Annotated in this window: 49 protein-coding genes (2 of these 49 only partly in view); 30 read left to right on the forward strand and 19 right to left on the reverse strand. The window is 74.1% G+C overall.

Features of this window, described 5'->3' with window-relative positions; translation table 11 throughout:
- Positions 1-424: the 5' portion of a PadR family transcriptional regulator gene (locus Cch01nite_RS12935; protein WP_203755019.1), read on the reverse strand. The gene continues 275 nt to the left of window position 1, outside the view; the window shows 424 of its 699 coding nt (coding positions 1-424); its start codon is at positions 422-424; the stop codon falls past the left edge of the window.
- Between the two features lie 35 nt (positions 425-459).
- Here Cch01nite_RS12935 and dxr point away from each other — a divergent pair, with 35 nt between their 5' ends.
- Positions 460-1,623, forward strand: coding sequence for a 1-deoxy-D-xylulose-5-phosphate reductoisomerase (gene dxr, locus Cch01nite_RS12940; protein ID WP_203755022.1), 1,164 nt, complete (start codon positions 460-462; stop codon positions 1,621-1,623).
- A 15-nt stretch (positions 1,624-1,638) separates the two neighbouring features.
- On the opposite strand, the gene Cch01nite_RS12945 is transcribed toward dxr, so the two are convergent.
- Genes Cch01nite_RS12945 through Cch01nite_RS12955 form a run of 3 tightly spaced genes read right to left on the reverse strand, consistent with a single transcriptional unit; the run spans position 1,639 to position 4,867 of the window.
- On the reverse strand, positions 1,639-3,018 hold the full coding sequence (locus tag Cch01nite_RS12945; RefSeq protein ID WP_239070451.1) for an NAD(P)/FAD-dependent oxidoreductase: 1,380 nt from the start codon (positions 3,016-3,018) through the stop codon (positions 1,639-1,641).
- Entirely contained in the window at positions 3,015-4,394 is a 1,380-nt protein-coding gene (locus Cch01nite_RS12950; RefSeq protein WP_203755025.1) for an aspartate aminotransferase family protein, read from the reverse strand. The genes Cch01nite_RS12945 and Cch01nite_RS12950 overlap by 4 nt, the downstream gene beginning before the upstream one ends.
- Complete coding sequence (locus Cch01nite_RS12955; RefSeq protein WP_203755028.1) at positions 4,391-4,867, reverse strand: Lrp/AsnC family transcriptional regulator; 477 nt, start codon at positions 4,865-4,867, stop codon at positions 4,391-4,393. Before Cch01nite_RS12955 ends, Cch01nite_RS12950 begins: the two co-directional genes overlap by 4 nt.
- A gap of 255 nt (positions 4,868-5,122) precedes the next feature.
- Between Cch01nite_RS12955 and Cch01nite_RS12960 the strand changes: the two genes are divergently transcribed.
- Both Cch01nite_RS12960 and Cch01nite_RS12965 read left to right on the forward strand, forming a co-directional pair.
- On the forward strand, positions 5,123-6,541 hold the full coding sequence (locus Cch01nite_RS12960) for a gamma-aminobutyraldehyde dehydrogenase (protein ID WP_203755347.1): 1,419 nt from the start codon (positions 5,123-5,125) through the stop codon (positions 6,539-6,541).
- Positions 6,541-7,812 (forward strand): saccharopine dehydrogenase family protein, encoded by a 1,272-nt coding sequence (locus Cch01nite_RS12965; protein WP_203755031.1) that lies wholly within the window; start codon positions 6,541-6,543, stop codon positions 7,810-7,812. Before Cch01nite_RS12960 ends, Cch01nite_RS12965 begins: the two co-directional genes overlap by 1 nt.
- Positions 7,813-7,816: 4 nt before the next feature.
- On the opposite strand, the gene gabT is transcribed toward Cch01nite_RS12965, so the two are convergent.
- On the reverse strand, positions 7,817-9,151 hold the full coding sequence (gabT, locus tag Cch01nite_RS12970) for a 4-aminobutyrate--2-oxoglutarate transaminase (protein WP_203755034.1): 1,335 nt from the start codon (positions 9,149-9,151) through the stop codon (positions 7,817-7,819).
- Positions 9,148-10,902 (reverse strand): APC family permease, encoded by a 1,755-nt coding sequence (locus Cch01nite_RS12975; RefSeq protein WP_203755037.1) that lies wholly within the window; start codon positions 10,900-10,902, stop codon positions 9,148-9,150. Before Cch01nite_RS12975 ends, gabT begins: the two co-directional genes overlap by 4 nt.
- Positions 10,903-11,161: 259 nt before the next feature.
- On the opposite strand from Cch01nite_RS12975, the gene Cch01nite_RS12980 reads away from it, so the two are divergent.
- The 3 genes from Cch01nite_RS12980 (at position 11,162) to Cch01nite_RS12990 (ending at position 14,698) form a co-directional block, all read left to right on the forward strand.
- A complete protein-coding gene (locus tag Cch01nite_RS12980) occupies positions 11,162-12,472 on the forward strand; it encodes a M50 family metallopeptidase (RefSeq protein ID WP_203755072.1) in 1,311 nt (436 codons plus the stop codon).
- Between the two features lie 121 nt (positions 12,473-12,593).
- On the forward strand, positions 12,594-13,730 hold the full coding sequence (ispG, locus tag Cch01nite_RS12985) for a flavodoxin-dependent (E)-4-hydroxy-3-methylbut-2-enyl-diphosphate synthase (protein WP_203755350.1): 1,137 nt from the start codon (positions 12,594-12,596) through the stop codon (positions 13,728-13,730).
- A 68-nt stretch (positions 13,731-13,798) separates the two neighbouring features.
- Positions 13,799-14,698 carry a GNAT family N-acetyltransferase gene (locus Cch01nite_RS12990; RefSeq protein WP_203755075.1) on the forward strand — a complete coding sequence of 300 codons (900 nt, stop codon included), beginning with the start codon at positions 13,799-13,801 and terminating at the stop codon, positions 14,696-14,698.
- A gap of 9 nt (positions 14,699-14,707) precedes the next feature.
- Here Cch01nite_RS12990 and Cch01nite_RS12995 read toward each other — a convergent pair whose 3' ends face one another.
- Positions 14,708-15,598 (reverse strand): Fpg/Nei family DNA glycosylase, encoded by an 891-nt coding sequence (locus tag Cch01nite_RS12995; protein WP_203755077.1) that lies wholly within the window; start codon positions 15,596-15,598, stop codon positions 14,708-14,710.
- 90 nt (positions 15,599-15,688) lie between these two features.
- Between Cch01nite_RS12995 and Cch01nite_RS13000 the strand changes: the two genes are divergently transcribed.
- The gene (locus tag Cch01nite_RS13000; protein ID WP_203755080.1) at positions 15,689-17,482 is read left to right on the forward strand and encodes a proline--tRNA ligase; all 1,794 of its coding nucleotides are present in this window, start codon (positions 15,689-15,691) and stop codon (positions 17,480-17,482) included.
- A gap of 46 nt (positions 17,483-17,528) precedes the next feature.
- Here Cch01nite_RS13000 and Cch01nite_RS13005 read toward each other — a convergent pair whose 3' ends face one another.
- Entirely contained in the window at positions 17,529-18,548 is a 1,020-nt protein-coding gene (locus Cch01nite_RS13005; RefSeq protein WP_203755083.1) for a DUF4439 domain-containing protein, read from the reverse strand.
- Between the two features lie 132 nt (positions 18,549-18,680).
- Between Cch01nite_RS13005 and rimP the strand changes: the two genes are divergently transcribed.
- From rimP to rbfA, 5 genes are all read left to right on the forward strand, one after another.
- Positions 18,681-19,292 carry a ribosome maturation factor RimP gene (gene rimP, locus Cch01nite_RS13010; RefSeq protein ID WP_203755086.1) on the forward strand — a complete coding sequence of 204 codons (612 nt, stop codon included), beginning with the start codon at positions 18,681-18,683 and terminating at the stop codon, positions 19,290-19,292.
- Position 19,293: 1 nt separating this feature from the next.
- On the forward strand, positions 19,294-20,361 hold the full coding sequence (gene nusA / locus Cch01nite_RS13015) for a transcription termination factor NusA (RefSeq protein ID WP_203755089.1): 1,068 nt from the start codon (positions 19,294-19,296) through the stop codon (positions 20,359-20,361).
- Positions 20,247-20,777 carry a YlxR family protein gene (locus tag Cch01nite_RS23050; RefSeq protein ID WP_203755092.1) on the forward strand — a complete coding sequence of 177 codons (531 nt, stop codon included), beginning with the start codon at positions 20,247-20,249 and terminating at the stop codon, positions 20,775-20,777. The genes nusA and Cch01nite_RS23050 overlap by 115 nt, the downstream gene beginning before the upstream one ends.
- Positions 20,778-20,916: 139 nt before the next feature.
- Positions 20,917-23,787, forward strand: coding sequence for a translation initiation factor IF-2 (infB, locus tag Cch01nite_RS13025; protein WP_203755094.1), 2,871 nt, complete (start codon positions 20,917-20,919; stop codon positions 23,785-23,787).
- Positions 23,788-23,871: 84 nt separating this feature from the next.
- A complete protein-coding gene (rbfA, locus tag Cch01nite_RS13030) occupies positions 23,872-24,312 on the forward strand; it encodes a 30S ribosome-binding factor RbfA (protein WP_203755096.1) in 441 nt (146 codons plus the stop codon).
- A 79-nt stretch (positions 24,313-24,391) separates the two neighbouring features.
- Here the strand turns inward: rbfA and Cch01nite_RS13035 are convergent, their stop codons facing one another.
- On the reverse strand, positions 24,392-25,849 hold the full coding sequence (locus Cch01nite_RS13035) for an MFS transporter (RefSeq protein WP_239070455.1): 1,458 nt from the start codon (positions 25,847-25,849) through the stop codon (positions 24,392-24,394).
- Positions 25,850-25,920: 71 nt separating this feature from the next.
- Between Cch01nite_RS13035 and Cch01nite_RS13040 the strand changes: the two genes are divergently transcribed.
- The 3 genes from Cch01nite_RS13040 to Cch01nite_RS13050 all read left to right on the forward strand — a co-directional run bounded on the left by Cch01nite_RS13040 (position 25,921) and on the right by Cch01nite_RS13050 (position 30,708).
- Positions 25,921-26,505, forward strand: a complete 585-nt coding sequence (locus tag Cch01nite_RS13040; RefSeq protein ID WP_239070459.1) for a TetR/AcrR family transcriptional regulator — start codon at positions 25,921-25,923, stop codon at positions 26,503-26,505.
- Complete coding sequence (gene truB, locus Cch01nite_RS13045; protein WP_203755098.1) at positions 26,502-27,470, forward strand: tRNA pseudouridine(55) synthase TruB; 969 nt, start codon at positions 26,502-26,504, stop codon at positions 27,468-27,470. Before Cch01nite_RS13040 ends, truB begins: the two co-directional genes overlap by 4 nt.
- A gap of 166 nt (positions 27,471-27,636) precedes the next feature.
- Positions 27,637-30,708: a glycoside hydrolase family 9 protein gene (locus tag Cch01nite_RS13050; protein ID WP_203755106.1), complete on the forward strand. Its 3,072-nt coding sequence runs from the start codon at positions 27,637-27,639 to the stop codon at positions 30,706-30,708.
- A gap of 65 nt (positions 30,709-30,773) precedes the next feature.
- On the opposite strand, the gene Cch01nite_RS13055 is transcribed toward Cch01nite_RS13050, so the two are convergent.
- A complete protein-coding gene (locus Cch01nite_RS13055) occupies positions 30,774-30,995 on the reverse strand; it encodes a hypothetical protein (RefSeq protein WP_203755108.1) in 222 nt (73 codons plus the stop codon).
- Positions 30,996-31,051: 56 nt separating this feature from the next.
- Between Cch01nite_RS13055 and Cch01nite_RS13060 the strand changes: the two genes are divergently transcribed.
- The 7 genes from Cch01nite_RS13060 (at position 31,052) to Cch01nite_RS13090 (ending at position 38,528) form a co-directional block, all read left to right on the forward strand.
- Positions 31,052-32,143, forward strand: coding sequence for a bifunctional riboflavin kinase/FAD synthetase (locus tag Cch01nite_RS13060; RefSeq protein WP_203755110.1), 1,092 nt, complete (start codon positions 31,052-31,054; stop codon positions 32,141-32,143).
- A 92-nt stretch (positions 32,144-32,235) separates the two neighbouring features.
- Positions 32,236-32,505, forward strand: coding sequence for a 30S ribosomal protein S15 (gene rpsO / locus Cch01nite_RS13065; RefSeq protein ID WP_203755123.1), 270 nt, complete (start codon positions 32,236-32,238; stop codon positions 32,503-32,505).
- Positions 32,506-32,729: 224 nt separating this feature from the next.
- Positions 32,730-34,961, forward strand: a complete 2,232-nt coding sequence (locus Cch01nite_RS13070) for a polyribonucleotide nucleotidyltransferase (RefSeq protein ID WP_203755127.1) — start codon at positions 32,730-32,732, stop codon at positions 34,959-34,961.
- Position 34,962: 1 nt separating this feature from the next.
- Positions 34,963-36,309 carry a M16 family metallopeptidase gene (locus Cch01nite_RS13075; RefSeq protein ID WP_203755130.1) on the forward strand — a complete coding sequence of 449 codons (1,347 nt, stop codon included), beginning with the start codon at positions 34,963-34,965 and terminating at the stop codon, positions 36,307-36,309.
- 140 nt (positions 36,310-36,449) lie between these two features.
- The gene (locus Cch01nite_RS13080; RefSeq protein WP_203755133.1) at positions 36,450-37,286 is read left to right on the forward strand and encodes a hypothetical protein; all 837 of its coding nucleotides are present in this window, start codon (positions 36,450-36,452) and stop codon (positions 37,284-37,286) included.
- Positions 37,287-37,297: 11 nt separating this feature from the next.
- Positions 37,298-38,053: a 4-hydroxy-tetrahydrodipicolinate reductase gene (dapB, locus tag Cch01nite_RS13085; protein WP_203755136.1), complete on the forward strand. Its 756-nt coding sequence runs from the start codon at positions 37,298-37,300 to the stop codon at positions 38,051-38,053.
- A 1-nt stretch (position 38,054) separates the two neighbouring features.
- Positions 38,055-38,528, forward strand: a complete 474-nt coding sequence (locus Cch01nite_RS13090; RefSeq protein WP_239070465.1) for a tetratricopeptide repeat protein — start codon at positions 38,055-38,057, stop codon at positions 38,526-38,528.
- Between the two features lie 28 nt (positions 38,529-38,556).
- Here Cch01nite_RS13090 and Cch01nite_RS13095 read toward each other — a convergent pair whose 3' ends face one another.
- The 4 genes from Cch01nite_RS13095 to Cch01nite_RS13110 all read right to left on the reverse strand — a co-directional run bounded on the left by Cch01nite_RS13095 (position 38,557) and on the right by Cch01nite_RS13110 (position 41,886).
- On the reverse strand, positions 38,557-39,117 hold the full coding sequence (locus tag Cch01nite_RS13095; protein ID WP_203755139.1) for a GNAT family N-acetyltransferase: 561 nt from the start codon (positions 39,115-39,117) through the stop codon (positions 38,557-38,559).
- Positions 39,118-39,156: 39 nt separating this feature from the next.
- Positions 39,157-39,477, reverse strand: a complete 321-nt coding sequence (locus Cch01nite_RS13100) for an AzlD domain-containing protein (protein ID WP_203755142.1) — start codon at positions 39,475-39,477, stop codon at positions 39,157-39,159.
- On the reverse strand, positions 39,474-40,277 hold the full coding sequence (locus Cch01nite_RS13105) for an AzlC family ABC transporter permease (RefSeq protein ID WP_203755145.1): 804 nt from the start codon (positions 40,275-40,277) through the stop codon (positions 39,474-39,476). The genes Cch01nite_RS13100 and Cch01nite_RS13105 overlap by 4 nt, the downstream gene beginning before the upstream one ends.
- Before the next feature lie 139 nt (positions 40,278-40,416).
- Positions 40,417-41,886 carry an NAD-dependent succinate-semialdehyde dehydrogenase gene (locus Cch01nite_RS13110; RefSeq protein ID WP_203755152.1) on the reverse strand — a complete coding sequence of 490 codons (1,470 nt, stop codon included), beginning with the start codon at positions 41,884-41,886 and terminating at the stop codon, positions 40,417-40,419.
- Between the two features lie 102 nt (positions 41,887-41,988).
- On the opposite strand from Cch01nite_RS13110, the gene Cch01nite_RS13115 reads away from it, so the two are divergent.
- The 4 genes from Cch01nite_RS13115 to Cch01nite_RS13130 all read left to right on the forward strand — a co-directional run bounded on the left by Cch01nite_RS13115 (position 41,989) and on the right by Cch01nite_RS13130 (position 45,989).
- Entirely contained in the window at positions 41,989-42,804 is an 816-nt protein-coding gene (locus Cch01nite_RS13115) for a thymidylate synthase (protein ID WP_203755155.1), read from the forward strand.
- Entirely contained in the window at positions 42,801-43,307 is a 507-nt protein-coding gene (locus Cch01nite_RS13120; protein ID WP_203755158.1) for a dihydrofolate reductase, read from the forward strand. The genes Cch01nite_RS13115 and Cch01nite_RS13120 overlap by 4 nt, the downstream gene beginning before the upstream one ends.
- A 64-nt stretch (positions 43,308-43,371) precedes the next feature.
- Positions 43,372-44,289, forward strand: coding sequence for a 4-hydroxy-tetrahydrodipicolinate synthase (dapA, locus tag Cch01nite_RS13125; RefSeq protein ID WP_203755161.1), 918 nt, complete (start codon positions 43,372-43,374; stop codon positions 44,287-44,289).
- 14 nt (positions 44,290-44,303) lie between these two features.
- On the forward strand, positions 44,304-45,989 hold the full coding sequence (locus tag Cch01nite_RS13130) for a ribonuclease J (RefSeq protein WP_203755163.1): 1,686 nt from the start codon (positions 44,304-44,306) through the stop codon (positions 45,987-45,989).
- A gap of 63 nt (positions 45,990-46,052) precedes the next feature.
- On the opposite strand, the gene Cch01nite_RS13135 is transcribed toward Cch01nite_RS13130, so the two are convergent.
- Positions 46,053-47,039, reverse strand: coding sequence for a DMT family transporter (locus Cch01nite_RS13135; RefSeq protein ID WP_203755166.1), 987 nt, complete (start codon positions 47,037-47,039; stop codon positions 46,053-46,055).
- A 131-nt stretch (positions 47,040-47,170) separates the two neighbouring features.
- Positions 47,171-48,136, reverse strand: a complete 966-nt coding sequence (locus Cch01nite_RS13140; protein WP_203755169.1) for a GlxA family transcriptional regulator — start codon at positions 48,134-48,136, stop codon at positions 47,171-47,173.
- 70 nt (positions 48,137-48,206) lie between these two features.
- Here Cch01nite_RS13140 and Cch01nite_RS13145 point away from each other — a divergent pair, with 70 nt between their 5' ends.
- The gene (locus tag Cch01nite_RS13145; RefSeq protein ID WP_203755172.1) at positions 48,207-48,989 is read left to right on the forward strand and encodes an MBL fold metallo-hydrolase; all 783 of its coding nucleotides are present in this window, start codon (positions 48,207-48,209) and stop codon (positions 48,987-48,989) included.
- 61 nt (positions 48,990-49,050) lie between these two features.
- Here Cch01nite_RS13145 and Cch01nite_RS13150 read toward each other — a convergent pair whose 3' ends face one another.
- Together Cch01nite_RS13150 and Cch01nite_RS13155 are read right to left on the reverse strand one after the other, a co-directional pair.
- Entirely contained in the window at positions 49,051-50,220 is a 1,170-nt protein-coding gene (locus Cch01nite_RS13150) for a DNA glycosylase AlkZ-like family protein (protein ID WP_203755175.1), read from the reverse strand.
- A gap of 70 nt (positions 50,221-50,290) precedes the next feature.
- Positions 50,291-50,890, reverse strand: a complete 600-nt coding sequence (locus Cch01nite_RS13155) for a TetR/AcrR family transcriptional regulator (protein ID WP_203755178.1) — start codon at positions 50,888-50,890, stop codon at positions 50,291-50,293.
- Between the two features lie 75 nt (positions 50,891-50,965).
- On the opposite strand from Cch01nite_RS13155, the gene Cch01nite_RS13160 reads away from it, so the two are divergent.
- From Cch01nite_RS13160 to Cch01nite_RS13170, 3 genes are all read left to right on the forward strand, one after another.
- Positions 50,966-51,376 (forward strand): hypothetical protein, encoded by a 411-nt coding sequence (locus Cch01nite_RS13160; RefSeq protein ID WP_203755181.1) that lies wholly within the window; start codon positions 50,966-50,968, stop codon positions 51,374-51,376.
- A gap of 225 nt (positions 51,377-51,601) precedes the next feature.
- Entirely contained in the window at positions 51,602-54,142 is a 2,541-nt protein-coding gene (locus Cch01nite_RS13165) for an FtsK/SpoIIIE family DNA translocase (protein WP_203755208.1), read from the forward strand.
- Positions 54,139-56,331 (forward strand): putative bifunctional diguanylate cyclase/phosphodiesterase, encoded by a 2,193-nt coding sequence (locus Cch01nite_RS13170; protein WP_203755211.1) that lies wholly within the window; start codon positions 54,139-54,141, stop codon positions 56,329-56,331. The genes Cch01nite_RS13165 and Cch01nite_RS13170 overlap by 4 nt, the downstream gene beginning before the upstream one ends.
- Positions 56,332-56,379: 48 nt before the next feature.
- On the opposite strand, the gene Cch01nite_RS13175 is transcribed toward Cch01nite_RS13170, so the two are convergent.
- On the reverse strand, positions 56,380-57,671 hold the 3' portion of the coding sequence (locus Cch01nite_RS13175; protein WP_203755214.1) for a CapA family protein. 88 nt of this gene lie beyond the right edge of the window; 1,292 of the gene's 1,380 nt are visible here — the last part of the coding sequence; its start codon lies off the right edge, out of view; the stop codon is at positions 56,380-56,382.

Genomic DNA, 57,671 nt, shown 5'->3' on the forward strand with positions numbered 1-57,671 from the left:
TGGCCGCCTCCAGCAGCCCGACGCGCGTCGTCAGCGTCCCGAGGACCTCGTCGCGGGCCAGCGCGGGGGCCATGTTGATCGCGGTCATGAACAGCGTCGGGTCGTCGACCGAGAGCAGGCCGACGCGCAGGAGCGTGAGGAACTCCCGCTCGCCGTCGGGCGTCAGCCGGTACGCGGTCCGGGCCGGTCGCGTGTCCGACGCCGGCGTCGGGACCTCGTCGAGCAGCCCCGCCTTCGTGAGCGACTTCAACGCGTGGTAGATCGACCCGGGGTGCACGTGCGCCCACTGGTCGACCTCCCAGCTCAGCAGCTCACGCCGCAGGAAGTAGCCGTGCACCGGCTGGAAGATGCGCACGCAGCCCAGCACCAGCAGGCGGGTCGACGACCCCTGCGACGAGCCGGCGGCGGGGACAGGAGCGGGCATGCGGCGATCCTGCCACGGTCCGCGATGATGGGCCGGTGAGCCAGCGCAGCGTCCTCCTCCTCGGGTCCACGGGATCCATCGGCACCCAGGCCATCGACGTCGTCACCCGCAACCCGGACCGCTTCCGGGTGACCGGGCTCAGCGCGGGCGGTCGCGACGCCGCGCTGGTCGCACGCCAGGCGGCCGCCCTGGGTGTCGAGGCCGTCGCGCTCGCGGACCCCGCCGCCGAAGGTGCCTTCCGGGACGCCTGGACGGGCGGGCCCGTCGAGGTGCTCACCGGCCCGGACGCCTCCACCGAGCTCGCGGGCCGGCGCGCCGACGTGGTGCTCAACGGCATCACCGGGTCCGTCGGGCTCGGCCCGACGCTCGCGGCGCTGCGCGCGGGCAGCACGCTCGCGCTCGCCAACAAGGAGTCGCTCGTCGTCGGCGGGGCGCTCGTGCAGGCCGCCCGCACCCGGCCGGACCAGATCGTGCCCGTGGACTCCGAGCACTCCGCGATCGCGCAGAGCCTGCGCGGCGGCGCGCGCGGGGAGGTCCGGCGCCTGGTCCTCACCGCGTCCGGCGGCCCGTTCCGCGGCTGGTCGCTCGACGCCGTCAAGACCGTCGGCCCCGAGCAGGCGCTCGCGCACCCGACCTGGTCGATGGGTCCGGTGGTCACGGTGAACTCGTCCACGCTGATGAACAAGGGGCTCGAGCTCATCGAGGCGCACCTGCTGTTCGACGTGCCCGTGCAGGACATCACTGTCGTCGTGCACCCGCAGTCCGTCGTGCACTCGATGGTCGAGTTCGTCGACGGCTCGACGATCGCGCAGGCGTCGCCGCCCGACATGCGGCTGCCGATCGCGCTCGGCCTGTCGTGGCCGGACCGGGTCGCCGACGTCGCGCCACCGTGCGACTGGACCCGTGCGACGTCCTGGACGTTCGAGCCGCTCGACGAGGAGGTGTTCGGGGCCGTCCGGCTCGCCCGTGAGGCCGTCGCGGCGTCCGCGACGCACCCGGCGGTCTACAACGCGGCGAACGAGGAGTGCGTGGCGGCGTTCCTGGCGGGGCGGATCGGCTTCCTCGACATCGTGTCCACGGTCGCGCGCGTGCTGGACGAGCACACCGGCACCCCGGCGGACGCGCTCGACCTGGACGCCGTGCTCGCCGCGGAGGACTGGGCGCGGGCCAGGGCCCACGAGGTGCTCGCGCGCCGCTGACCGACGCGGCCCGGGTCAGGACCCGTCGGACCCGCCGAGCAGCGCGTCGAGCACCGGAGCCAGGCGGCTGGTCCGCCCGGTGCGGCTCTCGGTCCGGTCCGCGATCACCGCGGCCCGTCGTGCGGCCGTGATCCCCGCCCACCGCACGGGCTCCGGCTCCCACTCGGGCGACCGGTGCCCCACCCAGGGCAGCCGCGTGAGTGCGGTGTCGGCGTCGGTGAGCAGGTCGGCGAGCGTGCGGCCGGCGAGGTTGCTCGTCGCGATCCCGTCGCCGACGTACCCGCCCGCCCAGGCGATGCCGTCCTCGTCGAGCCCGACCGACGGGTGCCAGTCACGGGGCACGCCGATCGGGCCGCCCCACCGGTGCGTCACCTCGACGTCCCGCAGCACGGGGAACAGCTCGACGAGCTCGCGGCGCAGGTGCTCGGAGACGAGCGCGTCGGTGTCGAACGACGGCCGGATGGCGGACCCGAGGTGGTACGGGGCGCCCCGCCCGCCGAACGCGAGCCGCCCGTCCGTGGTGCGCTGCCCGTAGACGAGCAGGTGCCGGGCGTCCGTGAACGTCTCGGCCTGCCCGAGCCCGATCTCGTCCCAGACGTGGTCGGGCAGGGGCGCGGTCGCGATCATTAGCGAGTACACGGGGGCGACGCTGCGCCGGGAGCCGGGCAGCTGGGTGGACCACGCCTCGGTCGCGCGGACCACGTACCGGGCGCGGACCGTGCCGTGGTCGGTGACGACGGCCCGCGGCGACAGCCGCATCGCGCGCGTGCCCTCGGCGAGCCGCGCGCCCCGGGCGAGCACCACGTCGACGAGCCCGCGCACCAGCCGGGCGGGCTGGAGGCGCGCGCAGTCGGCCGAGTACGCCGCGCCGAGGACCCCGTCGGCGCGGACGTGGGCCCGCACGGCGTCGGCGTCGAGCATCGTCGCCTCGTCCCCGAAGGCGAGCCCGGCGCTCACCTCCGACGCGACCCGTTCGAGCTGCGGGCGGTTGCGGGCGAGCGTCACGGTGCCGCCGTACGCGAACCCGCAGTCGATCAGCTCGGCGGCCGCCGCGCCCCCGACCTCGACGACGGCGTCCCGCATCGCGGCACGCATCGCGACGGCGGCCTCCCAGCCGTGGGCACGCGCGAGGGCGTCGCCGCTCACGGGGAGCTGCGCGGAGCACCACCCGCCCGCGCGCCCGCTGGCGCCGAACCCGGCGACCACCTGCTCGACCAGCAGCACGTCGAGCGACGGGTCGGCCTCCAGCAGGTAGTACGCGGTCCACAGGCCGGTGAGGCCGGCGCCGACGATGACGACGTCCGCCTGGGTGTCGCCGTCGAGGGGCTCCCGCACGACGAGCTCGCGGTCGTCGAGCTGGTCGAACCACAGGGACAGGCCGCGCACCTCGGTCACAGGTGCGTCCAGGCCTCGGACAGGACGCCGCGCAGGATCTGCTCGATCTCGTCGAACTCCGCCTGACCGCAGGTGAGCGGCGGGGCGAGCTGGACGACGGGGTCGCCGCGGTCGTCGGCCCGGCAGTACAGGCCCGCCTCGAACAGCGCGCCGGACAGGAACCCGCGCAGCAGGCGCTCGCTCTCGTCGGCGTCGAACGTGGTCCGGGCCGCCTTGTCCTTGACGAGCTCGATCCCGTAGAAGAACCCCTCGCCGCGCACGTCGCCGACGATGGGCAGGTCGAGGAGCCGTTCGAGCGTCCGCCGGAACGCCGGGGCGGTCTCGCGCACGTGGTCGTTGAGCCGTTCCCGCTCGAACAGGTCGAGGTTGGCCATCGCGACCGCCGCGGACACGGGGTGCCCGCCGAACGTGTAGCCGTGCGGGAACATCGCGTCACCCGACGCGAACGGCTCGTACACCCGGTCGGACGCGAGGAGCGCGCCGATGGGGGAGTACCCGGAGGTCATGCCCTTGGCGCACGTGATCATGTCGGGCACGTACCCGAAGTCGTCGCACGCGAACATCGACCCGATCCGGCCGAACGCGCAGATCACCTCGTCCGACACGAGGAGCACGTCGTACCGGTCGCAGATCTCCCGCAGCCGCTCGAAGTACCCCGGGGGCGGCGGGAAGCAGCCGCCGGCATTCTGCACGGGCTCGACGAACACGGCCGCGACCGTCTCCGGGCCCTCGAACTCGATCGCCTCGGCGACGCGGTCGGCCGCCCAGGTCCCGAACGCCTTCGGGTCGTCGCGCAGGTGCTCGGGCGCCCGGTACAGGTTGGTGTTCGGGACCTTGTGGGCGCCGGGGACGAGCGGCTCGAACGGCTCCTTGAGGGCGGGCAGCCCGGTGATCGACAACGCCCCGTGGGGGGTGCCGTGGTACGCGATGGACCGCGAGATCACCTTGTACTTGCCGGGCCTGCCCACGAGGCGCCAGTACTGCTTGGCGAGCTTCCACGCGGTCTCGACGGCCTCGCCGCCGCCCGTCGTGAAGAACACGTGGTTCAGGTCGCCGGGCGCGTACGTGGCGAGCCGCTCGGCCAGGTCGATCGCCTGCGGGTGCGCGTACGACCACAGCGGGAAGAACGCGAGCTGCTCGGCCTGCTCACGTGCACGGGCGGCGAGCTCGGTGCGCCCGTGCCCCGCCTGCACGACGAACAGGCCGGACAGCCCGTCGATGTACCGGCGGCCCGCATCGTCCCAGATGTGGTGCCCCTCGCCCCGCACGATCGTCGGGACCCCGTGCGCCCACGCGCTCTGCCGCGTGAAGTGGCCCCACAGGTGCGCCCGTGCGGCGTCGCCGCGGTCGGTGCCCGCCGGGGTGGTACCGGTCATCGCGTCCCCCAGTTGTAGAGCTGCTTGCGCAGACGCAGGTAGACGAACGTCTCGGTGGTCCGCACGCCCGGCAGGCCGCGGATCTTCTGGTTGAGGACCTCGAGGAGATGGTCGTCGTCCTCGCACACGACCTCGACGAGGAGGTCGAAGCCGCCCGCCGTGATGACGACGTAGTCGACCTCGGGAAGCTCGGCGAGCGCGTCCGCGACGTCCTCCAGGTCACCCTCGCACCGCAGGCCGATCATCGCCTGACGGCGGAATCCGACCTGGAGCGGGTCGGTGACGGCGACGATCTGCACGACCCCGGAGTCGGTGAGCCGCTGCACGCGCTGCCGCACGGCGGCCTCCGAGAGGCCGACGGCCTTGCCGATCGCGGCGTACGACCGTCGGCCGTCCTCCTGGAGCTGCTCGACGATGGCCTTGGACAGGTCGTCGAGCGCCGCTGGCCCGGCCGGCGGTCTGCGCGTCTCCACCTGCCGATCGTGTCGTGCCGCCGGGGTCTGCCGCAAGGGATTCCGTCGTCGGGAACGCGCGCAACTTCTGATTCCGGCGATGTCGCGGCTCCGCGACGGGGAAAGCCGCCGTCGACCCTCGCGCGACGGTGCCGGGCGGCGTAGCGTGCCCCGCACCGACCCGTCGTCGCCGGGCGCGGCCGAGCGGCCGCGCCCCACGAGGCGGGACCGTCCCGTGCGATGGAGGTGCCCGTGAGCAAGCCCTTGCCCGACGTGATGCTCAACGTGATCGGCGGAGAACGGCGACCGGCCGCCGACGGACGGACGACGGACGTGGTGGACCCGTCCACCGGGCAGGCCTACGCGCAGGCCCCGCTGAGCGGCGCCGCCGACGTCGACGCCGCCTACGCGGCAGCGTCCGCCGCGTTCCCGGGCTGGGGTGGTGCGACACCGGCCGAGCGGCAGCTCGGTCTGCTCCGGCTCGCCGACGCCGTCGAGGCGCGCGCGGACGAGTTCGTCGCCGTCGAGTCCCGGAACACGGGCAAGCCGCTGCACCTGACGGCGACCGACGAGGTGCCGCCGTGCGTCGACCAGCTGCGGTTCTTCGCCGGCGCCGCCCGCGTGCTCGACGGGCTCAGCGCGGGGGAGTACATGGCCGGCCACACGTCCTGGGTGCGTCGCGAGCCGGTCGGGGTGGTCGGGCAGGTCACGCCCTGGAACTACCCGCTGATGATGGCGATCTGGAAGATCGCGCCGGCGCTCGCGGCGGGCAACACGGTGGTGCTCAAGCCGTCCGACACGACACCCGCCTCGTCGCTCCTGCTCGCCGAGGTCGCCGCCGAGGTCCTGCCCGCCGGCGTGCTCAACGTGATCTGCGGCGACCGCGACACCGGTCGCGCGCTCGTCTCCCACCCCCGGCCCGACATGGTCGCGATCACCGGGTCCGTCCGCGCCGGGTCGCAGGTGGCCGAGGCGGCGTCGCACGGCCTCAAGCGGGTGCACCTGGAGCTCGGCGGCAAGGCGCCCGTGATCGTCTTCCCGGACGCCGACCTCGCGAACGCCGCCGAGGGGATCGCGGCGGCCGGGTACTACAACGCCGGCCAGGACTGCACCGCGGCCACCCGGGTGCTCGTGCACGAGAAGGTCCACGACGAGTTCGTCGCGGCGCTCGCGGAGGCGGCCCGGGGCCAGCGCACCGGACCGCCCGACGACCCGGACGTTGCGTTCGGGCCGGTCAACAACGCGCACCAGCTCGAACGGGTGACCGGGTTCCTGGAGCGGCTGCCCGACCACGCGGACGTCGTCGCGGGCGGCGGCCGGGTCGGCGACGTCGGCTACTTCGTCGAGGCGACCGTCGTCGACGGGCTGCGGCAGGACGACGAGGCCGTGCAGGACGAGATCTTCGGCCCGGTCATCACCGTGCAGACGTTCACCGACGAGGCCGAGGCGATCACCCGGGCCAACGGCGTCCGGTACGGGCTGTCGAGCTCGGTGTGGACGTCCGACCACGGCACCGCGCTGCGGATGTCGCGGGCGCTCGACTTCGGGGTCGTGTGGATCAACACGCACATCCCGTTCGTCGCGGAGATGCCGCACGGCGGCTTCAAGCAGTCGGGGTACGGCAAGGACCTGTCGATGTACGGGTTCGAGGACTACACGCGCATCAAGCACGTCATGTCGGCGTTCGGCGCCTGATGCGCGTCCTCGTCGTGGGCAGCGGCGGCGTCGGCGACGCGGTCGCCCGGATCGCCGCCCGGCGTGGCTTCTTCGAGCGGATGGTCGTGGCGGACATGGATGCGGCACGGGCCGCCCGGACGGTCGCGGCGGCGGCCGAGCACGACGTCGGCCCGGACCGGTTCGTCGCGGCCACGGTGGACGCGTCCGACGCGCAGGCCGTCGAGGCGCTCGCCCGGGAGCACGGGGCGACCCACGTGCTCAACGCCGTCGACCCGCGCTTCGTGATGCCGGTGTTCACCGGCGCGCTCGCGGCCGGGGCCGACTACCTCGACATGGCGATGTCGCTGTCGCACCCGCACCCGGAGGCGCCCTACGAGCTGCCCGGCGTCAAGCTCGGCGACGAGCAGTTCGCCCAGGCGGAGACGTGGTCCGGCGCCGGCCGGCTGGCGCTCGTGGGGATGGGCGTGGAGCCGGGCCTGTCCGACGTGTTCGCCCGCTACGCCGCCGACCACCTGTTCGAGCAGATCGACGAGGTCGGCGTGCGCGACGGCGCGAACCTCGTGGTGCACGACGAGCACGGCGACCCCGTGTTCGCGCCGTCGTTCTCGATCTGGACGACGATCGAGGAGTGCCTGAACCCGCCCGTGATCTGGTCCGCGGACCGGGCGGAGGCCGGTGGTGGCCTGGATGCCGGCTGGTACACCGTGCCGCCGTTCCACGAGCCGGAGGTGTTCGACTTCCCCGAGCCGATCGGCCCGGTCGAGTGCGTGCACGTGGAGCACGAGGAGGTGCTGCTCGTCCCGCGCTGGGTCGACGCCCGCCGCGTGACGTTCAAGTACGGCCTCGGGGAGGAGTTCATCGGCGTCCTGCGCACGCTGCACCAGCTCCACCTCGACTCGACGACCCCCGTGCACGTGCGCGGCGGCGACGTGAGCCCGCGGGACGTCGTCGCGGCGGTCCTGCCCGACCCGGCGACGCTCGGGCCGCAGATGACGGGCTCGACGTGCGCGGGCGTCCTCGTCACCGGCACGGGCAAGGACGGCGCGCCGCGTGAGGTGTACCTGCACCACGTCGTCGACAACGCGTGGTCGATGGCCGAGTTCGGGGCGCAGTGCGTCGTGTGGCAGACCGCGGTCAACCCGGTCGTCGCGCTCGAGCTCCTCGCGACGGGCGTATGGAAGGGGTCCGGCGTGCTCGGTCCCGAGGCGTTCGACGCTGTGCCGTTCCTCGAGCTCCTCGCGGGTGCGTACGGGTCGCCGTGGGGCCTGCAGGAGCGCACGCCGGGCTGAGGGCTCAGCCAGCCAGCAGGGCCCGTCCGAGCACGTCCAGCCCGTCGTCGAGCAGGTCGTGCCCGATGACGAGCGGCGGCAGCAGCCGGACCACGTTGCCCCACGTGCCGCACGTCAGGACGAGCACGCCCTCGGCGGCGCACGCCCGGGCGACGCGTGCCGCTGCGGCCCCGTCGGGCTCCATGCCACCGGGCCGGACGAGCTCGACCGCGAGCATCGCACCCCGGCCGCGCACCTCGGCCACCCCGGGCGCATCCAGGGCCCTCAGCCGTGGCACGACACGGGCCTCGATCGCGCGGGCGGCTGCTGCGAGGTCGTCGTCCTCGTACATCGCGATGGCGGCGAGCGCGGCGGCGCACGCGACCGGGTTGCCGCCGAAGGTGCCGCCGAGCCCGCCCGGGTGGACGGCGTCCATGAGGTCCGCGCGGCCGGTGACGCCCGCGAGCGGGAGCCCGCCCGCGATGCCCTTCGCGGTCGTCACCAGGTCCGGCACGACCCCCTCGTGGTCGCACGCGAACATCGCCCCCGTGCGCGCGAACCCGGTCTGCACCTCGTCGGCGACGAGCACGATCCCGTTCTGGGTGCACCAGCGGGACAGCGCCGGCAGGAACCCGGGCGCGGGCACGACGAAGCCGCCCTCGCCGAGGACCGGCTCCACGACCAGCGCCGCGACCCGGTCGGCCCCGACCTGGCGCTGCGCGACGCCGATCGCGCGCGCGGCGGCCTCCTCGCCCGTCATCCCGGCGGGGTCGCGCAGCGGGTACGACGTCGGGACGCGGTACACCTCGCCCGCGAACGGCCCGAACCCCGTCTTGTACGGCATCGCCTTGGCGGTCATCGCCATCGTGAGGTTGGTCCGCCCGTGGTACGCGTGGTCGAGCACGAGCACGGCGTCCCGGCCGGTGGCCCGGCGGGCGACCTTGACGGCGTTCTCGACGGCCTCCGCCCCGGAACCCACGAGCACGGACCGCTTCTCGTGCGCGCCGGGCGTGAGGCGGGCGAGCGCCTCGCACACGGCGACGTACTCCTCGTACGGGCCGATCATGAAGCACGTGTGCGTGAAGTCGGCCGCCTGCGCCGCGACCGCCGCGACGACCGACGGCGCGCTGGCCCCGACCGACGTCACCGCGATCCCGGCGCCGAGGTCCACGAACCGGTTCCCGTCGACGTCCTCGAGCACCCCGCCGCCGGCCCGCGCGACGTAGACGGGCAGCGCGGACGAGACCCCGGCGGAGACCGTCGCCGCGCGTCGGCGGGCCAGCTCGACGGACCGTGGTCCGGGGACCGCGGTGCGCAGCAGGCGGCTCTGCGGGAGACCCTCGGCGACGTCCGCGCTCACGTCGTCCGGCCGTCCTCGGCGTCGTCCACGTCGGCCTCCTCACCGGTCGCCACGTTCACGGCCGTCGCCCCGTCGGGCAGGTTGGACAGGTCCTGCGCGACGACGATGCCCGGCAGGCCCGAGTCGGGCAACCGGAACACGGGCTCGCCGACGGTCTGCGGCCCGACCAGCACCAGGTCGTGGGCGCCCCGCTTCGGCAGGGTCTCGCCGCGGAAGAACGCCGGTGCCCGCAGCCGCCAGATGATCATGAGCACCACGCCGATGAGGATCGCCGCGATCCCGACGACGGCGACCGCGCCGAAGCCGAGGATCGTCACGTCGTTGCCGTCCTCGTCCTGCAGCCAGTCCGTCGCGGCGTACGACTTGAGCGCGTACACGAACGCCGCGAGCAGGATGAGCCCACCGAGCGACGGCAGCACGCCCTGCATGAAGAAGTCGCGCCGGGTGTGGTGCAGCGTGCGGCGGTAGAACCACGAGCACGCGAACCCGGTGAGCCCGTAGTAGAACGCGATCATCAGGCCCACCGACCCGACGAGGGCCGTGAGCAGGCTCGGGCTGATGAGCGTGAACACCGCGTAGAACAGGATGGACGCGATCCCCATCGCGATCGTCGAGACGCCCGGCGTGAGGTACTTCGGGTGGATCTTCGCGAACGACTCGGGGATCGCCTTGTACACGGCCATCGAGAGCGTGGTGCGGGCGGTCGGCAGGATCGTCGTCTGGGTCGAGGCGGACGCGGACGTGAGGATCGACGCCGACAGGAGCAGCAGGCCGAGGTGCCCGAGCGCCGTGTCGCCGAACAGCGCCGGGCCGATCGCGGCGAACACGTCGTCCGCGTTGGCGGGGTTGGCCAGCCCGATGCCCTCGGTGCCGACGCCCGCGAACGCGACCGCCGACGTCGAGACGAGCGCGTAGGTGACGAGCAGCAGCACCGTGGACAGGATCGCGGCACGGCCGGGGGTGCGGGACGGGTCGTCGGACTCCTCGTTCACCGACACGGCGGTGTCCCAGCCCCAGTAGATGAACACCGCGGTGAGCAGGGCGGGCGCGATGACGTCCGAGATGCTCAGCCCGCCGGGCCAGAACCACGACCAGGCCGGCAGGATCGAGCCGTCCTCGCCGTTGCCCGAGTACACCTTCGCGAGCGCGACGACCGAGAAGATGATGAGCACCAGCACCTCGATCGCGAGCAGCACGTACTGGATCCGCGCCGACACCTCGATGCCGCGGTAGCAGATCCACGTCATGATCGCGATCCACAGCAGACCCGCGACCGTGGTCCACAGGGTGCTGTCCGCGAGCTCGCCGACGGCGTCCCAGCCGAGGTCGCCGACGAACGTGAACGAGTAGATGCCCGCGATCTGGGCGAGGTTCGCCATGACGATCACGTCGGCGGCGATGATGCCCCAGCCGCCGATCCACCCGGTCAGCGGGCCGAACGCGCGCGACGCCCAGGTGAACGTGGTGCCGCAGTCGGGCTCGGCCTTGTTGAGCTCCTGGTACGCGAGCGCGATGAGGAACATCGGGACGAACGCCAGCAGGATGATCGCGGGTGCCTTGACGCCGGCGAGCAGCGCGCCGCCGCCGGCGACGACGAACCCGAGGCTGGCCGCCAGGCTGTACGCGGGGGCCGTGGACGCGGTGCCGACGACGACGCTGGACAGCAGCCCGAGGGCGCCGCCCTTGAGTCCCTTGCTCGCGGTCTCGGGGTAGCCGAGCGGCGCGGCGTCGGCGGTGGGGGTGACGGACATGGAACCTCGCATCGGTCAGGCCGGCTGCGGGGCGGCGCATCCGGCGGGGGAACCCATGGGATCCGTTGCACGTGCGCGCCTCGGGGTCGCATTCCTGCGTCTCGGGGCGTTCAGACGAAGGAAACCGTAGCGGCATGGGCCGACCGTGGGAAGGGTGCGCGACTGTCAGCCGACGCCCAGCCGGATCGGCGACAATGTCGTGCCCGGTGCGTCCGACCGGGTGGGCGCGCCGCTCCCTGCACGCGGTGTCGGAGGGTCCATGGAATACCTGGTCGGCGTGCTCGTGGTCGTCGTCGTGCTCCTGCTGTCCATCGCGCTGCACGAGATCGGGCACATGGTCCCCGCGAAGCGGTTCGGCGTGCGCGTGAGCCACTACATGGTCGGCTTCGGCCCGACCCTGTGGTCGCGGACCAAGGGCGAGACCGAGTACGGGCTCAAGGCGATCCCGCTCGGCGGCTACGTGCGGCTCGTCGGGATGTACCCGCCCGGCGAGGCCGTCGGCGACCCGCCGGCGCGCACGTGGCTCGGCCGGCTGGCCCGCGACGCCCGGCAGGCGAGCGCCGAGGAGATCCGACCCGGCGAGGACGGCCGGGCGTTCTACCACCTGTCGACGCCGAAGAAGCTCGTCGTGATGCTCGGCGGACCGGTGATGAACCTGCTCATCGCCGTCGTCCTCATGGGCATCACGCTCGTCGGCTTCGGCCTGCCGGTCTACGGCACGACCCTCGCGACGGTCAACCAGTGCATCATCCCGGCGGACGCCCCGGCGGACCGCACCTGCACGGCGTCCGACGAGGCCGCACCCGGTGCCGCGGCGGGCCTGCGCCCCGGCGACACCGTCGTGTCCTACGACGGCACCCCCGTCGACTCGTGGGAGGAGCTGACGCCCCTCATCCGCGCCTCCGGCGACGAGACGGTCCCCGTCGTCGTCGAGCGCGACGGCGAGCAGCTCACGCTGTCCCTGACGCCCGTCGTCGCCGACCGTCCGGTCGTCGACGAGAACGGCGAGGTCGTCGTCGGTGCCGACGGCACGCCCGAGACCCGCAGCGTCGGCTTCGTCGGCGTGGCGCCGCAGCAGGAGCTCGAGCGCCAGTCCGTGCTCGACGTCCCCGGCGCGGTCGCCGACCGGACGTGGCAGACCGTCGCGGTGGTCGCGACGCTGCCGGCCCGCGTCGTCGACCTCGTCCAGGCCGAGGTGGACGGCACGCCGCGTGACACGGACAGCGTCGTCGGCGTCGTCGGGATCGGCCGGTTCGCCGGGGAGATCGCCTCGACGGAGGGGCTCGACTGGCAGATCAAGACGCTCGCGCTGCTCGACATGCTCGCGAGCCTCAACATCGCCCTCTTCGCGTTCAACCTCATCCCGCTGCCGCCGCTCGACGGCGGTCACGTGGCCGCGGCCCTCTGGGAGGGCGGTCGCCGCCAGGTCGCCCGGCTGCGCGGGCTGCCGCGCCCCGGACCGTTCGACACCGCCAAGCTCGTGCCGCTCGCGTACTCGGTGTTCGTGCTGCTCGGTGCCGTCGGGCTCCTGCTCGTGTACGCGGACATCGTCAACCCGGTCCAGATCTGACCACCGGACGCGGACGGCGTGGGGGTTCTGTGCGGGGTTGCGGGCGACGGGCCGGTCCGGGGCAGGAGCGACACCGCGGCGATGCGATGATGACCGGGTGAGCACCCCGATCAGCCTCGGCATGCCGGACGCCCCGCCACCCGTGCTGGCCCCGCGCCGCCCCACCCGCAAGATCCGCGTCGGCAAGGTCGAGGTCGGCGGTGACGCCCCCGTGAGCGTCCAGTCGATGACCACGACGCCTACGACCGACATCAACGCGACGCTGCAGCAGATCGCCGCGCTGACCGCCGCGGGCTGCGACATCGTGCGCGTCGCCGTGCCCAGCCAGGACGACGCCGACGCCCTGCCGGCGATCGCCCGCAAGTCGCAGATCCCCGTGATCGCCGACATCCACTTCCAGCCGAAGTACGTGTTCGCCGCGATCGACGCCGGGTGTGCGGCCGTCCGGGTGAACCCGGGCAACATCCGCAAGTTCGACGACCAGATCAAGGAGATCGCCCGCGCCGCCACGGACGCCGGCATCTCCCTGCGGATCGGCGTCAACGCCGGCTCGCTCGACCCGCGGCTGCTCGCCAAGTACGGCAAGGCCACCCCGGAGGCGCTCGTCGAGTCCGCCGTGTGGGAGGCGTCGCTGTTCGAGGAGCACGACTTCCACGACTTCAAGATCTCGGTCAAGCACAACGACCCCGTCGTCATGGTGCGCGCGTACGAGCTGCTCTCCGAGCGCGGCGACTGGCCCCTGCACCTCGGCGTCACCGAGGCCGGCCCGGCGTTCCAGGGCACGATCAAGTCGGCGACCGCGTTCGGCGCGCTGCTGAGCAAGGGCATCGGCGACACCATCCGCGTCTCCCTGTCCGCGCCTCCCGTCGAGGAGGTCAAGGTCGGCATCCAGATCCTGCAGTCGCTCAACCTGCGGCCCCGCAAGCTCGAGATCGTCTCCTGCCCGTCGTGCGGCCGCGCGCAGGTGGACGTCTACACGCTCGCCGAGAAGGTCACCGCCGGCCTCGAGGGCATGGAGGTGCCGCTGCGCGTGGCCGTCATGGGGTGCGTCGTCAACGGCCCCGGCGAGGCCCGCGAGGCCGACCTCGGCGTCGCGTCGGGCAACGGCAAGGGGCAGATCTTCGTCAAGGGCGAGGTCATCAAGACCGTCCCGGAGTCGCTCATCGTCGAGACCCTCATCGAGGAGGCCATGCGGCTCGCCGAGTCGATGGATCCCGTCGAGTCGGGCTCGGGAGCGCCGGTCGTCAGCGTCGGCTGACGAGGCTCGCGAGCACTCACAGGTCCGTTCGGCCGGTCCGGACGGGCTCGGGGGTGCAGAATCCGATCATGGGTCCACGCCGTGCAATGTTGCTCGACGGTCGGGCGGGGGGACGAGTCCTGGGGGACGACGACCTCGCGCCGGCGCTCGCGGTGTGCGCGCAGGACGCCGTGGCCGCGGTGCTCGCGACGACGCGCGTCGAGGCGGCGACCCGCTCGGGCCTGCGGGCGGCGGGCGGTGCGCTGTGGGGCTTCGAGCAGGACGGGGAGCTGCTGGCGCTGTGCTGGGCGGGCGCGAACCTGGTGCCGGTCGTGCCGATCGCGGGCGGGCCCGTGCGGGAGCGGGCGCTCGACGCCTTCGCGATGCTGGCGCGCTCGCAGGGCAGGCGCTGCTCGTCGATCGTCGGCGACGCCCCGGCGGTGCTCGGGCTGTGGGACCGGCTGCGGAACGCGTGGCCGGGGGCCCGTGAGCTGCGGCCCGACCAGCCGTCGATGGTGATCGACCACACCCCGCTGGTCGCCCCGGACACGCAGGTGCGGCGCTCGCGGCTCGACGAGCTCGACGTGGTGCTGCCCGCGTGCATCCGGATGTTCACCGAGGAGGTCGGCTACTCGCCGGCCAGCGGCCCCGGCGGGCCGTACGAGACGCGCGTGCACGGGCTGGTCGCGGCCGGGCGGTCGTTCGTGCGGCTCGACGAGCGGGCGGGCGTGCGGTCGCACGTCGTCTTCAAGGCCGAGCTCGGCGCCGTCGCGGGCGGGGTCGCGCAGGTGCAGGGCGTGTGGGTGACGCCGGAACGTCGCGGTGAGCGGCTCTCGGAGCGCGGGATGGCGGCGGTGGTCGAGCTGACCCGGGCGGAGGTCGCCCCGGTGGTGTCGCTCTACGTGAACTCCTACAACGAGCGGGCGCTGGCCGCGTACCGCGCGGTGGGCTTCCGGCAGGTCGGGACGTACGCGACCGTCCTGTTCTGACGGCGCTCCTCAGCGCAGCAGGCGCGACAGGCGCCGGTCGGCGAGCGGCTTGCCGCCCGTCTGGCACGTGGGGCAGTACTGCAGCGACGAGTCGGCGAACGAGACCTCGTGCACGGTGTCGCCGCACGGGACCCCGTCCCACCCCGGGCACGGCTCCCCAGTGCGGCCGTGCACGCGCATGCCCCGCCGCTTGGCGTCCTTGAGCTCGGCCGCCGGGCGTCCGGACGCCGCCGCGACCGCCTCGGTGAGGATCTGCTGGATCGCCGCGTGCAGGGTCGCGGTCTTCGCCGCGTCGAACGACCGGGTCGGCGCGAACGGGCTCATCCGTGCGGCGTGCAGGATCTCGTCCGAGTAGGCGTTGCCGACCCCGGCGATCGTGCCCTGGTCGCGGAGCAGGCCCTTGACCTGCTGGTTCCGGGCTGCCAGCAGCTCGGCGAGGCGGTCGACGGTGAACTCGTCGGACAGGGGCTCGACGCCCAGAGTCGCGATCTGGGGCACGTCGGCCGGGTCGGCCACGACGTGCACGGCGAGCCGCTTGCGGGTGCCGGCCTCCGTCAGGTCGTACCCGGAGCCGTCGTCGAGCCGGACGCGCAGGGCGATCGGCGACTTCCCGGGACGGACGGGCCGGTCCGACAGCTGGTCCGACCAGCGCACCCAGCCGGCCCGGGACAGGTGCCACACGAGGTGCAGCGGCTCGCCGGTCGGGGTGGCGACCATGAGGTCGAGCCACTTGCCGTGCCGGGTGACGTCGACGACCGTCGCGCCCACGAGCGCGTCGGGCGGAGGGCGGAACGTCTTGAGCGCGCTGATCGCGCCCACCTCGACCGACTGGACGGCGTGGTCGACCGCGCGCCCGCGCAGGAACTGCGCGAGCGCCTCGACCTCGGGCAGCTCCGGCACGCGCACCATCGTGGCGCACCGCACCGACAACCGCACCGAGATCGTCCACGGATTCCGGACGACGGCGTCGCCGACACTAGGCTGCGGCCCATGCTCCTGCGCCTGTCCACGCTCTTCGTCCGCACGCTGCGTGAGGACCCCGTCGACGCCGAGGTCGCCAGCCACCGGCTGCTCGTGCGCGCGGGCTACATCCGTCGCGCCGCCCCCGGCATCTACACCTGGCTGCCGCTCGGCCTGCGGGTGCTGGCGAAGGTGGAGCAGGTCGTCCGCGAGGAGATGGCAGCCGCGGGCGCCCAGGAGGTGCACTTCCCGGCACTGCTGCCCAAGGAGCCGTACGAGTCGACGGGCCGCTGGAGCGAGTACGGCCCGAACATCTTCCGGCTCAAGGACCGCAAGGGCGGCGACTACCTCCTCGCGCCGACGCACGAGGAGATGTTCACGCTCCTGGTCAAGGACCTGTACTCGTCGTACAAGGACCTGCCGCTCCAGCTCTTCCAGATCCAGACGAAGTACCGCGACGAGGCGCGTCCGCGCGCCGGCCTGATCCGCGGCCGCGAGTTCGTCATGAAGGACGCGTACTCGTTCGACGTCGACGACGCCGGGCTCGACGCGTCGTACGCGGCGCAGCGGGCCGCCTACCAGCGGATCTTCGACCGGCTCGGCCTCGAGTACGTCGTCGTCGCGGCGACGTCCGGGGCCATGGGCGGCTCGCGGTCGGAGGAGTTCCTCACCCCGACGCCGATCGGCGAGGACACGTTCGTCCGCTCGGCCGGCGGGTACGCCGCCAACGTCGAGGCCGTCACGACGGTCGCGCCCGCAGCCGTCGACTGGTCCGACGCGCCGTCGGCCCACGTCGAGGACACCCCGGACACGCCGACCATCGACACGCTCGTCGCGCTCGCGAACGCGAAGTTCGCGCGCCCCGACCGGGAGTGGACGGCGGCCGACACGCTGAAGAACGTCGTGCTCGCGCTCGTGCAGCCGACCGGTGAGCGCGAGCTCGTCGTCGTCGGCCTGCCCGGCGACCGCGAGGTCGACCTCAAGCGCCTCGAGGCGTCCGTCGCGCCCGCCGAGGTCGAGCCGGCCGGCGACGCCGACTTCGCCGCGCACCCCGAGCTCGTCCGCGGCTACCTCGGCCCCGGCGTCCTCGGCCCCAACGTCGAGGTCGCCGAGGGCGCCGAGCGGACCGCCGTGCGGTACCTGCTCGACCCGCGCGTCGTCGCCGGCACCCGCTGGATCACCGGCGCGAACCAGCCGGGCCGGCACGTGTTCGACCTCGTCGCCGGCCGCGACTTCACCGCGGACGGCACGGTCGAGGCCGCCGAGGTGCGCGCCGGCGACCCGGCGCCGGACGGCTCGGGCCCGCTCGAGCTCGCGCGCGGCATCGAGATCGGCCACATCTTCCAGCTCGGCCGCAAGTACGCGCAGGCGCTCGGCCTCACCGTGCTCGACCAGAACGGCAAGGCGCAGGTCGTCACGATGGGCTCGTACGGCATCGGCGTCACGCGGGTGCTCGCGGCGCTCGCCGAGGCGAACCACGACGAGCGCGGCCTGGCCTGGCCCGCGCACGTCGCCCCCGCGCACGTGCACGTGGTCGCCGCCGGCAAGGACCCGGCCGTCTTCGAGGCCGCCGAGTCCATCGCGACGACGCTCGCGGGCCGTGGCGTCGAGGTGCTGTACGACGACCGCCCGAAGGCGACGCCCGGTGTGAAGTTCGCCGACGCGGAGCTGTTCGGCGTCCCGCTCGTCGTGGTCGTCGGGCGGGGGCTCGCCGACGGCGTCGTCGAGGTCCGGCCGCGGGTCGGCGGCACCGCCGAGCAGGTGCCGCTCGCCGAGGCCCCGGACCGCGTCGCGGAGCTGGTCGACGACCTCCTCGCCGACTGAGGCGACCGTCCGTCGGACGGCCGGCTGACGTCGTCAGCCGGCCGTCTCAGCCGGCCGGGGCCGGCTGGGCCCGCTCGGGCAGGCCCGGGAACGCGACCGGCGTCGCGCCCCACGCACGCGCCGCGACCGTCGCCCGGCGCAACCCGTCGACGTACGGTGCCCGCTTACCCGCAGGGACGCGCGCGACGACCGTCGCGTAGGTGTCGGCGACGCTCGTCTCGAGCGATCGGGCCGTGCCCTGCGCGACCGCGGGGTCGTCCATCCCCGTCGGCAGCGTGTACGCGGCCCGTCGGGGGTCCTGGGGCGTGCCCGCGGACCCGGCGGCCCGTGCCCAGTCGCCACCCGCGCGCCGGTGCTGGTCCGCGGACGCCGTCGCGGCGGACCGCTGGTCGCCCGACAGCTTGGCGGCGACGACCTCGAACCCGAACCCGGCCTGGTCGTGCACGAGGGCGAGCGCGTCGAGGTCGGCGGCGCTCGGACCGTCCGCGGCCGGGCTGGGGGCGGGTGCCGGGGTCGTGTCGTCGGCGGTCTCCTGGGGCACCGGCAGGGACGTCGCGGCCGAGAGGCGTGCGGCGAGCTCGCTGCGTGCGACGGCGACCGAGGCGACGAGCCGGGCGAGGTCGGCGTCAGCCACGGCGTCGGCGTCGGTGGCCGCGGTCGACCACGAGCCGGCCAGGTCGGCGAGCAACGCCTCGACGGTCGGCGCCGGCGGGGCGGACGGCGTGGTCGTCGCCGTCGGCGTCGGCAGGCCGGAGACGTACTCGCCGCCGAGCTGCTCGGCGTGCTGGGTGCTGAACGCCGCCACGTCCGTGAGGACGGCCTGTACGGGCTGGGGCGGTGCGGCCGCCAGGAGCGCGGTCGCGTCGGCCTCGAGCTGCAGCGCGTCGTCGACGGTGCGCGCGCGCACCTGCTCCACGGCGTCGGGCGACGGCTCGGCCGGCGGAGGCGTCTCGAGCCGCACGCCGCACCCGGCGAGGGCCGCGCACGCGAGGACGACGAAGATCACACGGGAGGCCGCGAGCCGCGTGGATGCGGGGCGTTGACGGGGGTGGCGGGGGTCGTTCATCGCCCGCGATCCTGCCATGAGCAGGGCGGTGGACCGACGGGCGCGGCCGGACTCGTTAGGCTGGTCGTCACAACATCACAGGGTCGAGCCGTCCGTAGCGTCGTGACCCGCTCGAGCCGACAGGAGACGGACATGGTCGCGCCAGCACCCGCGCAGCGGGTCCGGGAGGTCGTCGAGCCCGCGGTCGTCTCGGCCGGGCTCGTCCTCGAGGACGTCGCGGTCACGCGGGCCGGTGCACGGTCCGTCGTCCGGGTGGTCGTGGACCTCGGCGAGGACGACGAGGGCGAGCTCGACCTCGACCGCGTCGCGGACGCCACGCGAGCGGTCTCCGACGCGCTGGACGCGCGGGACGTGGTCGCGGGGGAGTACACGCTCGAGGTGTCGAGCCCCGGGGTGTCCCGGCCCCTGACCCAGCGTCGCCACTTCGTGCGTGCGGTCGGTCGTACCGTGACCCTCCGCCTGCTCGACGGTGGCACGCTCGGCGGTCGGCTCACGGCCGTCGAGCCCGAGGGCGACGGCGGCGGCGGCGGGACGCTCGTGGTGGTCCCCGTGACCCCTGGCCAGAAGGGTCGCCGCCCCAAGCTCGGCGACCCCGTGCACGTCCCGCTCGCGGGTGTGCGGGACGGCCGGGTCGAGGTGGACCTGAGCGGTCTGGGTCCGGTGCACGACGAGCACGGTCCGGTGGACGACGAGCACGGACCTGTGGACGACGACGAGGCCGGCTCTGCCGGACAGGAGAGCTGACATGGACATCGACATGCAGGCGTTGCGGCTGCTCGAGCGGGAGCGGGAGATCAGCCTCGACGTGCTCGTCTCCGCGATCGAGCAGGCCCTGCTCTCCGCGTACCACCGGACGCCTGGTGCCTCGCAGCGGGCGCGGGTCGAGGTGGACCGCCGCACGGGGCACGTGACCGTGTGGGCGCGCGAGCCCGCACCGGTCGACGAGGACGGCCACGCCACGGGCGTCGAGACGCCCGAGTTCGACGACACGCCCGCGGGCTTCGGCCGGATCGCGACGGCGACGGCGCGCCAGGTCATCGTCCAGCGGCTGCGCGACGCCGAGGACGACCAGGTGCTCGGCCAGTTCCGCGGCAAGGAGGGCGAGGTCCTCGGTGGCGTCATCCAGCAGGGGCGCGACCCGCGCACGGTGCTGGTCGACGTGGGCGGCACGGAGGCCGTCCTCCCCGCGCACGAGCAGGTGCCCGGCGAGGAGTACGTGCACGGGGACCGCATCCGCGGCTACGTGCTGGAGGTCGCCCGGGGTCCTCGCGGCCCCCAGGTGACGCTGTCCCGTACCCACCCGAACCTGGTCCGCAAGCTGTTCGCGCTCGAGGTCCCCGAGGTCGCCGACGGCACGGTCGAGATCACCGCGATCGCCCGCGAGGCCGGCCACCGCACCAAGATGGCGGTCCGGGCGACGGTCCCGGGCGTCAACGCGAAGGGCGCCTGCATCGGCCCGATGGGCGGCCGCGTGCGTGCCGTCATGGCGGAGCTGCACGGCGAGAAGATCGACATCGTCGACCACGCCGACGACCCGGCGGAGATGGTCGCGCACGCGCTCTCGCCTGCGCGGGTGCTCTCCGTGACGGTCGTGGACCCGGAGGCCCGGGCCGCGCGCGTGGTGGTGCCGGACTACCAGCTGTCGCTCGCGATCGGCAAGGAGGGGCAGAACGCCCGGCTCGCCGCGAAGCTCACCGGATGGCGGATCGACATCCGCTCCGACGCCGAGACCGACGCCGAGCCCGGCGCCGCGACCGGGGCCCTCGAGCAGCCGGCTCCCGTGACGGGGGACACGTCCGGTCCCGAGCGGTGACCCGACGCGGTAGACTTGCGGCGGCTGGGCCGGACGCCCGGCGTTCCTCGCCGTCAAGGCGCACCCCCGACCCCTCGAGCGGACCTGTCGTGTCAGTAGGCACGTCGGGTCCCCAGGGTCCGGTGCGCACGTGCGTGGGGTGCCGAGTCGCCGGCCCGAGGTCGGCCCTGCTGAGGGTGGTGGTGTCAGCGGACGGCACGGGGACTCCCGTGCTGGTCGTGGACGAGCGCCGCTCGATGCCGGGACGGGGAGCGTGGCTGCACCCCGACATCACATGCTTCGAGCTCGCCGAACGTCGACGTGCGTTCGGGCGGGCCCTGCGGACGCAGGGTCAGCCCGGGACGGACGCGGTCCGCCGGTACGTCGAGGGGCATGAGAAGCACGAACAGCACGGCGTCACCGGGTCCTCCCGGTGACGAGACAGATCGTCGAGACGGAAAGCGGGTCTAGGGCCGATGGCTTCCCGATGAGCACGCACCGATGAGTACCCAGCGATGAGTACGCCGTACTAACGACGGTCCGACCCTGTCCGGGCGGGCCGAGACAGGGAGAGATGTGGCCAAGGTCCGCGTCTACGAGCTCGCCAAGGAGCTCGGGGTCGACAGCAAGACCATCATGACCAAGCTGAACGAGCTCGGTGAGTTCGTCCGCTCGGCGAGCTCGACCATCGAGCCGCCCGTCGTGCGCAAGCTGCGCGACACCTACCCCGTGGGTGGCGGCGCCTCCGCCGCGGCACCCGCCCCGAAGGCGCCGGCCCGGCCCGCGCCTGCACCGGCCGCACCCGCGGCCCCTGCCGCCGCCGCACCGGCGCCGGCTGCCGTGCCCGCACCGGCCGCTGCCCCGGCGCCCGCCCCGGCTCCGGCCGTCGCGGTCCCGGCTGCTGCTGCCCCTGCTCCTGCCGCGCCGTCCCCGGCGCCGGCTGCACCTGCACCTGCACCGGCACGCCCGGCCCCTGCTCGTCCGGCCCCGGCCGCCGCGCAGGCTCCGGCGGCACCGGGCACCCGTCCCGCGCCGCGGCCCGCCGCCGCGCGTCCGGGCAACAACCCGTTCGCGCCGTCACAGGGCATGCCCCGCCAGGGCGAGCGTCCGGGCGGTCCGCGCCCCGGTGGCCCGCGTCCGGGGAACAACCCGTTCGCGCCGTCCCAGGGCATGCCGCGTCCGGGCGACCGTCGTCCCGCGCCCGAGGGCGCTCCGGCGGCCTCGGCCGGCGACCGTCCCGGCGGTCCCCGTCCGGGTGGTCCGCGTCCCGGCGGGCCGCGTCCCAACCCCGGCATGATGCCGGGCCGCACCTCGAGCGGTGTCGGTCGTCCCGGTGAGCGTCCGGCCGGTGCCGGCCGTCCCGGTGGTGCCGGCGGCGGTCGTGGCGGCTTCGGCGGTCGTCCCGGTGGCGGCGGCGCTCCTGGCGCCGGTGGCGCTCCCGGTGGCGGCGGCGGTTTCGCCGGTCGTCCCGGTGGCGGCGGTGGCCGTCCGGGTGGCGCCGGTCGCGGCAGCACGCAGGGTGCCTTCGGTCGTGCGGGCGGTCGTCCCGTCCGTGGCCGCAAGTCGAAGCGTGCGAAGCGTCAGGAGTTCGAGCAGATGCAGGCGCCGTCGCTCGGCGGCGTCAGCGTCCCCCGCGGCAACGGCTCCACGGTCGTCCGTCTGCGGCACGGCTCGTCCCTGAACGACTTCGCCGACAAGATCGACGCGAACCCGGCGTCGCTCGTCACGGTGCTGTTCCACCTCGGTGAGATGGCCACGGCGACGCAGTCGCTCGACGAGGACACGTTCGGCACGCTGGCCGCCGAGCTCGGCTACATCATCGAGATGGTGTCGGCCGAGGAGGAGGACCGCGAGCTGCTCGGGGCCTTCGACATCGACCTGGACGCCGAGCTCGAGGCCGAGGGCGACGACGACCTGCAGGCGCGCCCGCCGGTCGTCACCGTCATGGGTCACGTCGACCACGGCAAGACCAAGCTCCTCGACGCCATCCGCCAGACGGACGTCGTCGCGGGCGAGGCCGGCGGAATCACGCAGCACATCGGTGCGTACCAGGTGCGCGCCGAGCACGAGGGTGTCGACCGGGCCATCACGTTCATCGACACCCCGGGTCACGAGGCGTTCACCGCCATGCGTGCCCGTGGTGCGCAGGTCACCGACATCGCGATCCTCGTGGTCGCGGCGGACGACGGCGTGATGCCCCAGACGATCGAGGCGCTCAACCACGCCCAGGCGGCCGGTGTGCCGATCGTGGTCGCGGTCAACAAGGTGGACAAGGAGGGGGCCAACCCCGCCAAGATCCGCCAGCAGCTCACCGAGTACAACCTGGTGGCCGAGGAGTACGGCGGCGACACGATGTTCGTCGACGTCTCGGCGAAGCAGAACCAGGGCATCGACCAGCTCCTCGAGGCCGTCCTCCTGACGGCGGACGCGGCGCTCGACCTGCGGGCCAACCCCGACAAGGACGCGCGTGGTGTCGCCATCGAGGCGAACCTCGACAAGGGCCGCGGCGCCGTCGCGACGGTGCTGGTCCAGTCGGGCACGCTGCGCGTCGGCGACGCGATCGTCGCGGGCACGGCCCACGGCCGCGTCCGGGCGATGTTCGACGAGCACGGCAACGCCGTCGCCGAGGCGGGCCCGGCCCGTCCGGTCCAGGTCCTCGGCCTGGCGTCGGTGCCGAGCGCCGGTGACACGCTGCTCGTGGCTCCCGAGGAGCGCACGGCGCGGCAGATCGCCGAGAAGCGCGAGGCCGCCGAGCGTGCCGCCCTCCTGGCCAAGCGCCGCAAGCGCATCAGCCTCGAGGACTTCACGCAGGCGCTGCAGCAGGGCAAGGTCGAGACCCTCAACCTGGTCCTCAAGGGCGACGTGTCGGGTGCCGTCGAGGCGCTCGAGGACGCGCTGCTCAAGATCGACGTCGGCGAGGAGGTCGACCTGCGGGTCATCCACCGCGGCGTCGGTGCGATCACGCAGAACGACGTCAACCTGGCGACGGTCGACTCGGCCATCATCATCGGGTTCAACGTCAAGTACGCGGAGCGCGTCGAGGAGCTGGCGGACCGCGAGGGCGTCGACGTGCGCTTCTACTCGGTCATCTACCAGGCGATCGACGACGTCGAGGCGGCCCTCAAGGGCATGCTCAAGCCGGAGTACGAGGAGGTGCAGCTCGGCTCCGCGGAGATCCGCGAGGTCTTCCGCTCCTCGAAGTTCGGCAACATCGCGGGCTCGATCGTGCGCTCCGGGCTCATCCGCCGGAACACGAAGGCGCGCGTGCTGCGTGGTGGCAAGGTCGTGGGGGACAACCTCACGATCGAGTCGCTCAAGCGGTTCAAGGACGACGCGACCGAGGTCCGCGAGGGCTTCGAGTGCGGTATCGGTCTGGGGTCGTTCAACGACCTGCAGGTCGAGGACGTCATCGAGACGTGGGAGATGCGCGAGAAGCCTCGCGCCTGATCCCGGACGGCTTGACCGCGGGGCGGGTGAGGCATCGACCTTGCCCGCCCCGCGGCGTCACCACGGAAGGAAGGACGGTTTCAGATGGCTGACACCGCACGCGCCCGCAAGCTGTCGGAGCGCATCCAGCAGGTCGTCGCGCAGATGCTCGACACCCGCATCAAGGACCCGCGCCTCGGGTTCGTCACGGTCACGGACGTCCGCGTGACGGGCGACCTGCAGCACGCGGACGTGTTCTACACGGTCTACGGCGACGACGAGGCCCGCACGGACAGCGCGAAGGCGCTGGAGAGCGCCAAGGGCATCATCCGGTCCGAGGTCGGCAAGCAGACGGGCATCCGCCTGACGCCGACGCTCGCGTTCCACCTGGACGCGGTGCCCGAGACGGCGGCTCACCTCGACGCCGCGCTCGTCGAGGCCGCCCGCCGCGACGCCGAGGTCGCCGCGCTGGCGTCGAAGGCGTCGTACGCCGGCGACGCCGACCCGTATCGGCACCCGGACGAGGAGGACGCGGCCGAGGCCTGACCGGCCGGGCTCGCCCCTGCACGACGACGACGGAGCCCCGAGGACCGCGATGGTCCTCGGGGCTCCGTCGTGCCCGGGCTCAGACGGTGGTGGACGGCACCACCCGTCCGGTCGATCGGGGCATCCAGAGCGTGACGAGCGCCCCGAGCCCCACGATCGCTGCGGCGACGTACGCCGCGGGCTCGAGCCCGGCCGCGTACCCCTCGGGCGTGAGGGTGCCGCCGGCGGCCTGGAACACCGCGACCAGGACGGCGATGCCGAGCGCTCCGCCGATCTCGCGGATGGTCGCGTTGACGGAGCTCGCGGTGCCGTGGTCGTCGGGTGCCATGTCGGCGAGCACCGCGGTCGCGGACGGGGCGAACGTCAGACCCATGCCGATGCCGGCCATGGCGAGACCGGGGACGAGGTCGACGTACACGACGCCGCCCTGGCCGACGAGCAGGCCCTGCCACGCCAGGCCGAGCGCCTGGAGGGCGAGCCCGGAGGCGAGCAGCGGCCGGACGCCGATGCGGGGGGCGAGCATGCCGGCGACCGGGGCGACGAGCATCGGTGCGGCGGTCCAGGGCAGGGTCCGGACGCCGGCCTCCAGCGGCGTGTAGCCGAGCCCGATCTGGAGGAACTGGGACAGCAGGAACACGACGCCGAACACCCCGATGGAGAACGCGAGCGCGCTGGCGTTGGCGATGCTGAACGAGCGGACGCGGAACAGGCGCAGGGGGACGAGCGGGTGGTCGGTGCGCTGCTCGCGCAGCAGGAACCCGGCGAGCAGCGCCAGACCGAGCGCCATGCCGCCCACGACGCGGGCCGAGCCCCAGCCGTCGTCGTTGCCGCGGATGATGGCCCAGACGAGCGAGAGGACGCCGGTGCCGGCGAGCACGAGGCCGAGGACGTCGAGGGACTGCCGGCGCCCGTGCGACTCGGGCAGCGCCCACCGGACGAGCGGGATCGCGACGATCGCGACGGGCACGTTGATCCAGAAGATGGCCTCCCACGAGATGCCGTCGACGACGGCGCCGCCGATGACGGGTCCGAGAGCGACGCCGAGGCCGGACACGGCGCCCCAGATCCCGATGGCCATGGCGCGCCTGGCGGCGGGGACGGCGCCGGCGAGCAGCGTGAGCGACAGGGGCATGACGGCGGCGGCGCCCGCACCTTGGAGGGCGCGTGCGGCGATGAGCATCTCAGCGCTGCTGGACAGCGCGGACGCGATGGACGCGAGGGCGAACACGGTGATCCCGATGACGAACACCCGGCGGCGGCCGAACCTGTCGCCGAGGGTCGCGGCCGCGATCATCAGGCTCGCGAAGGAGAGCGTGTAGGCGTTCACCATCCACTGGAGCTGCTCGAGCGAGGCGGACAGCTCGGTGCGCAGCACGGGCAGGGCGGTCGTCATGACGAGGTTGTCGAGCGTCGCCATGAACATCGGGAGCGACGCGGCGACGAGGGCCACGGCGACGGGCACGGTGCGGCGGGCCCGGACCCGGCCGGGCGCGTCGGTGACGGCGGACCGGGGTGGGGCGGAGGGCGCGATGGTCACGGTGGCTCCTTGTTGGCATTGAGTGATTACTAACAAGAGCGACCGTAGGCATCGGCTGATAACATGTCAACATGTCGCAGCAGAACGTGGTCGCCGAACCCGTCGTGGCCCCGCGCATGACCGGCGCCGCCCGGCGGGACCAGATCCTCGCCGCCGCCCGCACCGTCTTCTCGGCACGCGGCTACACCGCCAGCACCGACGAGGTCGCCCGCGCCGCCGGGGTGTCACAGCCCTACGTCGTGCGCCTGTTCGGGTCGAAGCGCGAGCTCTTCGTCGAGACCTACCGGCAGGCGAGCGCGCAGGTGCTCACCGCGCTCCGGTCCGTCGAGCCCGGGCCCGACGCGGGGCGGCGCATGGGCGACGCCTACGTCGGGCTCCTGACCGACCGCGAGCTCCTGCTGCTCCTCATGCACGGCTTCATCGCGGGCACCGACGAGGAGGTCGGCCGCATCGCCCGGCACACGCTCGGGGAGGCGTTCCGGCTGTTCCGTGACGCCTCCGGGGCGGACGAGGACGAGGCGCGCCGGTTCGTCGCGCAAGGCATGCTCATCAACGTGCTGCTCGCCGTCGGCGCCGCGGACCACGCCGGCGAGGACGCCGGCATGGACGCGCTGGTGAAGTGCACCATCGAGGCGATCGAGGAGCGCAACGCGTGACGGGCGGTCCCCGCGCCCGCACCGACCGGCCCCGGTCCGACCAGCCCCGCCGCCCCACCGCGCCCGACGGCGTCGTCCTCGTCGACAAGCCGCAGGGCTGGACGAGCCACGACGTCGTCGCCCGGATGCGCCGCCTCGCGGGCACCCGCAAGGTCGGCCACGCCGGCACGCTCGACCCGATGGCGACCGGCGTGCTCGTCGTCGGCATCGGGCGGGCCACCCGGCTGCTCACGTACGTCGTCGGCGCCGACAAGGAGTACACGGCGACGATCCGGCTCGGGGTCACCACGACGACGGAGGACGCCGAGGGCGAGACGCTCGACGTGGTCGACGCGTCCGCTGTCACGCCGGCCGCCGTCGAGGCCGCCGCGGCCGCGCTCACGGGCACGATCGCCCAGGTGCCGAGCGCCGTCTCGGCGATCAAGGTCGACGGGCAGCGGGCCTACGCGCGGGTCCGGGCGGGGGAGACCGTCGAGCTCGCGGCCCGCGAGGTGACGGTGTCGCGGTTCGACGTCGGCGAGCTCCGCCGCGCCGACGGCCCCGAGGGCACGCCCGTCGTGGACGTCGACGTCACCGTCGTGTGCTCGTCGGGCACGTACGTGCGGGCGCTCGCACGCGACCTCGGTGCCGCCCTCGGCGTCGGGGGGCACCTCACGGCGCTGCGGCGTACCCGCGTCGGTGGGTACGCGCTGGCGGGGGCGCGCACGCTCGACGAGCTCGCGGCGACCCCGCAGGACGTGCCGCTGGCCGTGCTGCCGCTCGCCGACGCGGCGCGGGCGACGTTCCCCGTCCGGGACCTCACCGCCGACGAGGCGCGGGCGCTGTCCTACGGGCAGGCCATCGCCCCGGTGGTCGACGCGCCCACCGGCCCGGTCGCGGCGCTCGCCCCGGACGGCGAGCTCGTCGCGCTCGTCGAGACGCGCGGGCCGGCAGTGCGGCCGACGCTGGTGTTCGCCCCGGCCTGAGCCCCCGGTCCCGACGCGGCGCGTCCCTCCACGGGGCACGTGCTCGAGCGAATCGATCCGACCGAATCGATTCGTACCGGTCCGGCCGCACGGCTCCCTCCCATAGCCTGCCCGCGGTTCCACAGGCGGCTCACAGGGCAGTGGCCGTCCGACCGAGGGAGACGACGTGGCTTCTCGCACCGCACCGCACGGGTACCGCCGGTCGGCGGGACGGAGGTGGGTCGGCGCAGCGACGGCCCTGCTCGGGACCGCCGCGCTCACGCTCGGCGGCGTCGGGCCGGTCAGTGCCGCGTCGCAGATCGGCGACGGGACGTTCGAGACCGGCGCCGAGGGGTGGGTCGCGTACGGCACCGACGGGCCGCTCGACACCAGCAGCGGCGCGCTGTGCGTCGACGTGCCCGCGGGCTCGAGCCAGTACGGCGTCGGCGTGGTGCTCAACGGCGTCGCGATCGACGAGGGGACCACCTACACGCTCGGGTTCACCGCGACGGCGAGCACGGACGTCACGATCCGGGCGCTCGTCGGGCAGGACGGTGCACCGTACGGGACCGTCCTCGACAAGAGCCCGGCCCTCACGACGAAGCCCACCGCGACGTCGTACGCCTTCACGGCCGCCGCGACGTACCCGGCGGAGAGCGGCGACGGCGACCCGCGCGGCCAGATCGCGTTCCAGCTCGGCGGGTTCACCGCCGACGCCTGGACGTTCTGCCTCGACGACGTCTCGCTCTCCTCGGAGTCCGAGCTCCTGACGCACACGTCGTTCGCGGAGTCGCTCGGACCCTGGTCGCTGTACGGCACGAGCGACCCGGTGTTCGCCGACGGACGGATGTGCGTCGACCTCCCGGGCGGCCAGGTCAACCCGTGGGACGCGGGGCTCGTCTACAACGGCCTGCCGGTCGACGAGGCCCAGAACTACGTCCTGTCCTTCACGGCGAGCAGCAGCCCGGCCACCCCGGTGCGGGCGCTCGTCGGCGAGGGCGGCGGCGCCTACCGGACGGTCCTCGACCAGTCCGCGGTGCCGCTGACGACCGAGCTCGCCACGTACGAGTACCCGTTCACGGCGGGCCTGACGTTCCCCGCGGACGGCACGGCGCCGGGGCAGCTCGCGTTCCACCTCGGCAAGTCCTCGGCGTACACGTTCTGCATCTCCGAGGTCTCGCTCACCACGTCGGCCACGCCGCCGCCCGTCTACCAGCCCGACACGGGCCCGCGCGTGCGCGTGAACCAGGTCGGCTACCTCCCGCTCGGACCGAAGCGGGCCACGCTCGTCACCGACGAGACCGTCGCCGTGCCGTGGGAGCTGCACGACGCCGACGGCGACGTGGTCGCGGACGGCAGGACGACGCCCGCCGGGCTCGACGCGTCATCACGCCTCAACGTCCACACGATCGACTTCTCCGACGTCACCGACCCCGGCGAGGGCCTCACGCTCGTCGCCGACGGCGAGACCAGCCGGCCGTTCGACATCGACGCGGACCTCTACCAGCAGCTCCGCTACGACACGCTGGACTACTTCTACCCGGCCCGCTCGGGCATCGCGATCGACGGCGCGATCGCCGGCGACGACTACGCCCGCCCCGCCGGCCACGTCGGCGTCGCACCGAACCAGGGCGACACCGACGTGCCCTGCATCGGCCCGCGCGACTACTACGACGGCTGGACGTGCGACTACCGCCTCGACGTCTCCGGCGGCTGGTACGACGCAGGCGACCACGGCAAGTACGTCGTCAACGGCGGCATCGCGGTCTCCCAGCTGCTCAGCACGTACGAGCGCTCGACACGGGCCGCGTCCGCCGACGCGGGTGCGCTCGCGGACGGCACCCTCGCGATCCCCGAGCACGGCGACCACGTGCCCGACGTGCTCGACGAGGCGCGCTGGGAGCTCGAGTGGATGCTGAAGATGATCGCCCCGTCCGGCGAGTACGCGGGGATGGTCCACCACAAGGTGCACGACGAGGGGTGGACCGGCCTGCCGCTGCTCCCGTCCGACGACGCGCAGCCCCGGTCGCTCGCGCGTCCGTCGACCGCGGCGACGCTCAACGTGGCCGCCGTCGCGGCGCAGGGTGCGCGGCTGTTCCGCGACCTGGACCCCGCGTTCGCGGACATGCTGCTCGCCGCGGCCCGGTCCACCTACGAGGCCGCCGTCGCGCACCCGGCGGTGTACGCACCGGACGCGGCGGGCGCGGACGGTGGCGGCGCCTACGGGGACCGCGACGTGAGCGACGAGTTCTACTGGGCGGCCGCGGAGCTGTTCCTCACCACGGGCGGCTCCGAGTACGAGCAGGCGGTCCTCGCCAGCCCGCAGCACACCGCCGACGTGTTCACGGCCGACGGCTTCGGCTGGGGGAGCACCGCCGCGCTGGGGCGTCTCGACCTGGCGACCGTGCCGAGCGACCTGCCGGGTCGCGACAGCGTCGTGGCCTCGGTCGTCGCGGGCGCCGACGGGTACGTGGCGAGCCAGGCCGCCCAGCCGTGGGGCTCGGTCTACTCGCCGTCCGGCGACTACGTCTGGGGCTCCAGCTCGCAGGTCGCGAACAACCTCGTGGTCGTCGGCACGGCCTTCGACCTGACAGGCGACGAGAAGTACCGGACGTCCGTGCTCGAGGGGGTCGACTACCTGCTGGGCCGCAACGCCCTCAACCAGTCGTACGTCACGGGCTGGGGCGAGGTCGCCTCCCACCAGCAGCACAACCGGTGGTGGGCGCACGAGCTCGACCCGTCGCTGCCGAGCCCGCCCGTCGGGTCGCTCGCGGGCGGCCCGAACTCCCAGGCCGGCTCGTGGGACCCGACGACGCAGGCGGCGTTCCCCGCCGGCTGCGCACCGTCGGCCTGCTACATCGACGAGATCGGCGCCTGGTCGACCAACGAGGTCGCGGTGAACTGGCAGTCGGCGATCTCCTGGGTCGCGTCGTTCCTCGCCGACCAGGACGGCGGCGAGCCCGTGCAGGTCGCCCCGGCGATCACGCAGCAGCCGAAGGACGTGCGAGGGCGGCTGGGCGCGACCGTCACGTTCACGGCGGCGGCGAGCGGGACCCCGGCGCCGACCGTGAGGTGGCAGGTCCGCTGGTGCCGCGGCCGGTGGGTGACCATCCCCGGCGCCACGAAGCCGACGCTGACGCTCCCGGTGACCCTGCTCGGCGTCGCCAGCGAGTACCGGGCGGTGTTCACCAACCCGGCGGGCAGCGCCACGACACGCGCCGCGTCCATGACGGTCGTCCTGCCCTGGCAGCTGCGGTGACCGCGGGCGGGCCGCCGCGGGTCAGGGACGCAGGTCGGTGTCGAGCAGGAAGCGCAGCAACGCGGTCAGGGTGAGGCACAGCCCCAGCCGTCGGTGATGAACCGGTGCCGCCACAGGAGCAGGACCCCGCGCTCGGGGTCGTGCACCACGACCCCCGCCGCCGCGCCCGGCATCCGCAGCACGTGGTGGTCGATGCGCCCGTGACCAGGGACGTCGACGTCCACGAGCGTGACCCGCATCCACGGGCTGTCGTACACGGTCGTCTCCCCGAACGTCTCCCAGCGCATGCCGCAGCGTAGGACGTCGCGGGCTGGGCGCCCCGTCCGGGTGGCATGATCCTCGTGTGCTGCGCTGGAACGACCTCGCCGACGTCCCGTCGGACTTCGGCCCCTCGGTGGTCACCCTCGGCAACTTCGACGGGGTGCACCGCGGGCACGTGAGCGTCCTGACGCGCATGTGCGCGGACGCGCGGGTGGTGGGTGCCCGCTCGGTCGCGGTCACGTTCAGCCCGCACCCGCTGCAGGTGCACCGCCCCGACACCGCCCCGCCGCTGCTGACGGGCGACGAGGACCGGCTCGAGCTGCTCGAGCTCACCGGCCTCGACGCGGTGCTCATGCTCGAGTACACGCTCGACTTCGCCCGGCAGTCGCCCGAGGAGTTCGTCCGCCGGTACCTCGTCGAGGGCCTGCGCGCGCGGACGGTCGTGGTCGGGCGGGACGTGCGCTTCGGCTGGGCGAACTCGGGCGACCTGGGCACGATGGTCGAGCTCGGCCACCGGTACGGGTTCGAGGTGGAGGTCATCGAGGACGTCGCGCCCGCGGCGGCCGCCGACCCCGGGAGCGCCGAGGACCAGGCCGCCGACCCGCTGCGTCGCCGCTGGTCGTCGACGTGGGTCCGCGAGCTGCTCGACGCGGGCGACGTGGTGCAGGCGGCGCGCGTGCTCGGTCGGCCGCACCGGGTTCGCGGGACCGTCGTGCACGGTGACGCGCGCGGGCGCGAGCTCGGGTTCCCGACGGCGAACCTCGGGTCCGACCTCGCCGGCATGGTGCCGGCCGACGGCGTCTACGCGGGATGGTTGCGACGCACGCGCCGGGCCGACGGCGCGCCGGTGGGCGTCGGCGAGCCCGACACGGTGCTGCCCGCCGCGGTGTCCATCGGCACGAACCCCACGTTCGACGGGCACGAGCGCCGGGTCGAGGCGTACGTGCTGGACCGCACCGACCTCGACCTGTACGACCAGCAGGTGGTGCTGGAGCTCGTCGAGCGGCTGCGGCCGACACTCCGGTTCGACTCGGTCGACGAGCTCCTGGTGCGCATGCACGAGGACGTCGCGCGGGTCCGCGAGGTGCTCGACGGGGTGGCGGCCGAGCCGTCCACCGAGGCCCCCTCCGAGGCGCCGGACGAGGCCGATGCCGGGGGAGCGCCCGCCGCCTGATAGTCTGTGGTCGCCGTACGAACGGCCGCGGACCGAGAGAGCCCGGGTGGACATGCCCCGGAGCACCGCGCAACGAGACAACCTGGAGAACCGTGCCGCTCGAAAGTGCCGTCAAGCAGTCCATCATGACCGAGTACGCCACCCACGAGGGTGACACCGGTTCGCCGGAGGTCCAGATCGCGATGCTCACGCAGCGCATCAAGGACCTCACGGAGCACCTCAAGACCCACAAGCACGACCACCACAGCCGCCGCGGCCTGCTGCTGCTCGTCGGTCAGCGTCGTCGCCTGCTGGGTTACCTCCAGAAGGTCGACATCAACCGCTACCGCAGCCTCATCGAGCGGCTCGGCCTGCGCCGTTGATCACCCGGACCAGCCCGGACCCGACCTCGGGTCCGGGCTGGTTCCGCGTGGAGCCCGCCCCGGGCGCCACGCACCGCAGCTGATACACCGCACCACAGCACCATCCACCGCGCCGACCCGCTCGTCCGGTCCTCGGTAGTGGCCTCCGGAACCCTCAGGGTCCGGGGACCTCGATCGAAGACCGCCGCGGCCGGCCGGCGCCTTCGAGGACAAGGAGGGCACCCGTGGAGGGTCCCGAGATCCAGTTCGCCGAGGCCGTGATCGACAACGGTCGCTTCGGCACCCGCACCGTCCGCTTCGAGACCGGCCGTCTGGCCAAGCAGGCAGCGGGTTCCGCCGCCGCCTATCTCGACGGCGACACCATGCTCCTGGCGGCCACGACGGCCGGCAAGCACCCCAAGGACCAGTTCGACTTCTTCCCGCTGACGATCGACGTCGAGGAGCGGCAGTACGCCGCCGGCAAGATCCCCGGCTCGTTCTTCCGCCGCGAGGGTCGCCCGTCGACCGAGGCGATCCTGGCCTGCCGCCTGATCGACCGCCCGCTGCGCCCGCTGTTCGTCAAGGGCCTGCGCAACGAGGTCCAGGTCGTCATCACGGTCCTGGCGATCCACCCGGACGACGCGTACGACACGCTCGCGATCAACGCGGCGTCCCTGTCGACGCAGCTCTCCGGCCTGCCGTTCTCCGGCCCGGTCGGCGGCGTCCGCATCGCACTGGTCGAGGGCCAGTGGGTCGCGTTCCCGCGCTACTCCGAGCGCGAGCGCGCCACGTTCGACATGGTCGTCGCCGGCCGCGTCGTGGGTGACGACGTCGCGATCGCGATGATCGAGGCCGAGGCGCCCGAGAAGAGCTGGAACATCATCCAGTTCGAGGGCGGCGTCGCGCCGACCGAGGAGATCGTCGCGCAGGGCCTCGAGGCGGCGAAGCCGTTCATCAAGGCCCTCGTGCAGGCGCAGCAGGAGCTCGCGGCCAAGGCCGCGAAGGAGACGCAGACGTTCCCGACGTTCCCGGACTACCAGTCCGACGCGTACGAGGCCGTCGAGGCCGCGTCGACCGCGTCGCTGGGCGAGGCCCTGAGCATCGCGGACAAGCAGACGCGCGAGAACCGCCTCGACGAGATCAAGGCCGAGGTCGTCGCGCAGCTCTCCGCGCAGTTCGAGGGTCGCGAGAAGGAGCTGTCGGCCGCGTACCGCTCGGTGCAGAAGAAGCTCATCCGCCAGCGCATCCTCACGGACGGCTTCCGGATCGACGGCCGTGGCCTGCGGGACATCCGCACGCTGTCGGCCGAGGTCGAGGTGCTGCCCCGCGTGCACGGCTCGGCGCTGTTCGAGCGCGGCGAGACCCAGATCCTGGGTGTCACCACGCTGAACATGCTCCGCATGGAGCAGCAGCTCGACACGCTCTCCCCGGAGACGCGCAAGCGCTACATGCACAACTACAACTTCCCGCCGTACTCGACCGGTGAGACGGGCCGCGTGGGCTCGCCGAAGCGGCGCGAGATCGGCCACGGCGCGCTCGCCGAGCGGGCGCTCATGCCCGTGCTGCCGAGCCGCGAGGAGTTCCCCTACGCGATCCGTCAGGTCTCCGAGGCGCTGGGCTCCAACGGCTCGACGTCGATGGGCTCGGTCTGCGCGTCCACGCTCTCGCTGCTCAACGCCGGTGTGCCGCTGCGCGCCCCGGTCGCCGGCATCGCGATGGGCCTCGTGTCCGACACGGTGGACGGTGAGACCCGCTACGCGGCGCTCACCGACATCCTCGGTGCCGAGGACGCCTTCGGCGACATGGACTTCAAGGTCGCCGGTACCCGCGAGTTCGTCACGGCCATCCAGCTCGACACCAAGCTCGACGGCATCCCCGCCTCGGTGCTCGGCGGCGCGCTCACCCAGGCGAAGGAGGCTCGCCTCGCGATCCTCGACGTCATCGCCGAGGCGATCGACGTGCCCGACGAGATGAGCCCGTTCGCTCCCCGCGTCATCACGGTGAAGGTCCCGGTCGACAAGATCGGCGAGGTCATCGGCCCGAAGGGCAAGATGATCAACCAGATCCAGGAGGAGACCGGCGCCGACATCTCGATCGAGGACGACGGCACGGTCTACATCGGCGCCACCGACGGTCCGTCGGCGGAGGCCGCGCGGGCGGCGATCAACGCGATCGCCAACCCGCACATGCCCGAGGTGGGCGAGCGCTTCGTGGGCACGGTCGTCAAGACCACCACGTTCGGCGCGTTCGTCTCGCTCTCGCCGGGCAAGGACGGCCTGCTCCACATCTCGCAGATCCGCAAGCTCGTCGGCGGCAAGCGCGTGGAGAACGTCGAGGACGTCCTCTCGATCGGCCAGAAGGTCCAGGTCGAGATCGGCGAGATCGACCCGCGCGGCAAGCTGTCGCTGCACGCGGTCATCGACGAGGGTGCGGAGGGCGGCGAGACCGCCGAGGCGCCCGAGTCCGTCGACGCCTGACGTGCCGCTGGACCTGCCGCTCGTGCGCCCGGGCTTCCCGGGCGCCGAGCAGGCCGTCGGGCAGGACGGCGACGCCCTCGTGCGTCGTTCCGTCCTGCCCGGCGGGGTCCGGGTGCTCACCGAGAGCATGCCCGGCCTGCGTTCGACGACCGTCGGCGCGTGGGTGGGGGTCGGGTCTCGCGACGAGTCCGACGGCCACCACGGCTCGACCCACTTCCTCGAGCACCTGCTCTTCAAGGGCACCGCTCGCCGCACCGCGATGGACATCGCGGAGGCGTTCGACGCCGTCGGTGGTGAGGCCAACGCCGCCACCGGCAAGGAGCACACCTGCTACTACGCGCGGGTGCTCGACACGGACCTCCCGATGGCGGTCGACGTCATCGCGGACATGGTGACCTCGGCGCGCCTCGACACCGACGAGCTCGAGACCGAGCGCGGCGTGATCCTCGAAGAGCTCGCGATGAACGACGACGACCCCAGCGACGTCGTCCACGAGCAGTTCACGGCCGTGGTGCTCGGCGAGCACCCGCTCGGCCGGCCGATCGGCGGCACGCCCGAGACGATCCGCGCGGTGCCGCGCGACGCCGTCTGGCAGCACTACCGCTGGCACTACAAGCCGTCGACCCTCGTCGTGACGGCGGCCGGTGGCGTCGACCACGACACGCTGTGCGCGCAGGTCGCCGAGGCGCTGACGACGGGCGGCTGGGACCTCGACGGCGCCCAGGAGCCCACCGGTCGACGCCTGCCGACCAGCGTCGCCGCCCTCGCGGGCACGTCCGGGCTGCCCGCGCTGGGCGTCGAGACGACGATCCGCCGGCACACCGAGCAGGCCAACGTCATCGTCGGCGGCACGGCGCTCACCGCGACCGACCCGCGGCGGTTCACGCTGTCGGTCCTCAACGCGGTGCTCGGCGGCGGCATGTCGTCGCGGCTGTTCCAGGAGATCCGCGAGAAGCGCGGCCTGGCGTACTCGACGTACTCGTTCGCGTCCGGGCACGCCGACACCGGCATCTTCGGGCTCTACGCGGGGTGCACGCCCGGCAAGGTCGACGAGGTCGTCGCCCTGATGATCGCCGAGTGGGAGCGCCTCGCGGACAGTCCCATCACGCAGGCGGAGCTCGACCGGTCGCTCGGTCAGCTGGCCGGCGGGCTCGTGCTCGGCATGGAGGACACCGGCTCCCGGATGAGCCGGCTCGGCAAGGCCGAGCTGGTGCACGGGGAGCTGCTCAGCGTCGACGAGTCGCTCGACCGTATCCGTGCGGTCACGGCCGCCGACGTGCAGGAGCTGGCCGCGGAGCTGGCGTCGCGCCCGCGCTCGGTCGTGCGGGTCGGACCGTTCGGCGACTGACCGTTCGGCGACTGACCGTTCGCCGACCGGCCGTTCGGCGTCCGGCAGCCCGGCGACCGGCCGGCGCAGCCCTGCGGTGACCTGCACGCCTCCCCTCCGCGGGTGATGCTCGCGAGCCCGTGCGGGCGCGATGATGAGGCATGACCGTCGACGAGATCGGGTACCGCCGGTTCACGCCCCCGCCCGGGGCGCACGAGCTCGTGGACCACCTGTGGGTGGTCCGGCACCCGGCGGGGACCGTGAGCCACGAGGTGCTGCTGCCCGACGGGCACGGCCTGGTCGTCGTCGCCGTCGGCACGCCCGGTGTGCACGTGGACCCGCTCACGCAGCGGCGTACGCCGGACGGGTCCGGCGTACGCGGCCTCGCGACGCGTGCGGTCGTGCGGGAGCAGCGGGGTCCCGCGGCCCGGCTCGGCGCCCAGCTCGACCCGTTGGCGCTGGCGCGGCTCGGCGTCGCGCACCCGGTGACGGACCGGGTCGACCCGGTCGAGACGCTGCTGTCGCCCGAGGTCGCCGCGGCGTGCGCCGCCGCCCTGGACGCCGGTCAGGACGAGGACGCGGCGTGGCTGCTGGGCGGCGGTCTGGCGGCACGGTTCCGGCCCGAGGCGGAGGACCCGACGCTCGCGCTGCTCGAGCCGGTCGTCCGCGAGGTGCTGGAGTCGGACGGTCTGGTCCGGTCGTCGGACGTCGCCCGTGGTGCGGGTCTCGCCGTCGGCACGTTGCACCGGTGGGTCGTCGAGCACCTCGGTGTGGCCCCGGACGTGTTCCTCGCGGCGGTGCGGTTCAGCGCGTTCGTCCGGGACGCGGTCGGCCCCGGGCCGGTGCGCCCCGAGGACGTCCTCGGGGCGATCCGGTGGTACGTGCAGGCCGCCTACCCGCCGCGGGAGGTCGAACGGTTCACCGGGCAGAGCCTGCAGGAGCTGCGGCGGCTCGAGCGGGGCATCGCGGAGGCGCTGGGGACGGCCGTCGGCGGCTAGGGTCGTACCCCGTGAGCGAACCGATCAAGGTGGCCGTGCTGGGCGCGGCGGGACGCATGGGTGCGACGGTGGTGCGGGCGGTCGAGGACGCGCCCGACCTGGAGCTCGTGGCGGCGCTGGACGCGGACGGCGACCTCGCGGCGGTCGCAGCCGCCGGCGCGCAGGTCGCGGTCGACTTCACGGTGCCGGCCGTGACCGAGGGCAACGTGCACGCGCTCGTCGACGCGGGGATCCACGTGGTCGTCGGCACGACGGGCTGGAACGACGAGTCGCTCGCCCGCGTGCGGGACCACCTGGCCGACCGGCCGGGGGTCGGGGTGCTGGTCGCCCCGAACTTCGCGCTCGGTGCCGTGCTCGCGATGACGTTCGCGGCGAAGGCCGCCCGGTGGTTCGAGTCCGTCGAGGTCGTCGAGCTGCACCACCCGAACAAGATCGACGCGCCGTCCGGCACGGCACGGCACACCGCGTCGGCCGTCGCCGCCGCGCGTGCGGCGGCGGGGGTCGGGCCGAGCCCGGACGCGACGAGCGAGGGGCTCGACGGTGCCCGCGGGGCCGACGTCGACGGGGTGCGCGTGCACGCCGTGCGGCTGCGAGGTCTCGTCGCGCACGAGGAGATCCTGCTCGGCAACGCGGGGGAGCAGCTCACGATCCGGCACGACTCGTTCGACCGCGTGAGCTTCATGCCGGGCGTGCTGCTCGGCGTGCGTCAGGTCGGCCGGCGCCCCGGCCTGACCGTGGGGCTCGAGCACCTGCTCGACCTCGCCTGACGTGGCCGGCTCGTCCAAGCGGGTGCGCCGTACGTCGCTGCTCGCCGCCGTCACGCTGACCACCCTCCTCGGCGTGTACGTGTGGCTCGTCGCTCTGCGGGCCAGCGCGCTCGTCACGAGCGGCGAACCTGTCGGCGTCGTGCTGGGCCTGGCGTTCTGGCTGCTGCCGTTGCTCGTGATCTGGCTGGTCGCGCGCGAGTGGTGGCTGGCGATCGACGTGCAGCGCATGGCCGACGAGCTGGCGGACGCCGACGAGCTGCCCGTCGACGACCTCCCGCGCTCGCCGGGCGGCCGGATCGACCGGGTCGCGGCGCGCGCGGCGTTCGACGAGTTCCGGACCCGCACCGAGGCGGACCCGGACGACTGGCGGTCGTGGTACCACCTGGCGTTCGCGTACGACGCCGCGGGCGACCGCAAGCAGGCGCGGGCGTCGCTGCGCACCGCGAGCCGGCTGCACCGCGCCCGTCCCGCCTGAGGTCAGGTCCGCCGGGCCGCCCGGCGGGTCAGATCGACGCCGACCAGCGACGCTCCGTCACGGTCGCCTCCGACCCGTCCGGCATCGCACCGGTCGCGAGGTCGCGCGTCCCGCCGTCGGGCCCGAGCCCTGCGCCACCGAGGAACCGCGCCCGGGCCTCGTCGCCGTCGAGCACCCACGTGTGCACCTGGTCGGCGCCGTCCTGCCGGAGCAGGTCGACGACCGCGGCGAGCAGCCGCGAGCCGTGACCGCGCTGCTGGGAGTCCGGCGCGACCTCGAGGGCGAGGATCACGCCGCCGGGCGCGTCGAACGGCCGGTCCTCGGGCGCGGGCACGGGGGCGACGGACGCGACGCCGACGACGTCCGCGCCGCGGCACGCCACGAGCACGCGGTAGCCGGCGGCGGGCGGGGTGGTGATGGCGCGCGCCCACTGCGCGGTCATGGCCGCCGGGTCGACGAGGTCGAGCACGGCCGGACCCAGCAGACCCGTGTGCCGCCACGCGGCGAGCTGGACGTCGACCACGGCGGTCTCGTCGCCGGGCACCGCGGGGCGCACCGACACGTCGGCGGTCTCACGGAACAGCGTCATGGGGGTCTCCGGGGAGTCGAGCGACGGGTCCGGGCGAGGCTACGGCATGCCCATCGCTCGCAGCACCGCCGCCGTCACGGCGGCGAGCACGACGACGACGACGAACGGCGCCCGCAGCGCGAGCGCGACGGCCGCGACGGCGAGCGCGGGCAGCCGGGCGTCGGCGACGAGCGCCCGGCCGGTCGTCGCGGCCTGCACGGCGACGAGCGCGGAGAGCAGCGCGACGGTGACCAGGGCGGCCGTGCGGGCGACCCGGGGCTTGGCGAGCCAGTGCTCGGGCACCAGGTGGCCGGCGAGCTTGAGCGCGAAGCACACGGCACAGGCCACGAGGAGGGCGACCCAGGTGACGGCGTCGCTCATGGGGATCCCTCCGGGTCGAGACGGTCGGCGTCGGGCAGGTCGGCGTCGGGATGGTCGGCATCGGGCAGGTCGGCATCGGACCGGGCGTCGTCGGTGCCGTCGTGGCCGGTCGGCGCGGGTGGGCGCACGAGGAACCCCGCCACGATCGCGACGACCGCGGCGAGCAGCACGGGGATGCCCGCGGGCACGAACGGCGTGACCGCGAGCGCGACGAGGACCGCACCGGCGGCCACGACCTGCGCGACGCGGGACCCCGGTCCGGTGACCCGCGGCCAGACGAGGGCCAGGAACGCGGCGGCCGCGGCGGCGTCGAGGCCGTACCGGCGGGGGTCGCCGAGCGCGTCGCCGACGAGCGCCCCGGCGAGCGTGAACAGGTTCCACATCACGAAGACGCCGACCCCGGTCCACCAGAACCCGACCCAGCCGACCGCCGGGTCCCGCTGGGCGGTCGCGACCGCGGTCGACTCGTCGATGGTGAGCTGGGCGGCGAGCGGACGGCGCCAGCCCCGAGCGCGAAGCAGGGGCGCGACCTGCGGGCCGTACAGCCCGTTGCGGACACCGAGCAGCCCGGCCGTCGCGACGGCGGCGCCGGCCGCCCCGCCCGCGCCGAGCACGCCCACGAACGCGAACTGGGAGCCGCCGGAGAACATGAGCAGGCTGAGGGCGACCGTCTGGGGGATCGACAGGCCGGCCGCGACGGACAGCGCCCCGAACGAGACCCCGTACAGGCCGGTCGCGACCGACACCGAGACCGCCTGACGGACGGCGCCCCGCCGAGCGGTGTCGTCGGGGCGGTTCACGCCGGCCACTGTCGCACACGCGCGCCCCGCAGGCCGTCGGGGCGCGGCGGCGCGGGGTCGGCGCACGGTCGGTGCCCCACGGAGATGTCGGGGTCAGAGCGCGACGGAGGTGCCGGGGGAGCGCGACGCCGCCTGAGGGTCAGAGCGCGACGTACGTCGTCTCGAGGTACTCCTCGATGCCTGCTTCGCCGCCCTCGCGGCCGAGCCCGGACGCCTTGACCCCGCCGAAGGGTGCGCTCGCGTCCGACACCATGCCGCGGTTCACGCCGAGCATGCCCGTCTCGACGGACTCGGCCAGCCGCAGCACCCGGGCGACGTCGCGGGTGTACGCGTACGCGACGAGGCCGAACGGCGTGCCGTTCGCCAGCTCCACGCCCTCGGCCTCCGACCCGAACGTCACCACCGGTGCCACGGGCCCGAAGATCTCCTCGGTGACGAGGCGCAGCGCCGGGTCGACGCGGTCGAGCACCGTGGGGTTGTAGAAGTACCCGGGCCGGTCGGGCCGGTCACCACCGATGCGGACACGTGCGCCGGCGTCGGCGGCCTGGGCGACGACCTCCTCGACCCGGTCCACGGCCGACTTCTCGATGAGCGGCCCGACGGTCGTCCCCGTCTCGGCGCCGTGCCCGACGACGAGCCGCTCGAACGCCGCCGTGAGCCGGGTCGTGAACTCGTCGGCGACCCCGCGCTGCACCAGGAACCGGTTCGCGGCGACGCACGTCTGGCCGGCGTTGCGCATCTTCGCCGCGACGGCACCCTCGACGGCGTCGTCGAGGTCCGCGTCGTCGAACACGAGGAACGGCGCGTTGCCGCCGAGCTCCATCGACGTCCGCAGGATGTGCTCCGAGGCCAGCTTGAGCAGGCTCGCGCCGACCTCGGTGGACCCGGTGAACGACAGCTTGCGCAGCCGCGGGTCGGCGAGCAGCGGCCCGGACACGGACCGCGCGGAGGACGACGGGACGACGTTGATGACGCCCGCGGGCATCCCGCGCTCCACGAGCTCGGCCCGGATGATCTCCGCCACGAACGCGGTCGTCAGCGGCGTGAGCTGCGCGGGCTTGACGACCACGGGGCACCCGGCGGAGAGGGCGGGCGCGACCTTGCGCGCGATCATCGCGATCGGGAAGTTCCACGGCGTGATGAGCAGCGCCGGGCCGACGGGCCGCCGCAGCACGAGCTGGTGGTTGGTGCCCGACGGCGCCCGGCGGGCCAGGCCGTCGAGGCGGACGGCCTGCTCCGAGTACCACCGGACGTAGTCGGCGGCGTACGCGACCTCCGCACGCGACTCGGCCAGGGGCTTGCCGCCCTCGGCCGTGACGAGCGCCGCGATGTCCTCCGTGCGCGCCGTGATCGTCTCGAACACCGCCCGCAGCAGCTCGGCCCGCTGACGAGGGGCGACGGCCCGCCACTCGGCGGACGCGCCGTCGGCGGCCGTCAGTGCGTCGAGCGCGTCCTGCTCGCCGCCGTCGGCCACGTCGAACAGGGTCTGCGTCGTCGCGGGGTCGGCGACCTCGAACGTGCGCCCGCTCCGGGCGGGTCGCCAGGACCCGTCGACGAGGATCTCGGTGGGCACGTGGGCGGCGACTGTCGGGGGCAGCGACGTGGTCATCCGCACAGTGTCGCGCGCACCCGGCAGCCGCACCTGCCGAACTTCCGACCGGTCCGTGAGTCGCCGTCGGCGCGTCGTGCGGACCGACCTATCCTGGGCGCCATGACCGACACCACGCCCGTCGTCGAGACCCCCTACGAGGACCTCCTGAGGCTCGTCATGGCGACCGGGACGCCGAAGTCGGACCGGACAGGGACGGGCACCCGGAGCGTGTTCGGGCACCAGATGCGGTTCGACCTGTCGGCCGGGTTCCCGCTCGTCACGACGAAGCGGGTGCACCTGCGGTCCGTCGCGTACGAGCTGCTGTGGTTCCTGCGCGGCGAGTCGAACGTGGCGTGGCTCCGCGACCACGGCGTGACCATCTGGGACGAGTGGGCCGACGACGACGGCGAGCTGGGACCCGTGTACGGCGTCCAGTGGCGCAGCTGGCCGACGCCCGACGGCGGTCACGTCGACCAGGTCGCGCAGCTCGTCGAGAACCTGCGCCGGGACCCCGACTCGCGGCGGCACATCGTCTCGGCCTGGAACGTCGCCGACATCCCCTCGATGGCGCTCGCGCCGTGCCACGCGTTCTTCCAGTTCTACGTCGCCGACGGGCGCCTCTCGTGCCAGGTCTACCAGCGCTCGGCCGACCTGTTCCTCGGGGTGCCGTTCAACATCGCGTCGTACGCGCTGCTCACGCACATGGTCGCGCAGCAGACCGGGCACGAGGTCGGCGACCTGGTGTGGACCGGCGGCGACTGCCACGTGTACGACAACCACGTGGACCAGGTCCGCGAGCAGCTCTCGCGGGAGCCGTACCCGCTGCCGACCCTCGAGCTGCGCAAGGCCCCGTCGATCTTCGACTACACGTTCGAGGACATCGAGGTCGTCGGCTACCAGCACCACCCCGGCATCAAGGCGCCGGTGGCGGTGTGACGCTCGGGCTCATCTGGGCGCAGACGCCGGACGGCGTCATCGGCCGGGAGGGCGCCCTGCCGTGGCGGCTGCCGGAGGACCTGGCCCGGTTCCGGACCCTCACGCAGGGGCACCCGGTGATCATGGGCCGGGCGACGTGGGAGTCGCTGCCCGCCCGGTTCCGGCCCCTGCCGGGCCGGGACAACATCGTGCTGTCGCGCACGCCGGGGTTCGTGGCCGAGGGCGCACGGGTCGTCGCGTCTCTCGACGACGCGTTCGCTCTCGTCGCTGACCGGGACGCCTGGGTCATGGGCGGCGGCGCGGTCTACGCCGCGACACTGCCGCGGGCGGACCGTGTGGAGGTGACGGTGGTCGACACGACCGTCGAGGGCGACACGTGGGCGCCGCCGCTCGACGACGGGCGTTGGCGGCTGGTCGGCTCCGAGCCGGAGGACGGCTGGCGCACCTCGTCGTCCGACGGCCTGCGGTTCCGCTTCGAGTCGTACGAGCCGGCCGGGGCCTGACGGGCGCGCCGCTGCGGCGTGGGCAGCGACGTCGGTGCGGGTGGCTGGGCGGTACCGTGGCCCCATGCCGCACGTCACCGACACCACGCGCCCGTTCGGGAGCGTCCTGACCGCGATGGTCACGCCGATGACCGCCGACGGAGCCGTGGACCTCGAGGCCACCGTCCGCCTCGCGCGGCACCTCGTCGACGCGGGCAACGACGGCCTGGTGCTGTCGGGCACCACCGGCGAGGCGTCCACGACGCACGCCCCCGAGAAGGCCGAGCTCGTCCAGGCCGTCGTCGAGGCCGTCGGGGACCGGGCGTACGTGCTCTCGGGCGCCGGCTCCAACGACACCGCGCACGCCGTCCGGATGGCCGAGCAGGCCGCCGAGGCGGGCGCGCACGGGCTGCTCGTCGTCGCTCCGTACTACTCCCGGCCGTCGCAGCCGGGCGTGCTGCGCCACTTCGAGGCCGTCGCCGACGCGACCGACCTGCCCGTCATGCTCTACGACGTGCCCGGCCGCACCGGCGTCCGGCTCGCCCCCGCCACCATCGACGCCATCGCGGAGCACCCCCGCGTCGTCGCGATGAAGGACGCGGCGGGCGACCCGTACGCGTCGTCGAAGGCGATCACGCGCACCGGACTGGCCTGGTACTCCGGCGACGACAGCCTGCTGCTGCCGCTCCTGGCGGTCGGTGCCGTCGGCATCGTGAGCGTCGTCGGCCACGTCGCCGCCGGCCAGCTCGCGTCCGTCACCCGCGCCTGGCGCGACGGCGACCACGCGGAGGCGCTGCGCGTCTCCCGCACGATCATCCCCGCGATCGACGCCCTCAACGGGGCCGGCTTCCAGGCCGTCGCCGCGAAGGCGGCGCTCGAGATCACGGGACACCTGCCCACCCGCGCCGTGCGCCTGCCGCTCGTCGCCGCTTCGGACGACGAGCTCGAGACCATCCGGGCCGGCCTGCGCGCCGCCGGGCTGCTCGACATCGCGCTCCGCTGACCCCAGGAGACCCATTGAGTCACCCGCACTTCGAGCTCACCCTGCCGCCGGCGCTGGCCGACGGCGCCCTGCGCGTCGTCGCACTGGGAGGGCTCGGTGAGGTCGGCCGCAACATGGCCGTCCTCGAGTTCGCCGGCCGTCTGCTCGTCATCGACTGCGGCGTCCTGTTCCCCGAGGACCACCAGCCCGGCGTCGACCTGATCCTCCCGGACTTCGAGTACATCCGGGAGCGGCTCGACGACATCGAGGCCATCGTCCTGACGCACGGCCACGAGGACCACATCGGTGCCGTGCCGTACCTGCTGCGGCTTCGTCAGGACATCCCGCTCGTCGGGTCGCAGCTCACGCTCGCGTTCGTCGAGGCGAAGCTCAAGGAGCACCGGATCGCGCCCGTCACGCTCGCGGTCCGCGAGGGTCAGACCGAGCGGTTCGGCGTGTTCGAGTGCGAGTTCGTCGCCGTGAACCACTCGATCCCGGACGCGCTCGCCGTCGCGGTGCGCACCCCCGCCGGCACCGTGCTGCACACGGGCGACTTCAAGATGGACCAGCTGCCGCTCGACGGCCGGATCACCGACCTGCGGGCGTTCGCGCGGCTCGGGGAGCAGGGCGTCGACCTGTTCATGGTGGACTCCACCAACGCCGAGGTGCCCGGGTTCGTCGCGCAGGAGCGCGGCATCGGTCCGGTGCTCGACGGGGTGTTCGCCGACTCGACGAAGCGCATCATCGTCGCGTCGTTCGCGTCGCACGTGCACCGCGTCCAGCAGGTGCTCGACGCCGCGCACGCGCACGGTCGGAAGGTCGCGCTCGTCGGCCGGTCGATGGTGCGGAACATGGCGATCGCGTCCGACCTCGGCTACCTGAAGATCCCGCAGGACGTGCTCGTCGACCTCAAGCAGGTCGACCAGCTGCCCGACGACGAGATCGTGCTGATGTGCACCGGGTCGCAGGGCGAGCCGATGGCGGCCCTGTCGCGGATCGCGAACAACGACCACAAGGTGTCCGTCGGCCCCGGCGACACCGTGATCCTCGCGTCGTCCCTCATCCCGGGGAACGAGAACGCCGTGTTCCGGGTGATCAACGGGCTGACCCGGCTCGGTGCGCGCGTCGTGCACTCCGGCAACGCGAAGGTCCACGTCTCCGGGCACGCCAGCGCCGGCGAGCTCCTGTACTGCTACAACATCCTCAAGCCGCGCAACGTGATGCCCGTGCACGGGGAGGTCCGGCACCTCGTCGCGAACGCGGCCCTCGCCGTGCAGACCGGGGTGCCGGCCGACCGTGTCGTGCTGGCCGAGGACGGCGTGGTCGTCGACCTCGTCGACGGCAAGGCGTCCATCGTCGGCGCCGTGCCGTGCGGCTACGTGTACGTGGACGGGTCGAGCGTCGGCGGCATCACCGAGGCCGAGCTCAAGGATCGTCGGATCCTCGGCGACGAGGGGTTCATCTCGATCTTCGCGGTGGTGAGCTCGGCCGACGGCAAGGTGCTCGCCGGCCCGCAGATCCACGCCCGGGGGTTCGCCGAGCAGGACCACGTGTTCGAGGACATCCTTCCGGAGCTCACGCGGGCCCTCGAGGAGGCGGCGCTCACGGGCGCGACCGACACGCACCAGCTGCAGCAGGTGATGCGCCGGGTCGTCGGTCGGTGGGTCTCCAACCGGCTGCGCCGCCGGCCCATGATCATCCCGGTCGTCGTCGAGGCGTAGTCAGCCGTCGGGCGCCAGGGGAGTGCTGCTCCCTGGCGCCCGGCCGACCGGCACAGGCGGTGGTCAGCTCGGCCGGCTGGCCGCGCGGTCCTCGACCTCGGTGCGGCCAGGAGCGGCGAGGCCGTCCCGGACGCGCTCGGCCTCGTCGTCGGCGCTCGTGGCGACGGTGACCTCGCCCGCGGGTGCCGCCACGCTCCGCGGCCCGCCGCGACGAGAGGCGGCGGCGGAGCCGACGAGGATGAGCGCCGTCGCGATGACGACCGTGATCGTGATCCGCTCGTCGAGGACGAGGGCCCCGAGCCCGACGGCCACGATCGGGTTCAGGTACGCGACGAGCGTCGAGCGTGCGGCACCGACCTCGGCGATGAGCTGGAAGAACAGCACGAACGCGAGTGCCGTGCACAGGGCGCCCAGGAGCGCGAGCGACAGCACCGCGTCGGCGGTCGGCCACGGGTGCGGGCCGGTGAGCAGCACCACGGGCAGGTAGACGAGCGCCGTCAGGCCGAGGCATGCGGTGGTCAGCGGGATCGCGGGGACGTCGCGCAGGTAGCGGTCGGCGATCATCGGTGCGGTCGCGTACCCGAGAGCGGCGAGCAGCACCTGGGCCACGGCCCACGGGTCGTCCGCGCCGGCGCCGGGCCCGAGCAGCAGGGCCACGCCGCCGAGCGCGACGAGCAGGCCGACCCACCGGACGAGGGCGACCCGCTCGCGGTCGACGATGCGGCCGAGGACGACCGCGGCGATGGGGACCGTGGCGATCAGCAGCCCGGTGAGCGAGCTCGACAGCGTGCGCTCGGCGTTCGACAGCAGGATCCACGGGCCGACGAGCTCGAGCACCGCGAACGCGGTGACCGCCGGCCAGTGCCGGCGCAGCACGCGCAGGCCGCCCGCACGCCACGCGAACGGCACCAGCAGCAGCGCGCCGAGCCCGGTGCGGACGAACACGACGGTCGCGGGGGTGACCTCGCCGACGGCGACCTTGATCAGCAGGTACGGGACGCCCCAGATGAGGCCCATGGACAGCAGGAGGATCCATCCGCGACGGCTCATGGCTCGACCGTCCGGGGGAGGTGGGTGCGCATGGCGTCACAGTAGGCGCGAGCACCGACATCGGCCGCAGGGATAACCGCCACCGACCGTCGACCTCCTGCCAGTGTCCCCCGGCAGGGTGATCGTGCAGGTCAGAGCGATGCGGCCGGCTCTGTCCGGAACATCGCCCGGTGCTGGTGCGGGCTCGTGCGGAACCGGTCGGCGAAGTGCTGCCGCAGCGTCGCCGTGCTGCCGAAGCCGGCACGGCGCGCGACCGTCTCGATCGGGTCGTCGGTCGTCTCGAGCAGGACCCGTGCCCGGGTGAGCCGCTGGTGCAGCAGCCACCGGGTCGGGCTCGTGCCGGTGCGGGCCCGGAACTGGCGCGTGAACGTGCGGCGCGACAGGTGGACGGCGCCGGCCCACGTGTCGAGGTCGACGGGCTCGTCGAGGCGGGTCTGCGCCCACGCGATCGCGTCGTCGACCGGGTCCCCGCCCGGGGCGGGCGCGACCGGGGCCGGGATGAACTGGGCCTGCGACCCGTCGCGGTGCGGTGCCAGCACGAGCGAGCGGGCGACCTCGGTGGCGACCCGGGCGCCGAGGTCGGTCCGGACGACGTGCAGGCAGCAGTCCAGCGCGGCGGCGACGCCCGCGGAGGTGAGGACGTCGCCGTGGTCGCTCCACAGCACGTCGGCACGGACGCGGACCGTCGGGTGGCGCCGGGCGAGCTCTGCGGCCGCGTGCCAGTGGGTCGCGACCTCGCGGCCGTCGACGAGCCCGGCGGCGGCGACGACGAACGCACCGAGGCACAGGCCGACGACCCGCGCGCCGCGCGCGTGCGCCGACCGGACGGCGTCGAGCAGGGCCGTCGGCGGCTCCCGGTGCGCGTCCCAGCTCGGCAGCACGACGGTGTCGGCGCGGGCGAGCACGTCGAGCCCGTGCTCCACGTGGAGGTCGTACCCGGCCGCGGTGGGGACACGGCCCGGCGTCGGCGCGCACACGACGACCTCGTACGGCCGTCCCGGTGCGCCCCCGTACCGGGCCGTGAAGACGGCCGAGGGGACCGCGAGGTGGAACGGGCTGATGCCCTCGAACGCGACGACAGCCACGACGTGTGCCATGGCCCGATTCTAGCGACAGGTGTCCTGCGGGCCACTGGCGGGCTCGTGACCTGCGCGACAGGGTGGAGCCATGACCACGACAGAGCGCGAGACCACCCGCAGGACGACGACCGCGACCTGGGTCGGCGGCCCGACGCTGCGGTTCACCTACGCCGGCCTGACGTTCCTCACCGACCCGACGTTCGACGACGCACCGGCCGACTACGCGGGCGGCGCGACCCTGCACAAGCTCGTCGGCCCCGGGGTGCCCGTCGAGGACCTCGGCCACGTCGACGTGGTGCTGCTCTCGCACGACCAGCACGCCGACAACCTCGACGTCGCCGGCCGCGCCCTGCTCCCGTCGGTCCCGACGGTGCTCTCCACGCCCGACGCGGCCGCGCGGATCCCGGGAGTGCGTGGCCTCGCGCCGTGGGAGCAGGTCGCCCTCGGCGACGACGTCCGCGTGACGGCCGTGCCGGCGAGGCACGGTCCCGAGGGCGCGGAGGCGCTGAGCGGCGAGGTCACGGGCTTCGTCCTGGAGGCGCCGGGGGAGCGGACCGTCTACGTCTCTGGCGACAACGCCTCGCTCGACGTGCTGGACCAGGTGGCCCGCCGGTTCGACCGGATCGAGCTCGCGGTCCTGTTCGTCGGCGGCGCGAACGTCGGCCGCTTCGGCGCGGAGCCGCTCACGCTCGACGCCCCCCGGGCCGCGGCCGCCGCCGCGCTCCTGCCGCTCGCGACGGTGCTGCCCGTGCACCACACCGACTGGGCGCACTTCGTCGACCCGCTCTCGGCCGTGCAGGACCGGTTCGCGGCCGTCGGGGCGAGCGACAGGCTCGTGGTCCTCGGGCGGGGCGAGCCGACGCCCGTCTGATCGTCGGTCGGCGCTCGCGGGACCCGGCGTGGGTCGCGCACCCGGGTCCCGCGCGCCGGCGTCAGGCCGGAGCGGCGCCTCTGAACGCGGCGAGCCGCTCGTGCTCGGCGGCCACGGCGCGCCGCGTCGCTGCGTCCCACGGCACCCACTCGTCGAGCTCCAGCGCGAGCCGCCCGCCCGTCGCCCGGGGCCGCCAGGTGCCTGCGACCTCGCCGTCGACGAGCACGGCGCCCGGCCGGCCGAGCACAGGCCACAGGGCCTTGTGCCGGGCGGCGTCGGGCACGAGGAGCGTCCGGTCGCGTGCCTGCAGGAACAGGTCGTACGGCCCGACGAGGCGGACGGCCGGCGGCCCGTCGGCGTCCGCCGCGGCGTCGAGCGCCTCGACGTCGTCCGCGAGGAGGTCGGCCGTCCCGACGTCCGCGACCGCCACCGGGACGACGTCCGCCGGCCAGCGTGCGGCCACGTCCTTGACGGGTGCGTCGAGGAAGGACGCGACCTGCTTCGGGGTCAGCGGTCCGAGCAGGTGCAGCACGAGCCGGACGAGGTCGAACGGCCCGTCGTCGCGGTCGTCGTCGGAGCGGGCGACCACCGCGACCTGCGCGGTCGGGAACCCGGGCGCGCGCCGGACGACCGGGGGTGAGGTGCCGGGCTCGAGCTCGAGACCGGCGTGCAGGGCGGCCAGGCGGAACGGCATCTCGTACATGTGGGTCGCGTGGCACGGCCCGCACCACCGCAGGTACGGCTCGGTGAGCTCCGCGGTCATGCGCGTCGAGAGGCTGCCCTTGTCGAGCGGGTGCGTCACCACGCGCCGCATGGTCCGCGCGACGTGCGCGAGCGCGTCGGTCGGGTCGATGCCCGCGGCGCGCAACGGGGTGGTGGCGTTGAGGAGTCGCTTGCCGGCGTCGGCGTCGGAGTACGGCCGCACGGCCCGCTGCACCGCGGGCAGGTCGTGGCGGCGGTACGCGTGGGGCGCGCCGCGCAGGGTCCAGGCGAGCGCGAGGTCGTCGGGCCAGTGCTGCGACGTGACGTCCGCGCCGCGGACGGCGAGCGCCCACAGCGACCCGTCGGGTCCCGTGTCCTGGACCCCGAGGTCGAGGGTGACGACGTCGGTCGGGGCACGGGCCGCGCCGGGTGCGCGGTCGAGCTGCTGGACGCGCACCCGGTGGCGCAGCACCTGGCTGCGTGTCGCGGTGCGCGCCGCGCCGTCCCGTCCTGGTGTTCGCGAGGCCACCCCGCCACCGTGGCACGAGCCACCGACACCGGCCTGGCGCACCGGCCGGCGCGCACCGGCCCCGCGCCGGTCAGGTGGGGGCGAGGAGGCCGGGCCCGGCTGCGCGGAGCGTCGACGCGTACCGTTCCCCGGCGACGGTCTCGTCGCCGGGGACCAGCCCGTCGAGCTCGAGCTCCACGAGCCCGTGCACGAGCGCCCACAGGCCGAGGGCCGCGCGCTCGGCTCCGTCAACGGGTGCGCCGCGGGCGACCAGGACGGTCGCGACCGCGTCGCGCAGCACGACGAACGTGGGCGCCTGCGTCATCGGCCCCCGCGAGCCGTCCTGCGCGCCGGCGCCGGGGGTGCCGAACATCGCACGGTAGAAGTGCGGCTCGTCGCGGGCGTAGCGACGGTAGGCCAGGCCGAGCGCCATCAGGTCGGCCTCCGGGTCGGCCGTGCGCGGGACGGCCGCGAGGCGGTCGGCGAAGCGGGCGAACGCCTCGTCGCCGACCGCCCGCACGAGCTCGGGCCGGCCGCCGAACAGCGAGTACACGGCCGACGTCGACGTCCCGGCCCGGGCGGCGACGTCACGGACGGTCAGGCCGCCGACGCCCTCGTCGGCCAGCGCGGCCGACGCCGCCTCGAGCAGCCGCGACCGCAGCGCGTCGTCGTGCAGTCGAGGCCGTCCCATCCCGCGAGTGTAGAAGTGTTGACGAGGGTTTGCGAACGGTGTTCCATAACAACGTCTGGAAACCGAGGAGGCGAGATGCTCGAGCTCACCGACGCCGCACGCGTCACCGCAGGGATCGTCGCGCTGACCGTCGTCGGCATCGAGTCCGGCGGATGGTTCCTGTTCCGCGTCACGACCGGGCGGGAGCAGGCGACCGACTTCCAGCGCGCCTTCTACCGCGCCGGCCACGCCCACGCCGGGGTGCTCGTCACGCTGGGGCTGGTCTGCGTGCTGCTCGGCGAGGCGACCACGCTCGGCGGCGGATGGCGGTGGCTCGCGCAGACCGGCGTCCTCGTCGCGGCCGTCCTGCTGCCCGCGGGGTTCTTCCTGTCGGCGATCGGCCGGGGCCGGGAGCGGCCCAACCGGTGGGTCGCCCTGCTCGCGGTCGGCGCGGCGGTCCTCGCCGCAGGCGTCGTGACGCTGGGCGTCGGGCTGATCCGCGGATGAGGTGCGACGACACGCACCCCCGGGCGCCGTCCTGCGGCACCGACCCCGGCTAGTTTGAGGACCATGGCGACACGTACGTCTTCCCCACGGCCGCGCAACGGCGCGTCCGGTGCCGCCGCCAGCCCTCGGTCCTCGGGTCGTCCGGCCGCGGCGCGCAACGGCTCGACACGCCCGGGCGCGCGGACACCGGCACCCGCACCGCGCCGGCCGGCGTTGCCGCTGCGCATGATCCGCGGCGTCTGGATGGGCTCCGCGCACCTCGTCGGTGGCGCCGCGCGCCACCTCGGCCACGGCGCACGGGACCTCGATCCGTCGCACCGCCGTGACGGGCTCGCGTTCACGCTCCTGGGGCTCGCGATCGTCGTCGCGGCGCGCGAGTGGTGGAACCTGTCCGGCACCGCCGGCACCGCCGTGCACGCGATCGTCGCCGGCAGCTTCGGCCGGGTCGGGGTCGCCGTCCCCGTCGTCCTGCTCGGCCTCGCCGTCCGGCTCATGCGGCACCCCGACCGGGTCCAGGCCAACTCGCGCATCACCATCGGGATCACCGCGATCACGCTCGCCGTCTGCGGGCTCGTGCACCTCGGGCAGGGCCTGCCGGGCACGGACGACTTCCCGGCCCTGCGCACCGCCGGAGGGATGGTCGGCTACCTCGTCGGCACCCCGCTGGCCAGCCTGCTCACCACCGGGGTCGCCGTCGCGCTCCTGCTGCTGCTCGCGTTCTTCGGCGTGCTCGTCGTGACCGCGACGCCCGTGCACCAGATCGTGCCCCGGCTGCGCGGCGTGTACGACCGGCTCACGGGGAACCACCGCACCGCCGAGGAGGCCGATCAGGACGACGCGCCCCTCGTCATCAACGCCGGGCACACCGCCGTCGAGGAGGTCGAGCCGCCCGCTCGCAAGCGCGGGCTGCTCGGCCGGCGCCGCCGCGCCGAGAGCGTCGACGACGCCGACCCCACCCGCCTCGACGCGTACGTCGGCGACGAGGCGTTCGAGCGTGCCGCTCTCGTCGACGCGGCCCGCCGCGCGGAGGAGGAGGCGGAGGCGGAGGCCGCCGCCCCGGTGACCGCGCCCACCGAGGTCGTCACCCCCCGCCGGGTGAAGGAGCTCGTCGCCCCCGAGCCGAAGGGCGTCCCGCGCGGCGAGCAGCCCATGCTCGAGGGCGACGTGCTCTACACGCTCCCGTCCGAGGACAGCCTCGCCAAGGGGGCGCCGCACAAGGTGCGGTCGGCCGCGAACGACCGGGTCGTCGAGTCCCTCACGTCCGTGCTCGAGGCGTTCGAGATCGACGCGAAGGTCACCGGGTTCACCCGCGGGCCGACCGTCACGCGGTACGAGGTCGAGCTCGGGCAGGCCGTGAAGGTCGAGCGGGTCACCGCCCTGAGCAAGAACATCGCCTACGCCGTCGCGAGCGCGGACGTGCGGATCCTGTCCCCGATCCCCGGCAAGTCCGCGATCGGCATCGAGATCCCGAACACCGACCGCGAGACCGTCTCGCTCGGCGACGTGCTGCGCTCGAGCGCCGCCAAGCGCACCGAGCACCCGATGGTCATCGGCGTCGGCAAGGACGTCGAGGGCGGGTACGTCACCGCGAACCTCGCGAAGATGCCGCACCTGCTCGTCGCCGGCGCCACCGGCGCGGGCAAGTCCAGCTTCGTGAACTCGATGATCGTCTCGATCCTCATGCGGTCCACGCCCGACGAGGTCCGCATGGTGCTCGTCGACCCCAAGCGCGTCGAGCTGACGATCTACGAGGGCATCCCGCACCTCATCACCCCCATCATCACCAACCCGAAGAAGGCCGCCGAGGCCCTCGAGTGGGTGGTCCGGGAGATGGAGGCGCGGTACGACGACCTCGCGATGTTCGGGTTCAAGCACGTCGACGACTTCAACGTCGCGGTGCGGGCCGGGAAGGTGAAACCGCTGCCCGGGTCGGAGCGAAAGATCGCGACCTACCCGTATCTCCTTGTGATCGTCGACGAGCTTGCCGATCTGATGATGGTGGCCCCCAGGGACGTCGAGGCGTCGATCCAGCGCATCACCCAGCTCGCGCGCGCCGCGGGCATCCACCTGGTGCTCGCGACGCAGCGGCCGTCGGTCGACGTCGTGACCGGTCTCATCAAGGCGAACGTGCCGTCCCGGCTCGCGTTCGCGACGAGCTCGCTCACGGACTCGCGCGTCGTCCTCGACCAGCCCGGCGCCGAGAAGCTCATCGGCCAGGGCGACGCGCTGTTTCTCCCGATGGGCGCGGCGAAGCCCATGCGCACGCAGGGCGCCTGGGTCTCGGAGTCCGAGATCCACGCGGTCGTCGAGCACGTCAAGAAGCAGCTCAAGCCCGTGTACCGGCAGGACGTCGCGGTCGCGGCCGCCAAGAAGCAGGTGGACGAGGACATCGGCGACGACCTCGACCTGCTGCTGCAGGCCGCGGAGCTCGTCGTCACCACCCAGTTCGGGTCGACGTCGATGCTGCAGCGCAAGCTGCGGGTCGGGTTCGCCAAGGCCGGCCGCCTGATGGACCTGCTCGAGTCCCGCGAGATCGTCGGCCCGTCCGAGGGGTCGAAGGCGCGCGAGGTGCTCGTGCAGCCCGACGACCTCGCCGCGACCCTGGCGATGCTGCGCGGCGACCAGGGCGGTGGCACGGACGGCGGCGCCGGCGACCGGTACGCCGCGGACGACGGCGCGATGCCGGGCGACCCGCCCGTCGCGACCGACTACTTCGACGACGCGGAGGAGGACGACGCCGGCCGCTGGTCCGGCGGGGCTCGGTGATCGCAGCCGTCGCGGCGCCGCTCGGTGTGGTCAGTCTCGGCATCGCCGTCGTCGCCGTCATCGCGCTGGTCACGGTCCTCGTCCTGCTCGGCAGGCAGCGGGCGCAGGTGCGCCAGGCGAACGAGCTCGTCGAGATCTCCCGCGAGCTGCGCCACCGGTACGACGCGCTGCAGTCGGTGACGAAGGAGGGCGTGCTCGTCCAGTCGCTCGGCGGTCACGTGCTCGACATCTCCGAGCGCGCCGCCGCCATCCTCGGGGTCGACGCGTCCACGTCGGTGGGCCTGCGGGTGGCGAACCTGCCGATGGTCCTGGTCAACGAGCAGGGCCTCGCGATGAACCCGGCCGCGGTCCTCGGTCACAGCGGTCTGCCCGCCCGGGGCGGTCAGGAGTCCGAGCTCGTCGGTGTCGCGCTGCCCGGGGCCCTGGGCACGCCGCCGCGGATGGTGCAGGTGTCGAGCCAGCTCGTGCCCGGCGCTGACGGCGAGTCCGCCGCCGTGCTCACCACGCTCGTCGACGTGACCGGTCGGCGTGAGGTCGAGGCGGCCCTCACCCGGTCGGAGATGCAGTTCCGGGTCGCGATGGAGAACGCGCCCATCGGCATGGCGCTCGTCGACCTGGACTGGCGGATCGTCGAGGCCAACGCGGCGTTCGCCGAGCTCCTGGGGACGAGCGTCGGGGCCTTGCGCGGCTACCTCATGGAGGACCTGTCGACGCCCGAGGAGCGCGCCGCCGAACGCCTCGAGGTCGACCGGCTGCTGGGCGGGGGCCAGCACCGGTTCTCCCTCGAGAAGCGCTACCAGCGCGCCGACGACCACCTGGTCTGGGTGGTGCTCGACACCGCGCTCGTCCGGACGCCGGCGGGCGACCCCGACCACTTCGTCGTGCAGGTCCGCGACTCGACGGAGTCCCGCCTGCAGGCCGAGATGCTCACGCACCGCGCGATGCACGACCCGCTCACGGGCCTCGCGAACCGCACCCTCCTGCAGGAGGTCCTGCAGTCGGTGCTCGAGCAGCCAGGGGTCGTGGACCGCGTCGCGGTGCTCGCGTGCGACCTCGACGGGTTCAAGGAGATCAACGACCGGTACGGGCACGCCGCGGGCGACGAGGTGCTGGTGCACGTCGCGGGTGTGCTCCGGGCGGCGACCGCCCGCCGGGGCACGGTCTCCCGGCTGGGCGGCGACGAGTTCGTGGTCGTCGTGCAGGACCCGGACGGGCCGCGCGCCGTGTTCGAGGTCGCGACGGCCATCCACGCGGCGCTCCACGAGCCGGTCCGGGTGGCCCGGCGACGGCTCACGGTCGCCGCGAGCATCGGCATCGCGCTCGCCTCTCCGGACCTGATCGAGGGCGGCGCGCCGTCGCTGCTGGCAGCCGCCGACGCCGCGCTGTACCGCGCGAAGGGCGCCGGGCGGGGGCGGACCGAGGTGTACGAGCCGTCCATGGAGCAGGCGACCACCGCCGGCGTGCACCGGGAGCTGATCGCCGCGATCGAGCACGACCAGCTCGTCGTGCACTACCAGCCGATCGTCGACCTCACCGACCTGCAGGTCGTCGGGTACGAGGCGCTCGTCCGGTGGCAGCACCCGCACCGGGGGCTCCTGCTGCCCGGGGCGTTCCTGTCGTCGATCCAGGAGGCCGGGCTGTCCGTGCCCCTCGGCCAGCTCGTCGCCACCCAGGTCGTCGACTTCGTCGCGCACACCAGCGACCAGACCCGGTGGGTGTCGGTGAACGTGTCCGCGGACCAGCTCGGGGACGGGGAGTTCGCGACGACGCTGCTCGCGGAGATCTCGCGGCACCGTGTCGCGCCGGGCCGGATCGTGGTCGAGCTCACCGAGTCGTCGCTCGTCGCGTCGGGCACGCGCATCCGGCACGAGCTCACGCAGCTCTCGGCCGCCGGGGTGCCGATCCTGCTCGACGACTTCGGCACGGGGGTCTCGCCGCTGTCGTACCTGCGCGACCTGCCCGTCGCGGGCGTCAAGCTCGACATGTCGTTCACCTCGGGGATCCCCGAGGACCCGACGGCCGGGCGGGTGGCGCGCGCGCTCGGCGCGCTGGCGCGTGAGCTCGCCATGGTCACCATCGCCGAGGGCATCGAGAACGAGCAGCAGGCCGACTACCTGCACCGCAACGGGTGGCGCTACGGCCAGGGGTGGCTGTTCGGCGGAGCCCAGCCGGGCGAGTCGATCCCCTGACCCGCGGCTGAGGTCTCCGCCTTCAGCGGGTGCGGGGGACCACGACCGTCAGCGGGTGCGGGGGACCACGACCGGCGGCGGGCCGGTCGAGGTCACCGGCGCCGACCGCTCCGGCGCCTGCGTCCCCGCGGCGGCCCGCACGCGGGCACCCCGGTCCGCGACCTGCGCCGCCGGGAGCGTGCCGGTGCCGTCGGGGATGTCGGCGAGCGCGTGCACCTGGTGCCCGCCGGTCCGGTCGACGGTGACCGGGGTCCACTCGACGCCGGTGACGCGTGCGGGTCCCGGGGGCCGGCCGGTGCCGGGGTCCGCGCCGGTGGCCAGCACGTGCGCCGTGAGCAGCAGCCCGGAGGCGGTGTCGGGCGAGCAGCAGGCGCCGTCCTGGTTCGACAGCAGGTTCCCCAGCCCGTAGGCGACCCACATGCCCTCGCCCCGCGGCCCGCCGGCGAGCCGGACCACCGGCTGCGGCACGTGCGCGTGGTGCCCGAGGACCAGGTCGACGACCCCGGAGTCGGCGATCGCCTGGTCGATCGCGACCTGCTCCTGGGTCGGGTCCGTCCGGTACTCGACGCAGCAGTGGATGCTCGCGACGACGAGGTCCGCCCCGGCCGCACGGGCGGCGGTCGCCTGGGCGACGAGCGCGGGGACGTCGATCCGGTCGACGGACCACGGCTTGTCGGGGTCGACGGGCATGCCGTTGGTGCCGTACGTCGCCGACAGGTGCGCCACGGTGATCGTGCGGCGGCCCGCCCGCTCGAGCCGGTAGAGCTGGGGCTGCGTCTGCTCGACGGCGGTCCGGGCCGTGCCGACGTGGCCGAGGCCCGCGGCGTCGAGCGCGTCGAGCGTGGCGGTGACACCGGCGAAGCCTCGGTCGACCGCGTGGTTGGAGGCGGTCGAGCAGCCGTCCCAGCCGTGCGCCGCCAGCCCTGCCGCGATCTGCGACGGGATGCCGAAGACCGGGAACCCGCTGGGTCGTGTCCCCGCGGGCGCCACGGGCACCTCGAGGTGGCACAGCGCCAGGTCGGCCGGCCCGACCCACCGGTCGAGCGGGGCGAGCAGCGGCCCGAAGTCGTACCCGTCCGCCGTGCGGGCCGACCCGACGACGGGCAGGTGCGGCAGCACGTCCCCCGCGGCGACGATCGTCAGCTCGGCGTCCGGCTCGGGATCCGGCTCGGGCGCCGCCTGGGGTGCGGCCACCGACGTGGGCGCGGGCTCCGGTGCCGCAGGCGCCGGTGTGCTCGGTGCGGCCGGCGGTGCCGGTGCGGTGGTGGCGCCGACCACGGCGTGCTCCACGTCGCCGTGCGCGGTCGAGCGGGTGTGCTCGGTGGCGGCGCCCGTCAGCG

Source organism: Cellulomonas chitinilytica (genome assembly GCF_016862675.1).
GTDB classification, from domain to species: domain Bacteria; phylum Actinomycetota; class Actinomycetes; order Actinomycetales; family Cellulomonadaceae; genus Cellulomonas; species Cellulomonas chitinilytica.

Bases quoted from the DNA above. Each gene is read 5' to 3' on its own strand.
- Cch01nite_RS23050 (WP_203755092.1), top strand. From the start codon at position 20,247: ATGGCGGATCGACATCCGCTCCGACGCCGAGACCGACGCCGAGCCCGG.
- Cch01nite_RS12990 (WP_203755075.1), top strand. From the start codon at position 13,799: ATGGGTCCACGCCGTGCAATGTTGCTCGACGGTCGGGCGGGGGGACGA.
- Cch01nite_RS12965 (WP_203755031.1), top strand. From the start codon at position 6,541: ATGCGCGTCCTCGTCGTGGGCAGCGGCGGCGTCGGCGACGCGGTCGCC.
- rbfA (WP_203755096.1), top strand. From the start codon at position 23,872: ATGGCTGACACCGCACGCGCCCGCAAGCTGTCGGAGCGCATCCAGCAG.
- Cch01nite_RS13055 (WP_203755108.1), bottom strand. From the start codon at position 30,995: ATGCGCTGGGAGACGTTCGGGGAGACGACCGTGTACGACAGCCCGTGG.
- rimP (WP_203755086.1), top strand. From the start codon at position 18,681: ATGGTCGCGCCAGCACCCGCGCAGCGGGTCCGGGAGGTCGTCGAGCCC.
- Cch01nite_RS13040 (WP_239070459.1), top strand. From the start codon at position 25,921: ATGTCGCAGCAGAACGTGGTCGCCGAACCCGTCGTGGCCCCGCGCATG.
- Cch01nite_RS13005 (WP_203755083.1), bottom strand. From the start codon at position 18,548: ATGAACGACCCCCGCCACCCCCGTCAACGCCCCGCATCCACGCGGCTC.
- Cch01nite_RS13160 (WP_203755181.1), top strand. From the start codon at position 50,966: ATGCTCGAGCTCACCGACGCCGCACGCGTCACCGCAGGGATCGTCGCG.
- Cch01nite_RS12950 (WP_203755025.1), bottom strand. From the start codon at position 4,394: ATGACCGGTACCACCCCGGCGGGCACCGACCGCGGCGACGCCGCACGG.
- Cch01nite_RS13145 (WP_203755172.1), top strand. From the start codon at position 48,207: ATGACCACGACAGAGCGCGAGACCACCCGCAGGACGACGACCGCGACC.
- Cch01nite_RS13115 (WP_203755155.1), top strand. From the start codon at position 41,989: ATGACCGACACCACGCCCGTCGTCGAGACCCCCTACGAGGACCTCCTG.
- nusA (WP_203755089.1), top strand. From the start codon at position 19,294: ATGGACATCGACATGCAGGCGTTGCGGCTGCTCGAGCGGGAGCGGGAG.
- Cch01nite_RS12960 (WP_203755347.1), top strand. From the start codon at position 5,123: ATGCTCAACGTGATCGGCGGAGAACGGCGACCGGCCGCCGACGGACGG.
- Cch01nite_RS12980 (WP_203755072.1), top strand. From the start codon at position 11,162: ATGGAATACCTGGTCGGCGTGCTCGTGGTCGTCGTCGTGCTCCTGCTG.
- dapA (WP_203755161.1), top strand. From the start codon at position 43,372: ATGCCGCACGTCACCGACACCACGCGCCCGTTCGGGAGCGTCCTGACC.
- Cch01nite_RS13140 (WP_203755169.1), bottom strand. From the start codon at position 48,136: ATGGCACACGTCGTGGCTGTCGTCGCGTTCGAGGGCATCAGCCCGTTC.
- Cch01nite_RS13110 (WP_203755152.1), bottom strand. From the start codon at position 41,886: ATGACCACGTCGCTGCCCCCGACAGTCGCCGCCCACGTGCCCACCGAG.
- Cch01nite_RS13100 (WP_203755142.1), bottom strand. From the start codon at position 39,477: ATGAGCGACGCCGTCACCTGGGTCGCCCTCCTCGTGGCCTGTGCCGTG.
- Cch01nite_RS13155 (WP_203755178.1), bottom strand. From the start codon at position 50,890: ATGGGACGGCCTCGACTGCACGACGACGCGCTGCGGTCGCGGCTGCTC.
- Cch01nite_RS13095 (WP_203755139.1), bottom strand. From the start codon at position 39,117: ATGACGCTGTTCCGTGAGACCGCCGACGTGTCGGTGCGCCCCGCGGTG.
- Cch01nite_RS12975 (WP_203755037.1), bottom strand. From the start codon at position 10,902: ATGTCCGTCACCCCCACCGCCGACGCCGCGCCGCTCGGCTACCCCGAG.
- ispG (WP_203755350.1), top strand. From the start codon at position 12,594: ATGCCGGACGCCCCGCCACCCGTGCTGGCCCCGCGCCGCCCCACCCGC.
- Cch01nite_RS13135 (WP_203755166.1), bottom strand. From the start codon at position 47,039: ATGAGCCGTCGCGGATGGATCCTCCTGCTGTCCATGGGCCTCATCTGG.
- Cch01nite_RS13000 (WP_203755080.1), top strand. From the start codon at position 15,689: ATGCTCCTGCGCCTGTCCACGCTCTTCGTCCGCACGCTGCGTGAGGAC.
- Cch01nite_RS13080 (WP_203755133.1), top strand. From the start codon at position 36,450: ATGACCGTCGACGAGATCGGGTACCGCCGGTTCACGCCCCCGCCCGGG.
- Cch01nite_RS13165 (WP_203755208.1), top strand. From the start codon at position 51,602: ATGATCCGCGGCGTCTGGATGGGCTCCGCGCACCTCGTCGGTGGCGCC.